At 60.9% G+C, this 55,731-nt stretch carries 53 protein-coding genes, 2 tRNA genes and 1 pseudogene (1 of these 56 only partly in view); 34 read left to right on the forward strand and 22 right to left on the reverse strand.

The genetic code is table 11. The features are described from left to right. The 3 genes from ACE3PP_RS02575 to ACE3PP_RS02585 all read left to right on the forward strand — a co-directional run. Positions 1-450: LemA family protein (locus tag ACE3PP_RS02575; RefSeq protein WP_374377633.1), on the forward strand; the 450-nt coding region annotated here is incomplete at its 5' end. Next, the gene (locus ACE3PP_RS02580; protein ID WP_374377635.1) at positions 450-1,232 is read left to right on the forward strand and encodes a YgcG family protein; all 783 of its coding nucleotides are present in this window, start codon (positions 450-452) and stop codon (positions 1,230-1,232) included. The genes ACE3PP_RS02575 and ACE3PP_RS02580, both read left to right, overlap by 1 nt. Positions 1,233-1,257: 25 nt before the next feature. Further along, a complete protein-coding gene (locus tag ACE3PP_RS02585) occupies positions 1,258-1,854 on the forward strand; it encodes a TPM domain-containing protein (RefSeq protein WP_374377637.1) in 597 nt (198 codons plus the stop codon). On the opposite strand, the gene ACE3PP_RS02590 is transcribed toward ACE3PP_RS02585, so the two are convergent. Next, a complete protein-coding gene (locus tag ACE3PP_RS02590; protein WP_374377639.1) occupies positions 1,849-2,895 on the reverse strand; it encodes a GGDEF domain-containing protein in 1,047 nt (348 codons plus the stop codon). The two genes, ACE3PP_RS02585 and ACE3PP_RS02590, sit on opposite strands and share 6 nt — an antisense overlap. A gap of 132 nt (positions 2,896-3,027) precedes the next feature. Between ACE3PP_RS02590 and ACE3PP_RS02595 the strand changes: the two genes are divergently transcribed. Beyond that, complete coding sequence (locus tag ACE3PP_RS02595) at positions 3,028-4,521, forward strand: M81 family metallopeptidase (RefSeq protein ID WP_374377641.1); 1,494 nt, start codon at positions 3,028-3,030, stop codon at positions 4,519-4,521. On the opposite strand, the gene ACE3PP_RS02600 is transcribed toward ACE3PP_RS02595, so the two are convergent. Together ACE3PP_RS02600 and ACE3PP_RS02605 are read right to left on the reverse strand one after the other, a co-directional pair. Further along, a complete protein-coding gene (locus tag ACE3PP_RS02600) occupies positions 4,518-5,324 on the reverse strand; it encodes a class I SAM-dependent methyltransferase (RefSeq protein ID WP_374377643.1) in 807 nt (268 codons plus the stop codon). The two genes, ACE3PP_RS02595 and ACE3PP_RS02600, sit on opposite strands and share 4 nt — an antisense overlap. Next, positions 5,321-6,181: an alpha/beta hydrolase gene (locus tag ACE3PP_RS02605; RefSeq protein ID WP_374377645.1), complete on the reverse strand. Its 861-nt coding sequence runs from the start codon at positions 6,179-6,181 to the stop codon at positions 5,321-5,323. The genes ACE3PP_RS02600 and ACE3PP_RS02605 overlap by 4 nt, the downstream gene beginning before the upstream one ends. Positions 6,182-6,428: 247 nt before the next feature. Here ACE3PP_RS02605 and rplM point away from each other — a divergent pair, with 247 nt between their 5' ends. The 4 genes from rplM (at position 6,429) to ACE3PP_RS02625 (ending at position 8,947) form a co-directional block, all read left to right on the forward strand. Next, positions 6,429-6,893, forward strand: a complete 465-nt coding sequence (rplM, locus tag ACE3PP_RS02610; protein ID WP_374377647.1) for a 50S ribosomal protein L13 — start codon at positions 6,429-6,431, stop codon at positions 6,891-6,893. A gap of 2 nt (positions 6,894-6,895) precedes the next feature. Then, a complete protein-coding gene (rpsI, locus tag ACE3PP_RS02615; RefSeq protein ID WP_374377649.1) occupies positions 6,896-7,399 on the forward strand; it encodes a 30S ribosomal protein S9 in 504 nt (167 codons plus the stop codon). A 91-nt stretch (positions 7,400-7,490) separates the two neighbouring features. Next, positions 7,491-8,411, forward strand: a complete 921-nt coding sequence (argC, locus tag ACE3PP_RS02620) for an N-acetyl-gamma-glutamyl-phosphate reductase (protein WP_374377651.1) — start codon at positions 7,491-7,493, stop codon at positions 8,409-8,411. Between the two features lie 2 nt (positions 8,412-8,413). Continuing rightward, positions 8,414-8,947: a gamma carbonic anhydrase family protein gene (locus ACE3PP_RS02625; RefSeq protein WP_374377652.1), complete on the forward strand. Its 534-nt coding sequence runs from the start codon at positions 8,414-8,416 to the stop codon at positions 8,945-8,947. Between the two features lie 6 nt (positions 8,948-8,953). On the opposite strand, the gene ACE3PP_RS02630 is transcribed toward ACE3PP_RS02625, so the two are convergent. The 4 genes from ACE3PP_RS02630 to ACE3PP_RS02645 form a co-directional block, all read right to left on the reverse strand. Next, positions 8,954-10,624, reverse strand: a complete 1,671-nt coding sequence (locus ACE3PP_RS02630; protein ID WP_374377654.1) for a methyl-accepting chemotaxis protein — start codon at positions 10,622-10,624, stop codon at positions 8,954-8,956. Between the two features lie 54 nt (positions 10,625-10,678). Next, the gene (locus ACE3PP_RS02635; protein ID WP_374377656.1) at positions 10,679-12,361 is read right to left on the reverse strand and encodes a methyl-accepting chemotaxis protein; all 1,683 of its coding nucleotides are present in this window, start codon (positions 12,359-12,361) and stop codon (positions 10,679-10,681) included. 152 nt (positions 12,362-12,513) lie between these two features. Next, the gene (glnA, locus tag ACE3PP_RS02640; RefSeq protein ID WP_374377658.1) at positions 12,514-13,923 is read right to left on the reverse strand and encodes a type I glutamate--ammonia ligase; all 1,410 of its coding nucleotides are present in this window, start codon (positions 13,921-13,923) and stop codon (positions 12,514-12,516) included. 41 nt (positions 13,924-13,964) lie between these two features. After that, positions 13,965-14,303, reverse strand: a complete 339-nt coding sequence (locus tag ACE3PP_RS02645; RefSeq protein WP_133613898.1) for a P-II family nitrogen regulator — start codon at positions 14,301-14,303, stop codon at positions 13,965-13,967. Between the two features lie 208 nt (positions 14,304-14,511). On the opposite strand from ACE3PP_RS02645, the gene ACE3PP_RS02650 reads away from it, so the two are divergent. Next, complete coding sequence (locus ACE3PP_RS02650; RefSeq protein ID WP_374377660.1) at positions 14,512-15,798, forward strand: flavin monoamine oxidase family protein; 1,287 nt, start codon at positions 14,512-14,514, stop codon at positions 15,796-15,798. On the opposite strand, the gene ACE3PP_RS02655 is transcribed toward ACE3PP_RS02650, so the two are convergent. Next, positions 15,792-17,114: an NAD(P)/FAD-dependent oxidoreductase gene (locus ACE3PP_RS02655; RefSeq protein ID WP_374377662.1), complete on the reverse strand. Its 1,323-nt coding sequence runs from the start codon at positions 17,112-17,114 to the stop codon at positions 15,792-15,794. The genes ACE3PP_RS02650 and ACE3PP_RS02655 overlap by 7 nt on opposite strands. A 123-nt stretch (positions 17,115-17,237) precedes the next feature. Here ACE3PP_RS02655 and ACE3PP_RS02660 point away from each other — a divergent pair, with 123 nt between their 5' ends. Next, positions 17,238-17,624: a DUF805 domain-containing protein gene (locus tag ACE3PP_RS02660; protein WP_374377664.1), complete on the forward strand. Its 387-nt coding sequence runs from the start codon at positions 17,238-17,240 to the stop codon at positions 17,622-17,624. A 78-nt stretch (positions 17,625-17,702) separates the two neighbouring features. Here ACE3PP_RS02660 and ACE3PP_RS02665 read toward each other — a convergent pair whose 3' ends face one another. Then, a complete protein-coding gene (locus ACE3PP_RS02665) occupies positions 17,703-18,887 on the reverse strand; it encodes a pyridoxal phosphate-dependent aminotransferase (RefSeq protein ID WP_374377666.1) in 1,185 nt (394 codons plus the stop codon). Between the two features lie 356 nt (positions 18,888-19,243). On the opposite strand from ACE3PP_RS02665, the gene ACE3PP_RS02670 reads away from it, so the two are divergent. From ACE3PP_RS02670 to ACE3PP_RS02700, 7 genes are all read left to right on the forward strand, one after another. Next, a tRNA-His gene (locus tag ACE3PP_RS02670) sits at positions 19,244-19,320 on the forward strand. Positions 19,321-19,441: 121 nt separating this feature from the next. Continuing rightward, positions 19,442-20,692, forward strand: a complete 1,251-nt coding sequence (locus ACE3PP_RS02675; protein ID WP_374377668.1) for a tetratricopeptide repeat protein — start codon at positions 19,442-19,444, stop codon at positions 20,690-20,692. Next, positions 20,689-22,668 (forward strand): tetratricopeptide repeat protein, encoded by a 1,980-nt coding sequence (locus ACE3PP_RS02680; protein WP_374377670.1) that lies wholly within the window; start codon positions 20,689-20,691, stop codon positions 22,666-22,668. The genes ACE3PP_RS02675 and ACE3PP_RS02680 overlap by 4 nt, the downstream gene beginning before the upstream one ends. 214 nt (positions 22,669-22,882) lie before the next feature. Then, entirely contained in the window at positions 22,883-24,670 is a 1,788-nt protein-coding gene (locus ACE3PP_RS02685) for a PHA/PHB synthase family protein (protein ID WP_374377673.1), read from the forward strand. Between the two features lie 6 nt (positions 24,671-24,676). Continuing rightward, on the forward strand, positions 24,677-25,441 hold the full coding sequence (fabI, locus tag ACE3PP_RS02690) for an enoyl-ACP reductase FabI (RefSeq protein WP_374377675.1): 765 nt from the start codon (positions 24,677-24,679) through the stop codon (positions 25,439-25,441). Between the two features lie 12 nt (positions 25,442-25,453). Next, a complete protein-coding gene (locus tag ACE3PP_RS02695; RefSeq protein WP_374377677.1) occupies positions 25,454-27,382 on the forward strand; it encodes a hypothetical protein in 1,929 nt (642 codons plus the stop codon). Positions 27,383-27,386: 4 nt separating this feature from the next. Then, the gene (locus ACE3PP_RS02700) at positions 27,387-29,018 is read left to right on the forward strand and encodes a PEP/pyruvate-binding domain-containing protein (protein ID WP_374377679.1); all 1,632 of its coding nucleotides are present in this window, start codon (positions 27,387-27,389) and stop codon (positions 29,016-29,018) included. A 542-nt stretch (positions 29,019-29,560) separates the two neighbouring features. Here the strand turns inward: ACE3PP_RS02700 and ACE3PP_RS02705 are convergent. Genes ACE3PP_RS02705 through mce form a run of 3 tightly spaced genes read right to left on the reverse strand, consistent with a single transcriptional unit; the run spans position 29,561 to position 30,802 of the window. Continuing rightward, positions 29,561-30,118: a DNA-3-methyladenine glycosylase I gene (locus ACE3PP_RS02705; protein ID WP_374377682.1), complete on the reverse strand. Its 558-nt coding sequence runs from the start codon at positions 30,116-30,118 to the stop codon at positions 29,561-29,563. A gap of 11 nt (positions 30,119-30,129) precedes the next feature. Then, positions 30,130-30,387 (reverse strand): DUF1467 family protein, encoded by a 258-nt coding sequence (locus tag ACE3PP_RS02710; protein WP_374377684.1) that lies wholly within the window; start codon positions 30,385-30,387, stop codon positions 30,130-30,132. Positions 30,388-30,397: 10 nt separating this feature from the next. Next, entirely contained in the window at positions 30,398-30,802 is a 405-nt protein-coding gene (mce, locus tag ACE3PP_RS02715; RefSeq protein ID WP_374377686.1) for a methylmalonyl-CoA epimerase, read from the reverse strand. 364 nt (positions 30,803-31,166) lie between these two features. On the opposite strand from mce, the gene ACE3PP_RS02720 reads away from it, so the two are divergent. From ACE3PP_RS02720 to clpX, 11 genes are all read left to right on the forward strand, one after another. Continuing rightward, positions 31,167-32,057, forward strand: a complete 891-nt coding sequence (locus ACE3PP_RS02720) for a FecR domain-containing protein (RefSeq protein ID WP_374377688.1) — start codon at positions 31,167-31,169, stop codon at positions 32,055-32,057. Positions 32,058-32,219: 162 nt separating this feature from the next. Beyond that, complete coding sequence (locus ACE3PP_RS02725) at positions 32,220-32,393, forward strand: hypothetical protein (protein WP_374377690.1); 174 nt, start codon at positions 32,220-32,222, stop codon at positions 32,391-32,393. A 74-nt stretch (positions 32,394-32,467) separates the two neighbouring features. Further along, positions 32,468-33,259 (forward strand): FecR domain-containing protein, encoded by a 792-nt coding sequence (locus ACE3PP_RS02730; RefSeq protein WP_374377692.1) that lies wholly within the window; start codon positions 32,468-32,470, stop codon positions 33,257-33,259. A gap of 111 nt (positions 33,260-33,370) precedes the next feature. After that, positions 33,371-33,784 carry a nuclear transport factor 2 family protein gene (locus ACE3PP_RS02735; RefSeq protein ID WP_374377694.1) on the forward strand — a complete coding sequence of 138 codons (414 nt, stop codon included), beginning with the start codon at positions 33,371-33,373 and terminating at the stop codon, positions 33,782-33,784. Positions 33,785-33,845: 61 nt separating this feature from the next. Next, positions 33,846-35,618 (forward strand): SPOR domain-containing protein, encoded by a 1,773-nt coding sequence (locus ACE3PP_RS02740; protein WP_374377696.1) that lies wholly within the window; start codon positions 33,846-33,848, stop codon positions 35,616-35,618. A gap of 1 nt (position 35,619) precedes the next feature. Then, complete coding sequence (locus tag ACE3PP_RS02745; RefSeq protein ID WP_374377698.1) at positions 35,620-37,104, forward strand: NAD(P)H-hydrate dehydratase; 1,485 nt, start codon at positions 35,620-35,622, stop codon at positions 37,102-37,104. Further along, positions 37,101-37,538, forward strand: a complete 438-nt coding sequence (locus ACE3PP_RS02750) for an N-acetyltransferase family protein (protein ID WP_374377700.1) — start codon at positions 37,101-37,103, stop codon at positions 37,536-37,538. The genes ACE3PP_RS02745 and ACE3PP_RS02750 overlap by 4 nt, the downstream gene beginning before the upstream one ends. Positions 37,539-37,663: 125 nt before the next feature. Then, positions 37,664-37,748: transfer RNA gene (locus ACE3PP_RS02755), tRNA-Leu, on the forward strand. 98 nt (positions 37,749-37,846) lie between these two features. Further along, complete coding sequence (gene tig / locus ACE3PP_RS02760; RefSeq protein WP_374377702.1) at positions 37,847-39,187, forward strand: trigger factor; 1,341 nt, start codon at positions 37,847-37,849, stop codon at positions 39,185-39,187. Positions 39,188-39,332: 145 nt separating this feature from the next. Further along, positions 39,333-39,980 carry an ATP-dependent Clp endopeptidase proteolytic subunit ClpP gene (clpP, locus tag ACE3PP_RS02765; RefSeq protein ID WP_374377743.1) on the forward strand — a complete coding sequence of 216 codons (648 nt, stop codon included), beginning with the start codon at positions 39,333-39,335 and terminating at the stop codon, positions 39,978-39,980. Between the two features lie 273 nt (positions 39,981-40,253). Then, on the forward strand, positions 40,254-41,522 hold the full coding sequence (clpX, locus tag ACE3PP_RS02770) for an ATP-dependent Clp protease ATP-binding subunit ClpX (protein WP_374377704.1): 1,269 nt from the start codon (positions 40,254-40,256) through the stop codon (positions 41,520-41,522). Between the two features lie 492 nt (positions 41,523-42,014). Here clpX and ACE3PP_RS02775 read toward each other — a convergent pair whose 3' ends face one another. Then, positions 42,015-42,854 carry a hypothetical protein gene (locus ACE3PP_RS02775; protein ID WP_374377706.1) on the reverse strand — a complete coding sequence of 280 codons (840 nt, stop codon included), beginning with the start codon at positions 42,852-42,854 and terminating at the stop codon, positions 42,015-42,017. Between the two features lie 197 nt (positions 42,855-43,051). Here ACE3PP_RS02775 and ACE3PP_RS02780 point away from each other — a divergent pair. Then, positions 43,052-43,258, forward strand: a pseudogene (locus ACE3PP_RS02780) (alkylphosphonate utilization protein); the annotation flags it as partial. 24 nt (positions 43,259-43,282) lie between these two features. Here the strand turns inward: ACE3PP_RS02780 and ACE3PP_RS02785 are convergent. Continuing rightward, entirely contained in the window at positions 43,283-43,594 is a 312-nt protein-coding gene (locus ACE3PP_RS02785) for a DUF3303 domain-containing protein (RefSeq protein ID WP_374377708.1), read from the reverse strand. A gap of 116 nt (positions 43,595-43,710) precedes the next feature. Here ACE3PP_RS02785 and ACE3PP_RS02790 point away from each other — a divergent pair, with 116 nt between their 5' ends. Then, on the forward strand, positions 43,711-44,247 hold the full coding sequence (locus ACE3PP_RS02790; RefSeq protein ID WP_374377710.1) for a PAS domain-containing protein: 537 nt from the start codon (positions 43,711-43,713) through the stop codon (positions 44,245-44,247). Positions 44,248-44,258: 11 nt separating this feature from the next. Here ACE3PP_RS02790 and ACE3PP_RS02795 read toward each other — a convergent pair whose 3' ends face one another. The 3 genes from ACE3PP_RS02795 to ACE3PP_RS02805 all read right to left on the reverse strand — a co-directional run bounded on the left by ACE3PP_RS02795 (position 44,259) and on the right by ACE3PP_RS02805 (position 46,401). Next, positions 44,259-45,092, reverse strand: coding sequence for a class I SAM-dependent methyltransferase (locus tag ACE3PP_RS02795; protein WP_374377713.1), 834 nt, complete (start codon positions 45,090-45,092; stop codon positions 44,259-44,261). A 16-nt stretch (positions 45,093-45,108) separates the two neighbouring features. Next, positions 45,109-45,633 carry a GNAT family N-acetyltransferase gene (locus ACE3PP_RS02800; protein ID WP_374377715.1) on the reverse strand — a complete coding sequence of 175 codons (525 nt, stop codon included), beginning with the start codon at positions 45,631-45,633 and terminating at the stop codon, positions 45,109-45,111. Between the two features lie 324 nt (positions 45,634-45,957). Then, a complete protein-coding gene (locus ACE3PP_RS02805) occupies positions 45,958-46,401 on the reverse strand; it encodes a helix-turn-helix domain-containing protein (RefSeq protein WP_374377717.1) in 444 nt (147 codons plus the stop codon). A gap of 85 nt (positions 46,402-46,486) precedes the next feature. Between ACE3PP_RS02805 and ACE3PP_RS02810 the strand changes: the two genes are divergently transcribed. The 4 genes from ACE3PP_RS02810 to merA are packed head-to-tail and all read left to right on the forward strand — an operon-like array spanning position 46,487 to position 48,918. Beyond that, positions 46,487-46,906, forward strand: coding sequence for a mercuric transporter MerT family protein (locus ACE3PP_RS02810; protein ID WP_374377719.1), 420 nt, complete (start codon positions 46,487-46,489; stop codon positions 46,904-46,906). Positions 46,907-46,917: 11 nt separating this feature from the next. Further along, positions 46,918-47,265: a heavy-metal-associated domain-containing protein gene (locus ACE3PP_RS02815; RefSeq protein ID WP_374377721.1), complete on the forward strand. Its 348-nt coding sequence runs from the start codon at positions 46,918-46,920 to the stop codon at positions 47,263-47,265. Beyond that, positions 47,265-47,516, forward strand: a complete 252-nt coding sequence (locus tag ACE3PP_RS02820; protein ID WP_374377723.1) for a mercury resistance system transport protein MerF — start codon at positions 47,265-47,267, stop codon at positions 47,514-47,516. The genes ACE3PP_RS02815 and ACE3PP_RS02820 overlap by 1 nt, the downstream gene beginning before the upstream one ends. Next, positions 47,494-48,918 (forward strand): mercury(II) reductase, encoded by a 1,425-nt coding sequence (gene merA / locus ACE3PP_RS02825; RefSeq protein ID WP_374377725.1) that lies wholly within the window; start codon positions 47,494-47,496, stop codon positions 48,916-48,918. The genes ACE3PP_RS02820 and merA overlap by 23 nt, the downstream gene beginning before the upstream one ends. Before the next feature lie 386 nt (positions 48,919-49,304). Here the strand turns inward: merA and ACE3PP_RS02830 are convergent, their stop codons facing one another. The 5 genes in view from ACE3PP_RS02830 to ACE3PP_RS02850 are tightly spaced (each overlapping or abutting the next) and all read right to left on the reverse strand, a layout consistent with a single transcriptional unit that may run on beyond the window. Continuing rightward, positions 49,305-51,545 carry an AAA family ATPase gene (locus ACE3PP_RS02830; protein ID WP_374377727.1) on the reverse strand — a complete coding sequence of 747 codons (2,241 nt, stop codon included), beginning with the start codon at positions 51,543-51,545 and terminating at the stop codon, positions 49,305-49,307. Next, entirely contained in the window at positions 51,542-51,958 is a 417-nt protein-coding gene (locus tag ACE3PP_RS02835) for a hypothetical protein (protein WP_374377729.1), read from the reverse strand. Before ACE3PP_RS02835 ends, ACE3PP_RS02830 begins: the two co-directional genes overlap by 4 nt. After that, on the reverse strand, positions 51,958-52,431 hold the full coding sequence (locus ACE3PP_RS02840; protein ID WP_374377731.1) for a hypothetical protein: 474 nt from the start codon (positions 52,429-52,431) through the stop codon (positions 51,958-51,960). Before ACE3PP_RS02840 ends, ACE3PP_RS02835 begins: the two co-directional genes overlap by 1 nt. After that, positions 52,421-54,781 carry a hypothetical protein gene (locus ACE3PP_RS02845; RefSeq protein WP_374377733.1) on the reverse strand — a complete coding sequence of 787 codons (2,361 nt, stop codon included), beginning with the start codon at positions 54,779-54,781 and terminating at the stop codon, positions 52,421-52,423. The genes ACE3PP_RS02840 and ACE3PP_RS02845 overlap by 11 nt, the downstream gene beginning before the upstream one ends. Next, positions 54,774-55,731, reverse strand: partial view of a hypothetical protein gene (locus tag ACE3PP_RS02850; RefSeq protein WP_374377735.1) — the 3' portion only. It continues 569 nt past the right edge of the window; only the last 958 of its 1,527 coding nucleotides appear in the window; its start codon lies beyond the right edge, outside the window — the gene reads right to left on this strand; the stop codon is at positions 54,774-54,776. The genes ACE3PP_RS02845 and ACE3PP_RS02850 overlap by 8 nt, the downstream gene beginning before the upstream one ends.

Consider the following 55,731-nt stretch of genomic DNA (forward strand, 5'->3'; position numbering starts at 1 on the left):
ACCGTCAAGGGTTCGGCTGATTTCGAGAAGTCGACACTTGAGGCCGTGGTCGAGGCGCGCGCCAAAGTCGGGACCATGCAATTGCCCAGCGACCTGCTGACGAATCCCGAGGCGATGCGTGCGTTTGAAGCAAATCAGGGTGCACTCACATCCGCTCTCTCGCGCTTGATGGTCGTGGCGGAGCAATATCCGAACCTCAAAGCGACAGAGGGGTTCAAAACCCTGCAAGCGCAATTGGAGGGAACTGAGAACCGTATCGCCGTAGCGCGCCGGGACTATATCGAGACCGTCCGTCACTACAATACCGAGCTGAAGACGTTCCCAGGCGTCGTGTGGAAGAGCCTCCTCTACGCAGACCGTGAACCGATGCAGCAGCTGCAGGTCGATCCAGCGAAGCAGGAAGTGCCGACAGTTGATTTCGGCACGAGCGGCAACACGACGGGCAACTGATGACGAAACAGTCGGTGGTCGGTCGCATCGCGCAGACGGTCTGGACTGTATTCATTGTCGCCGCCATCTTCAGTGTGGCGCAAGCCCACGCCGAAGCGCCACCACTACCGACACTGACGGGGCGCGTCGTCGATGAGGCGGGCATTCTTTCGGCGGGCACCGAAGCCGATATTTCGGCCAAGCTTGAAGCGCATGAGAAAGCGAGCAGTGATCAGATTGTCGTGGTGACGCTGAAAAGCCTCCAGGACCGCCCGATCGAGGAATGGGGATTGCGCCTGGGCCGTGAATGGGGCATCGGGCAGAAAGACAAAAACAACGGTATCGTCTTCCTTATCGCACCGAACGACCGCGAGCTGCGCATCGAAGTCGGTTACGGTTTGGAAGGAACCCTCCCGGACGCCACGGCAAATGATATCATCCAGTCCGATGTCATACCGCATTTCCGGCAAGGCGATATGGAGGGTGGTGTCACAGCCGGGGTCGATGCGATCTTGGCCGTACTGGGCGGCACATACACGCCTCCTCAACATTTCACCGAATCCAACAGCGTTTCGCCGCTCGCCGATACCCTGGTGCCTATCGGCTTTTTTGCTGTTGCCGTAACAGTTGGCATCCTGATGAGTCTGCGTCGCCGGTGGGACAAGAAGCGTAACCGCTATGTCTGGTACATCGCCAAAAGCTCGGGCGGGAGTTCCGGTTCCTTCAGTTCGGGAAGCAGCAGTGGCGGCTTTTCGGGTGGCGGCGGGTCCTTTGGTGGCGGTGGCGCCAGTGGTCGTTGGTAGGGGCGGCGTAATGGTCACTGAGGAAATGCGTATCAAGATCGAAGCAGCGATCGCAGCTGCCGAGGCCAAGTCCCGGGCTGAGTTTGTCGCTGTCATTGGCAAACGGGCCAGTGAATATCGAGCTACCGGCTTTGCACTTGCAACGCTTATCGCCTTTCTTGGCGGCATTGTCGCTTGGCTGACGATTCCCTGGGTTCTGGCGCGGGACATTCTGCTCGGTGAATTTGCGATCTTCCTGCTTGCCCTTGCGGCGTTCGAGCTGACCCCGCTGGGTGATTATCTGACGCCGACACATCTTAAGAAGAGTGCCGCGCAGCGGTGGGCGCGGGCTGTCTTTCTGGAACAAGGTCTGGCGTCGACGGCGGAGAGAAATGCTGTGCTATTCTTCGTGTCGGCCGCCGAACACCATGTCGAAATCATCGCCGACCGGGCCCTGAGCGAGAAGGTCCCGCCCGGGAAATGGCAAGAGATTGTCGACGGGTTTGCCAAGGATGTGCGCGCGGGCGCCATCGAGAAGGGTTATCTGGACGCGATCGCTCGTTTGACAGAAATCGTTTCCGAGCATTTCCCGGCTGCGGGCCCCAGAGAGAATGTGATCGGCAACCGGCTGATCGAGCTATAGCGCTTCGGTGGCGACCCGGTTTCGGCCGTCTTTCTTGGCTCGATAGAGGGCTTGGTCGGCCCGCGTAATGAACTCTTCCAAGGCTTCCCCGCGTCGAAACTGCGCAACGCCGATTGAAACGGTCACGGCACCGTAGACTTGACCGGTTGTCCGGTTCTTCAACGCATGCGCCGCAAGCCCGGTCCTGAATTTGTCGGCTCGGTCGACAGCACGGTCCAGCGCAGTCTGCGGCATCAGCATGGCGAACTCTTCGCCGCCATAGCGGGCGGCGCTGTCATTGCTGCCAACCATCTGCTTGAGCCGGGCTCCGACCAGCTTCAAAACCTGGTCGCCGACGCGGTGGCCATAGGTGTCATTGAACTTCTTGAAATGATCGATATCGATGATCAGCAGGCAAAGATCGCCTTTCTGTTCGTTGACTTGCTGCGACCGGAATTGAATGGCGAGATCGAAGCTCTTGCGGTTGCCGATACCGGTGAGGGCGTCGGTCAATGCATCCCGGCGGGCTTGGTCGAGCCTGGATTGAAGGGCGGTGATCTTTGAGGAGCTTTGCTTGAGCTGCAACTCGAGCGCCTGATTGCGCTGACCGATCAGTTTGGTCGCGTTGATCAGTTCGCCGACCAGGTCTTTCATCGAGTTCGGATCGATACGGCCACTGCCCAGAGAGCCACTCGCCTTGCTCAAGGTCTGACCGAATTCATTGGCATCGAGGCCGGCTTGAGTGACCTGCCGGATAACGTCAGCCAAGGTGTTCTGCAATTCGTCGCCGGTCTGTTGCAGGCGCTCTTCGGCCCCTGGTTCGCGGAAATATTTGTCGAAGAGTTCCTGGATGTTGCTGGACGAAACGGTTTTGCCGCTGAGCAGCAGGGCGTCGAGGTCGCGCCGCAGCTCTGGGACGGTCCCGGAGAGGTAGTTGTACCAAACGCAAAAATTGCCTGGCGTCGGCGATATCTCGCGCATCGCCATTTCTGCGATCGCCGTGGCCGCATGCTGGGTTGCGGTATCGACGTCTTCGATCATAAAAATCGGTGCTTGCGCCATAGCGAGTCGATATCCCTGTCCCCGTGGCGGGCGAGAATTTCACAAAGGCTAAGCTACGCCAAGTATTGATTATCTTCCCAAAATGCTCTTGGTTTGCAGGGAAATCCAGAGCCTTCAGCGAGACCTTTAGAAATGGCCAGAATTGCAATCGGCGGCTTTCAGCACGAGACAAATACCTTCGCACCCGTGCGTGCCAGCTTTGAGGATTTCGAAATGGCCGATGGCTGGCCGGGGCTCACACGGGGGGAAGCCATTTTCGAGACCTTCAAGGGAATCAATCTTCCCTTGCCGGGCTTTATCGACGCAGCCAAGGCCGCGGGGCATGAGCTTAGGCCACTCCTCTGGTGCTCCGCATCTCCGTCCGCGCATGTGGAACGTGGTGCCTTCGAGCGCATAACCGGCGAGCTGATCGACCTCATCAAAAAGCAAGGCAAGCTTGATGGCCTTTATCTGGATCTCCACGGGGCGATGGTCACGGAACATTTCGAGGATGGCGAAGGCGAGATTCTGGAGCGTATTCGCGCGATCGTCGGGCCGGCTCTGCCCATCGTCGTCAGCCTCGACCTCCACGCCAATCTGACGGAAAGAATGGTGCGCCATGCGTCGGCTCTGGTCGTCTGCCGGACTTATCCGCATGTCGATCTGGCGGAAACGGGTGGGCGAGCGGCCGATCTCATGACCCGGCTTCTCCGCCACGGGCCGCTCGCAAAGGCGATGCGCCGCGCCGACTATCTGGTGCCGCTGCCTTGGCAGTGCACGCTGATCAATCCTGCGGCGGCACTCTACCGGGTCGTTGAGGAGGCCGAAGGGCAGGGGAGGGCGGCGAGTGCCTCGTTTGCATTCGGCTTCCCGCCGGCGGACATCGCGGAATGCGGTCCGGCCGTAGTCGTCTATGCAGAAGATGCCGCCAGGGCGAATGCCGAGGCCGACCGGTTGATCGGCATGGTGAATGCGGCCGAAGCGGAATTCGCCGGCAAGATCTGGCAAAAGGACGAAGCCGTCCGTTACGCCATGAACAAAAGCGCTTCGACCAATCGACCGATCATCCTTGCCGATACCCAGGATAATCCCGGTGCCGGTGGCAATTCAGATTCCGTCGATCTTCTGGAAGCGCTCGTCTCGCTGAAGGCAGCGGGCGCGGTCTTCGCCAACCTCTACGATCCGGAGACGGCCAAGATCGCCCACGAAGCTGGCCTCCATGCCAGTTTCGAACGCGGTATCGGTGCCTGGTGCGGATCGTCCGGGCTCGAGAAATTCCGGGGCCGGTTCGAGGTGCTGGCATTGGGTGACGGCAATTTCAAGGCGACCGGGCCATTCTATCGCGGCAATCAGATGCAGTTGGGGCCGATGGCGTTGCTGGGGATCGGCGGCACCAAGATTGTCGTTACCAGTCGCAAGCAGCAGGCAGCCGATCAGGCGATGCTGCGGCACCTTGGTGTCGAACCCCGCGATGCTAAAATCCTGGCATTGAAGAGCTCGGTGCATTTCCGGGCTGATTTCCAGCCGATTGCCGAGGAAATTCTCATTGTGGCGGCGGCCGGCGATAACCCTGTCGACAATCGCGCATTGCCCTACAGGCATTTGCGCAAGGGCATGCGGTTGATGCCGCTCGGCGAAGCTTTCTAGGCTTTCTCAGCGACGAGCAGGACATAATCGCCCTGTGCGTCGCTGAATTGGGCTTTGGTGTCGGCGAACTTGCCGCTGGCCAGTTCCGCGTCGAGTTGCGCCAAGCCTTCGCCGATCTCCTGGGCGAGATCGATTGCCGTAAAGGCAAAGATGTTGCCGCGCACCTTCGCGTCGAAATAGAGCTCCGGCCGATGCTTGCCGCAATAGAGCACAAAATCGACGGGACGTTCGGGGACGTTGAACGGCACCAATTGCGCCAGTCGCAGTCCAGCTTTCTGGAGGGAGGATTCAATCCGAGCGCGTCCGGGCATTCTTGCCACAGCGCGGCGCATCATCTGGGGGAAGTAGGCGTTGAGCCAGAATTGTTCGGCCTGTTCCGGCAGCGCGGTGAAGGCGACGAAGCGCGTGCCCGGTCGCATAACGCGCGCGATCTCAGCAAAGACTGCGTCGAAATCGCGAAGGTGGTGCAACGTCATGGTGCAGAAGGCACCGGCAAAGGTTCCGTCGCGAAAGGGCAGGTATTCAGCGTTGCCAGCCACCCATTCGATCCGCGGTTCTTTGGCGCGCGCGCGCCTCAGCATCAATGTCGATTGGTCAAGGCCGACTGTGACCACGTTCCGATCAGCGACGGCGATCGTGTAATTCCCGGTACCACAGCCAATATCCAACACAGGGCTCGGAAAATCGACCCCAAGCAGGTTGACAATTTCGGCGGCGAGATTCGGATCGGCGCGGCGCGTCCGGTCGTAACCGACACCAATACGGTCATAGACCGCCCCCGATTTTTGCTGGCCGTCGCTCATGACTGAAGCAGATCCGCAACAGCGTGTGCGAGGGGCGATTGGGCGTCGGTCAAGTCGCGGGTGATGGAGAAATGATGCCTGCCAGGAACCAGCATGAAGTTGCTTTCGACGTCGGCACGGCGCAGCTTTTCATGATACCGGCTGGATTGATCGATCCAAAGCGGCGGTTCTTCGGCACCGACGGCCACCAAGCATTTGGCCTGGTGGAGAATGGGTAATTTGAGGGGCGACAGGGACTGGACGTCTTCTGCTCCCAACCGCACTTCAGCCTGGACAGGAAGGCTGGGGACTGGAGAGAGATCATAGATGCCGGTAATGAGGGCGGCAGCGCGCAGGCTACCAGCGTCAAACTCCTCCCCCGACCAATCATGTTGCAGGGCCATGGCACAGATATGGGCACCGGCCGAATTGCCGGCAAGGATGATGCGATCGCGATCGCCATTCAATTCCGCGGCATTGGCCCGCACCCAACGCAGGGCATCGCGCGTCTGTGCCAGCAGTGCCGAGAGAGTCACGGTCGGGCAGAGGTCATAGCCGACGAGGGCCACGGCCGCGCCGGCGGCAATGAGGGGTGGGGCGATGTTGGTGTAATGCTCTTTCGAGAGGGCCCGCCAATAGCCCCCGTGGACCCAGACCAGGATCGGCGCTCGGTCGGTACGCGCTGGGATCAGGTCGATCAGCTGGCGAGGACCTTGACCGTAGCGGCGGTCGAACTGTGCGCCCGATTGGGCCAGTTCCGCCCGGACCTGGCTGGATTGCCGGAGGTCTTCGCCCAGCCAGGATTCATAATCCGGCACCGCGATCCGGGGCATAAAATTGCTGTTCAGCGCCTCTTCCGAGAGGGCCGCTACGTCCACCACAGGCACCGATCCCAACCTAAGTGATTGATTTGCAGCATAATTGACAGGCGGCGTAGAAAAGTCCAGAACTCCATATATATATTTAACGGTATTATAATACCGCACATTAACCTATTGATTTAATTGAACGCACGGTTGCTGCTGCGGTGATAGGTGGTTGACTTCCGGCCCGGCAGCCTTTATCACCCGCGGCGAGAGCGAAGGGGCGGTCCCTTCGACGGCAATTACGCTTGAGTGAAGTGTCATGAAGACCTTTTCCGCCAAGCCGGCCGAGGTGGTGAAGAAGTGGGTCCTGATCGATGCCGAAGGCGTCGTCCTGGGCCGCTTGGCGTCGATCGTCGCCAACCATCTCCGCGGTAAGCACAAAGTCACGTTTACGCCGCATGTCGATTGCGGTGACAACATCATCATCATCAATGCCGACAAGGTCCGTGTCACCGGCAACAAGCTGGAAGACAAGGTCTTCTACTACCACACCGGTCATCCGGGCGGCATCAAGGAGCGTGCCTGGGGCAAGATCCTCGGCGGCAAGCATCCCGAACGCCTGATCATCAAGGCCGTCGAACGCATGGTCCCGCGCGGGCCGCTCGGCCGCGCCCAGATGAAGAACCTGCGCGTCTATGCCGGTTCGGCCCACCCGCATGAAGGCCAGTCGCCGGTGACGCTGGACGTCGCCGCGATGAACCCGAAGAATAAGAGGATTGCGTAATCATGGCGCAAGAACCGCAGAAGATCACAGATCTTAAGGACCTCCGCAGCGCCACCCGTGGCGTCGCCGCTGCTGCCGCTCCGGCCGCTGCGCCGAAGCACGAGCGCAAGGTCGATGCTCAGGGTCGCGCTTATGCGACCGGCAAGCGTAAGGACGCCATCGCCCGCGTCTGGATTAAGCCGGGTACCGGCAAGATCTCGGTCAACGGTCGCGACGTGACGGTCTATTTCGCCCGTCCGGTGCTCCGCATGATGATCAACCAGCCGTTCGGCATCGTGAACCGCGCTGGCCAGTTCGACGTCACCGTCACCGTCGTCGGTGGTGGTCTCTCGGGCCAGGCCGGTGCCGTCCGTCACGGCATCAGCAAGGCGCTCACCTATTTCGAGCCGGACCTCCGTGGGCCCTTGAAGGCCGAGGGCTTCCTGACCCGCGACAGCCGCACCGTCGAGCGTAAGAAGTACGGCCGGGCCAAGGCTCGCCGCAGCTTCCAGTTCTCGAAGCGCTAAGCGCGTCTACCAGCCAGGTTTGGCAAAAGGGGTGCGCATTGCGCACCCCTTTTTCTTTGGGCAAAATCCGACCGCACTTACAGAGGGCGACATGGCGAAATCGGCCAAGATCTTCATTGACGGCGAAGCCGGCACCACGGGCCTCGGTATCCGCGAGCGCCTGATGCATGTCCAGGGTGTCGAGCTCAAAAGCCTCACCGGCGACAAGCGCAAGGATCCGGATGCCCGTCGCGCCATCATGGCCGAGGTCGATTTGGTGGTCCTTTGCCTGCCGGATGATGCCGCCAAAGAATCCGTGGTTTTGGCCGACAGTCTCGGCGAGAAAGCGCCCAAGATTCTCGATGCCAGCACGGCGCATCGGGTCGCACAGGGCTGGGTCTATGGCTTTCCGGAATTGGCCAAGGGCCATGCTTCTGCCATTGCCGCTGCGCGGAAGGTGAGCAACCCCGGATGTTACCCGACCGGTGGCATTGCTTTGCTGCGCCCGCTGGTCGATGCCGGGCTGGTGCCTTCCGACTATCCCGTGACCATCAATGCTGTCAGCGGCTATTCCGGCGGCGGCAAATCGATGATCGAGGCTCATGAAAAGGACGGGGGGCCGGCCTTCGAACTCTATGGGCTGGGGCTCGCTCACAAGCACGTCCCGGAACTCATGGCATTCGGCAAACTGACTCGGCGGCCGATTTTCGTTCCCTCCGTCGGCCATTTCCGCCAAGGCATGCTGGTTTCGGTGCCGCTGCATCTCGACACGCTGCCGGCTAAGCCGAAGGCCGCCGATCTGAAGGCGGCCTTGGCTGCGCATTTCGCTGGTTCGGCGCTCGTGTCCGTGCTGGATGCCGAGAGCAACGGAAAGCTGGAGCCGGAAGCACTCAACGACACCGACAAACTTGAACTGCGCGTTTTTGCCAATGAGGCAGAGCGCCAGGCCGTTTTGGTGGCTCGGCTCGACAATCTTGGAAAAGGAGCATCCGGTGCGGCGGTGCAGAACATCCGTCTGATGCTGGGAGTTTGAGCATGTCCGGTATCGTTATGCCGTTCAAGGGCGTCCTGCCGCAGATTTCTGCGGATGCCTTTATCGCCTCGACCGCTGTCGTGATCGGCGCTGTCGAAATCGGTGCGGAGGCGTCGATCTGGTTCGGCTGCGTTCTGCGCGGTGATTCAAATTCCATCAAGATCGGTCCCCGCACCAACATCCAGGATGGAACCGTCATCCACGTCAATCACGAGCGGGAAGGGGCTGCCGGCACCAAGACGACCATAGGTGCTGATGTAACGGTGGGGCACATGGCGCTTCTTCATGCCTGCACCGTCGAAGATGGTGCCTTCATCGGCATGAAGGCCTGCCTCATGGACGGGGTGCATGTCGAAAGCGGCGCGATGGTCGCCGCCGGCGCCTTGGTGACACCTGGCAAGCGCATTCGCAAAGGCGAGTTGTGGGCCGGATCTCCGGCCAAGCTCATGCGACCGCTGACAGAGAAGGAGATGGCGTACTTCGCCTATTCCGCAAAGCATTATTGCGAAGTCGCCGCCAACTATCGCAGCGCGTGATGGGCCTCAAATAGCGCGGATTCTGGACAGAAACTCTTCCACTTCTCCGCGAAGCGCCTGTGCCTCGCCAGCGAGGGCGCTGCTTGAGGCCAGCATCCGACCGGCTGCATCACCCGTCTGGCCGGCGGCGTTGGTAACGGCACCAATGCTTGAAGACATGTCACGGGTTCCGCTCGCGGCTTGCTCAACACTGCGCGCAATTTCCTTCGTGGCGGCACTTTGTTCTTCTACGGCCGCAGCAACACCCGATGTGATCTGATTGATCTCCTCGATCGTGCCGGCAATGCCACGAATGGCTTGAACTGCCTGATCGGTCTCCGACTGGATGCTGGCGATTTGCTGAGAGATGTCCTCCGTCGCCTTGCCGGTCTGGTTGGCAAGGTTTTTCACCTCAGATGCGACCACGGCAAAGCCCTTGCCGGCTTCGCCCGCGCGCGCTGCCTCGATCGTTGCGTTGAGAGCGAGGAGGTTGGTCTGGCTAGCGATTTCGGTAATCATCTGGACGACAGCACCAATCTTCTGCGCGGCATCGGCAAGGTGCTGGACCTGATTGTTGGTCGATACGGCCTGGGTCGCCGCATCACCGGCGATTTGCCGGGACCGCAGCATCTGCGAGCCGATTTCGCTGATCGACGCAGCCAATTCCTCAGTGGCCGAAGCGACGGAATTGACGCTTTCCGACGCCGCTTCCGAAGTATGACTGACGTGATTTGCCTCTGTTGCAGTTTGTGCGGCAACCTCCGTCATCGACTTCGCTGTCCGCTCCATGTCACCGACGGCTCGGATCACGGATTCCAGCCGACGCGTCACCAAACTGTCAAACTCGCGACACAGCGAGTCAATTGCGCTGGCTCGCCTTTCGCGACGCTCGCGATCATCGGCCTGCTGCCGATCGAGCGCCTGGGCCTTCATGGCATTCTCCTTAAAAACGTCAAGAGCACTTGCCATGGCGCCGACTTCGTCCCGTCGGCCAAGAGCGGGAATGGCAATCTCAGTCTCGCCGTTGGCCAAGCGCCCCATTGCGTCGCGCATCTCGGCCAGTGGCCGCACGATCGAGCGCACCGTGAACAGCAGGCAGAGTCCGAGGATAACAGCGGCAACTGCAGACACACCGCCGGCCAGCCACAACTGGCCAACGAAGGCGCGGTCGACCTTTTCATCCGTACTCTCTGCTGCTGCATCAAGCTTAAGCGTTAGATCACTCATCTGTGAGCCGACAGCATCCGACTCTTTCAAGAACGGAACCAACTGGTCGTTGGCTTTGTAATTCTCGGTAAAGCTTTGTGTCACAAGCGCCTTGGCCTTGTCGCCAAAGGCTGTCATCGATTCAATCGCCTTTTGGTTCTCCTGCTCGATTTCGTTGGGCAGCGGCGCAGATGATAACGCTTGCAGGCGAGCGCTCAGGCGCCCCAGATGTTCCGCAGCCGCAGCCTCAATCTTTGGCCGCATATCCTTGTGACCGGCCCGACCTTCGCGCAGCGCCGACAACACATCGCCACTCAACGCAGATCGCATCAGATCAGATTCCAATTGATTGCGCAATGCACTGGCAACTGCTGAGACGGCCGCAGCGCCATTTCGAGTTCGTTGCATGCCGACAATGCCTACCGCGCTAGCAACAACAACAAGGAGCAGGGCAACAACGCCCGACCAGAGAAGTTTCTGTTTTATGGTCATGCGTGGAATCCTTGGGAGCAGATATCCTATAAGCGCAACTATAGGATGATCCCACTAGAGCGTGCGAATTGTCGACAAAAATTGCTCAACTTCCGACCGCAGCGCCTGGGTGGCAGCCGACAGGGAGTTGCTCGCCCCCAGCATCTGGTTGGCGGCGCTGCCTGTCTGGTTGGCCGCACTTGTAACCGTTTGGATGCTTACCGACATCTCCCGTGTTCCGGTTGCCGCCTGCTCAATGCTGCGGGCAATTTCCTTGGTCGCCGAGTTCTGTTGTTCCACGGCGGTGGCAACGCTGCTGGTGATCTGGTTTATTTCACCGATTGTATTTGCAATGGTTTCAATCGCCTCGACCGCCTGGCCTGTCTCGGTTTGGATATTGTTGATCTGCTGGGAAATATCTTCGGTGGCTTTGCCGGTCTGGTTGGCAAGATTTTTCACTTCGGATGCGACCACGGCAAAACCCTTGCCGGCCTCGCCGGCGCGTGCGGCCTCGATCGTCGCATTGAGGGCGAGGAGGTTGGTCTGGCTGGCAATTTCAGTGATCATCTGGACAACAGCGCCGATTTTCTGTGCCGCTTCAGCCAGAAGTTTGACTTGATTGTTGGTGTTCATGGCCTGGCTCGAGGCATGGCCTGCGATTTCCCTCGATCGCATCATCTGGGAACCGATCTCGCCGATCGATGCTGCGAGCTCTTCCGTGGCGGCAGCAACCGAGTTGACATTCTCCGACGCATTTTCGGCGGTACTGCTGACATGGCTTGCTTCGCTTGCGGTCTGCGCAGCGACCTCAGTCATTGACCTCGCGGTTGTCTCCATTTCCGAAATGCCAGTGACGACCGTTTGCAGGCGCTGAGTCACCTGCCTATCGAAGTCCTGGCAAAGGGTCTCGATCTGCCGGGTCCGTTCTTCCCTCCGTTGCTGATCGTCCGCCTGCCGCTCAGCCAATTGGTCACCGCGAATGGCGTTCTCCTTGAAGACCTGGACAGCTTTTGCCATATGCCCAACCTCATCGCCCCGCTCAAGGCCCGGCACTTCGACTGTCCGGTCACCGCCCGCCAAGCGTTCCATCGAATGGATCATGCCGCGGATTGGCCGAGTAATACTGCCGGCTATCAGCCAATTGACGATAATGAGCCCCACGGTCGTAACGGCAGCGACAATTCCAATGATGAAGATGAGATCGTGATTGGTGGATTGGGCTTCGGCGCCGGCGCTATTGCCCATCTTTTCGATCTGCTCGCCGAGCGTTTCCATTCGGCCTTCCAGGTCTGTGAAGGCAACCATGAACTGGGGGAACTTCTCGCGTCCTGCGACCGTGTCGCCAAGGGCCAGCGGCACGATCTCCTGTGCCGACTTGATGTAGGCGTGCAGCGGCGGAACAACATCATCCACAGACTTGCGAATTTCCGGCGCCAATGGGAGCGATTGCAGCCGCTTGATCGACTCTTCGAACGAGCCAACATGTTCTTCAAGGTCGGACTTGATGGTTGCCTGGTCTTCGGGGGAACCGTAGGGACCCGTCACAAGAGCAAAGAGCACATCGCCCCGTAGAGCGTCGTGCATCATGTCCGCCTGCTTCTGATTGAGGACAGCACTCGTCGAGGTGATGGAAATGTCCAATCCATCGTTGCTGCGGAGCATGCCGAAAAGCCCAAAGGCCGCAGTGACTAGCAAAGCGAGAACTGCTGCCAAGCCGACGATCAACAACCGTGTGCGAAGAGAAATCTGCCTGTTCATGGCTTCCCCCGGCTCAAATGACCGAGTGCCATTGTCAGCAATTTAAGTGAATTGTTCCTTAAGCCAACATAGGAATATCCCCCGCAATCAGGCGTAAAAAAAGGCGGCTGGGTTGCCCCAGCCGCTCAGTTGGTACTGCCGCAAGGATTCTATTAGGAGGAGTAGTACATCTGGAACTCGATCGGGTGCGGCGTATGCTCGAGGGCATAGACCTCTTCCCACTTCAGTTCCAGGTACGCATCGATGAAGTCCTTCGTGAAGACATCGCCCTTCAGCAGGAACGAATTGTCTGCCGCAAGAGCTTCGAGGGCTTCGCGGAGCGAACCGCAAACGGTCGGAACCTGCTTCAGTTCTTCCGGCGGAAGATCATAGAGGTTCTTGTCCATCGGATCGCCCGGGTGGATCTTGTTCGCAATACCGTCGAGACCGGCCATCACCATCGCGGCGAAGGCGAGATAGACGTTCGCGGTCGGATCCGGGAAGCGGACTTCGACGCGCTTGCCCTTCGGGCTCGCCGTATACGGGATACGGCAGGAAGCTGAGCGGTTGCGCGACGAGTAGGCGAGAAGCACCGGCGCTTCGAAGCCGGGGATCAGGCGCTTGTAGCTGTTGGTCGACGGGTTGGTGAAGGCGTTGAGGGCCTTCGCGTGCTTGATGATGCCGCCGATGTAGTAGAGGCAGGTCTCGGACAGATCCGCATAGCCGTTGCCGGCGAAGAGCGGCTGGCCGTTCTTCCAGATCGACTGGTGCACATGCATGCCCGAGCCGTTGTCGCCCTTGACGGGCTTCGGCATGAAGGTCGCGGTCTTGCCATAGGCATGGGCGACGTTCTTCACGACATACTTGTACTTCTGCATCGCGTCGGCGCACTGCACCAGGGTGCCGAACTTCACACCGAGCTCGTGCTGCGACGGTGCCACTTCGTGGTGGTGCTTTTCGACTTCGACGCCCATGGCGGCGAGGGTGGTCAGCATCTCGGCGCGGAGGTCGCCGGCCGAGTCAAGCGGTGCCACCGGGAAGTAGCCGCCCTTCACCTTCATACGGTGACCGTGATTGCCTTCCTCGAAACGCTTGTCGGTGACATAGGGCGCTTCTTCCGAGGTGAACTCGACCGAGGTCTTGTTCATCGACACCTTGTAGCGAACATCGTCGAAGACGAAGAATTCAGCTTCCGGGCCGACATAGATGGTGTCGCCCACGCCCGAGCTCTTCACAAAGGCTTCGGCGCGCTTGGCGATCGAACGCGGATCGCGGCCATAGTTCTGGCCCGTGAGCGGTTCAAGAACGTCGCAATAGATGATGAGCGAGGTCTGCGCGGCGAACGGGTCGAGCACGGCGGTGCCGAGATCCGGCGCCAGCGTCATGTCGCTCTCGTTGATGGCTTTCCAGCCGGCGATCGACGAACCGTCGAACATGACGCCTTCGGTCAGCAGATCTTCGTTCACCGTCGAGATGTGGTGGGCGAGATGGTGCCACTGACCAAGCGGATCGGTGAAGCGGAAGTCGACGTACTTAACGTCGTGCTCCTTGATCAGATCTAGAATTTTCTTGACGTCAGACATGGGAGTTTCCTTGCGTTGCGAGGTGATGTTTTGGGTTTCTATCAGATGGCGTCGAGGCCGCGTTCGCCAGTGCGGATGCGGACCACTTCTTCGATGTTGGTAACGAAGATCTTGCCGTCGCCGATGCGGCCGGTCGCGGCTGCCTGGCGAATGGCTTCGATGGCGCGTTCGACCAGGGCATCGTCGAGCACGACTTCGATCTTCATCTTGGGGAGGAAGTCGACGACGTACTCCGCACCGCGATAGAGTTCGGTGTGGCCTTTCTGACGGCCGAAGCCCTTGGCTTCGGTCACGGTAATACCCTGGATGCCAACCTCGTGGAGGGCGTCTTTCACTTCATCGAGCTTGAACGGCTTGATGATGGCTTCAATCTTCTTCATGGGATTCCCCAATGTTGTTGCTGTCCGCCGCGAAGTGGCTGCCCGCGCGTTACAGCAAGGGCCGTGCCAGCAGCTAACCTGTTGACTCATCTTAATTTCGCTGCCTACCCGGAGCCGCAATGCCCAAAAATAGACCTGTCGTGCCTAAAATTTAGGCGACTTAATTGAACGCTTGAGCAACGACCGCGAGCAGGGCAGGATCCCGGCCATGCAGACGGAAATCATCATTATCGGGGCTGGTCTCGCCGGTGCGCGCGCCGCGGAGAGCCTCGCCGCCAAAGGCCACTCAAGCCTGATCGTCGAAGCCCGGGATCGCATCGGCGGGCGTGGTTACACCAGGGGTTTTGCGGAACAGGCACCCTTGCTGGAGCTTGGCGGCTCGTGGATCACGCCCTGGCACACCCGGATGCAGGCTGCCTGCACGCGGCACCGGATCGAATTGCTGCCGACCGTCCCCGTGCAGAGCCGTCATTGGCACGACGGCAGCGCGCTGCGTACGGATGGCCCCGTTGCATCTGCCGACAGGGTCGACTACGACCGGGTCATCGCGACGATCGTCAGCGATGCCAAGCGCCTGAAGCAGGGCTTCGATCGCGATTTGGCCGGCGCACCGCTGCTCTCGGTCAGTCTGCAGGAATATGTCGACAGGCATCGGGTGGCACGCTCGACGCTCGCACAGCTCATGGCCTGGTGGACGATCTCGGGGGCGGGCGATCCGAAGACGGTCTCGGCGGGCGAGTTCCTGGCCTCCTGCGGCTATATCGATGGAACCCCCGAAGGGATGATGGGGGCGCTCACCCATACGCTCAAGCCGGGCGTCTCGATGCTGGCCGAGCGGATGATCGCCGCTTCCGGCGCCAAGCTCCAGCTCAGCTTTCCCGTGGCGCGCGTCGAACAGAGTGCCGATGGCGTCAAAGTCATTGCGCGAGACGGGCGCCATCTTGCTGCCAAGGCGGCGATCGTGGCGCTGCCGTTCAACATCCTCGGCGACATCGACTTCGCCGGCGCCTTGAGCGCTTCGCAACAGCAGAGCGCCCAGCGCGGCCATGATGGGCGGGCGGTCAAGCTGTGGCTACGGCTGAAAGGAGTGCCGCAGGGACATCTGGTAACCGGCGGCCTCGGACCGCTGCAATGGCTCTTCACGCCCTACGCACCGGACAACGGTACGATCCTGGCAGTCGCCTTCGGACTCGATGACGGATCCTGGCATCCCAATCGGCGGGCCGATGTCGCCGCAGGCCTTGCTGCGATCGCCCCGCAGGCGGAATTGATCGGCTGGGACTGGCACGATTGGTGCGGCGATCCTTTCGCGCGCGGAACATGGCTCTCGACCCCGGCGCATGGCGCCGATCTTTCATCCGGAACATGGGCGCGGGCAGGGCGGCTTTCCTTCGCCACCTCGGATATTGCGCCGGACGGGGCCGGCTGGTTCGAAGGTGCAATGGCAAGCGGCGAGCAAGCGGCCGACACCGTCTCGGCCATGCTCTCTCAATAGCGCGTGCTGGATTTGCCTGTGCGCCCCTCCGCGTAGCGCTCAAAGCGAAAGGCGGAGAGATCGAGGCTCGGCTTTCCGTCGAGCGCCACTTCGCTGGTCAGCTTCCCGACGATCGGCCCCATGCCGAAACCGTGGCCCGTCATGCCGGTTGCGAGAATGAGGCCGGGCAGGGCGGCAACTGGGCCCAGCACAGGAATGCCGTCGGGCATCAAGTCGACATTGCCGGCCCAGCTCTCCACGGCCTGAACGCCCCGTGCCGACGGGAAAAGCGCTTCAAAGCGATGGACTGCATTCCGCACGCGGGCGAAGTTTGCAGGCACGACAGGGTCGCGATCGTGGATCCAGGGGAGCCGCGCTTCTTCGCGCCAAGGCAGCCGGCATTGCAGGTCGCGCCAAGCGCTGGCATTGAGGCAAAAGGTCGAGGCCCGCCAATTATCCCTGAGGCTCGGCAGAAACCAGCGCAGCGCACGAAAGCGGTCGAGAGTCAGATCGACATCGACCTGCAATTCCTCGGCGAGGTTGAGGCTGCCGTCGGGCCGCTGCCGAAAACCGATATGGTGGCCAAAGAAAGCGATGCGGCTGATCGGGGCCAGCGTGTTGGTGCGCGAGCAGGTGAAGCGCGCGATCTGTTGCGGCAGATCAAGCCCAAGGCCCCGCATCACGCGAAAGGACGACGCTCCGGCCGCAAGGATGACGATGCGTGTCCGGATGGCCCCGGCCTCGGAAATGACACTCGCCACCGCGCCACCCTGTCGTTCGATGGCGATTGCACCACAGCCTTCGAAGAAAAGAGCGCCGAGTTCACTGGCCTTGCGCGCCAGAGCCGGCGATACTTTGCGTGGTTCAGCCTGGCCCTCGCTCGGTCCCCATAGCGCACCGGGCCCGGGATTGGTGAGGCCCGGCATCAAAGCCGATACCTCTTTGGGTGCAATCACCCGTGCATCGATGCCGAAAATGCGATCCCGGGCGGCGCCGATTTCAAACTGTGCCAACTCAGCTTCATCGCGGGCCAGGAACAGGTTGCCGTCCTGGCGCCATTCGATATCAGCGCCGAGCTCAGCCTCAAGTCCCCGCCACAATTTCATGCCTTCAATCATGAGGCGCGTTTCGGCGGGATCCCTGTCCATCGCGCGAACGAAACCCCACGCCCGGCCGGATTGCTGGCCGGCGATGCGTGCTTTTTCCAGCACCACAACCTTGGCCCCGCGCCGGGCCATGTAATAGGCGGCTGCACAGCCTTGGATACCGGCACCGATGATGACGGCGTCGGCAGCGGCGGGCATGTTCTGCTGGGTGAAGGTTGAAACGACAGGCATGCCCCATCCTATGCGGAAACGGGCAGGGGCGAGAAGGCACCTTAAATGGGATTGCCGTCCGCCACTTATTTGTGCACGGTCGCGCGATGGGGACGATTCGCACTCTATGAAAAGGGGGAATCGATGGACAATCTGAAGTCGATCTATCTCACGAATACCGGGCGCATTGCGCGCATGCCGTATTTTCTCTACAGCCTCGGGCTCATCGTCATAGCCGTGGTCTTGGCCTTCATCCTGACAATGATCCTCGGTCAGTTCGGCATTCTGGTGACCTATCTGCTGCTGCTGATTCCATCTTACAATTTGATGGCAAAGCGCCTGCAGGATTTCGACAAGCCGGGCAATTGGGCCATCGGTGTCATCGCGCTGGGTATTCTTGCCGGCGTGCTTGGTTTGGTGCTGCCGACCTTCTCCGGCCTCGTCAGCCTGCTGCAACTCCTCTTGGCCCTGCTGATCCTTTTCGTGCCGGGCACGAACGGGGAAAATAGGTACGGCCCGCAACCAGCCTGACGTGCGATCCGGCCTGGCCATGAAAAAGGCCCGCCAAGCTTATGCCTGGCGGGCCCGCTCATTGACGGCAAAGGTGCTTCAGGCGGCCTTGCGCTTCTCCAGGAAGCTGCCGATCCGCTTGATCGCCTCGCCGATGTTCTCGATCGAGTTGGCGTAGGAGATCCGGAGGTAGCCTTCGCCATAGGATCCGAAGCTGGTGCCGGAAATGCTGGCAACGCCGGCTTCATCGAGGAGCGCCACTTCGAGTGCTTTCGACTTGAAGCCCGTGCCCTTGATGTTCGGGAAGGCGTAGAAGGCGCCATAGGGGGTGATGCAGGAGACGCCGGGCAGCTTGTTGAGCTCGGCCACCGTGAAACGGCGGCGCTCGTCGAAGGCCACCATCATCTTGGCAACGTCGTCCTTCGGGCCGGTGAGGGCGGCAAGACCCGCCCACTGGGCCGAAGCGTTGACGCAGGAATGCACGTTGATGCACAGACGCGTCGCATGTTCGATCAGGCTCTTCGGCCAGACCGAATAGCCCATGCGCCAGCCGGTCATGGCATAGGTCTTCGACCAGCCGTCCAGCATGATCAGACGGTCGGCAATTTCCGGGTACTTCAGGAACGAGGTGTGAACCTTGCCGTCATAAAGCATCTCGGAATAGATCTCGTCCGACATGATGGCGACGTTCGGGTGCTTCTCCAGACCCTTCACCAGCTTGTCGATCTCGCCCTTTTCGACGATGCCGCCGGTCGGGTTGGCCGGCGAATTGACGATGATCAGACGGGTCTTCGGCGTGATGCGCGACAGCACGTCCTCGGCCTTGAAGCCGAAACCGTTCTCCTCGAGGAGCGGCAGCGGAACCGGGGTGGCGCCCGAAAATTTGATGGTCGATTCATAGATCGGGAAACCCGGGTTCGGGTAGATGATCTCGGCACCCGGTTCGCCGAACATCATGATGGCGAAATACATGGTGACCTTGCCGCCCGGCACGATCAGCACATTGTTCGGGTCGACCGTATTGATGCCGTGACGGCGGTTGAGATCGTCGGCCACCGCCTGGCGCACTTCGGGGATGCCGTTGGCCGGGGTATAGCCATGATGCCCGTCGCGGAGCGCCTTGATACCGGCTTCGACGATATGTGCCGGGGTCTGGAAGTCGGGCTGGCCGATCGACAGGGCGACGATGCTGCGGCCCTGGGCACGCAGGGCGTTGGCGCGCGCCAGCACCTCGAAGGCGGATTCGGTTCCAAGGCGGCTCATACCGCTGGCTAGCTGAAGCATTGGTCTTTCCCCGATCAATAAGGTCTCACCGGCCACGGGGGCAGCCCCGGTCCGGAACGGTGCGGCAGTTTAGGTTGCTTGCTGTCCCCTGAGCGGCTCCCTGCGACGGATTGTTATACTTAGGCGACAAGAGGGGTCTTTGGCCCGCAACTGCGGGCATTTCTCCGATAATTCAGCCGTTAATTCTGACCTCCCGCCCTGGCCACAAAAGCTGCACCGGAAGGCGAAATGAAGCCCCCGGAGCGCGGGAGAACCCACGCCAAGGCGGCCATTTACCTTGACGGCGCTGCGGGCCTCGGTTACATCGCTGGCCGCAAGCCGAGACGGGACACGTTCCCGGCCTGTGGCTCCTGGTGGCGGGTGTAGCTCAATTGGTTAGAGCGCCGGATTGTGATTCCGGAGGTTGCGGATTCAAGTTCCGTCACTCGCCCCATCTTTCCAGTGCCTTAGGCAGTCTTCCTCACAAAAACATTGTTATCGGCTCAAATGCGCGCAGTTGCGCCATGCGATGATTCGACTATGGTTAAGCAACCTTTGGCTGTACGGGCGGTCAGATGCACCAATTGTCGCGAATTCGCTATTGCAGGCTTTCAGGCGCCTTCCTCCTTCTGTGCATTTTCTCCGTCTTCGATGCCCGTCACAGCGCGGCCAAATCCAACTATCTGGCCCTTTGCTGGGCTGCGGACGCCACTGACCGGATGCGCGTTGAAGCATGCGGGTTTGCCGGCCATGACCGGGCGCTATCGGATGAAGACCGGGCCCTCGCTTTGGCGCGCCGCAGCGACACGATCGTTGGGCAGTTGAAACACGAACCCAGGCGGTCTGATCTTCGGGCCATTGTCCGGACCGACCTGGAAGAGGCACGCCGGCTGGCGCCCGAGAATCCCGACGTTCAACGGTCCTATATCGCGTTCAACAGCCATGATCCGGGCACGATCGACAATCAACTGGCAGCGATCGACAGCCTGATCGGGCAGGGTGACGAGAGTGCGGAAATACTGTTGCAAAGAGGGATAGCCTATTTTCAGCAAGGCCAGAACGAGAAGGCACTGGCCGATGTGACCAAGGCCACCAAGCTCGACCCGCACAATGTCGACGCGCTGATGACCGCCGGACAAATATTGACGACTTTGATGCGTAACGATGAGTCGGTCGCGGCATTCACACAGGCACTCGCACTGGCGCCGAACCGCAATGACATCAGGTTGCAGCGCATCGGCCCGGCCGTCGCGTCGCAACAATTTGAGGTCGCCAAGGAAGATGGTGAACTGGGCCTGACCGGCGACTTCGCCAAGGCGCGCATATGGGACCTCCGCGGTGTCGCCCATTATGCGCTTGGCGACTATAAGGCCGCAGCCGCAGATTTTGCGACACAGCTGCAATTGGACAATCTCACGAGCCGGGCCGTTATTTGGCAATTCCTCGCTGAATTCCGGGCTGGTACCGCCGACGCTTCGACTGCATCGGCCAAAGCGAGAGAATTAGGTGCCCAGTGGCCTTCGGCCGTTCTCGCCTACTTCGCTGGCCTTGGGGACCTTTCTACTGTCTTCGCCCAAGCAGGTGATTCACCCAAGGAATTGCGCGAAGTCCGGGCCGCTCAAGCCCACTTTTACATCGCCGAATGGGCACTATTGACCCGAGGAGGGCCGGGCTTAGTGCGTGAGCACCTTGCTGCTTCGGAAAAGGCAGGCATGACGTTCGGAACGGCGCAGACCCTGGTAGGGGAGACGCCGGTCTTCATCAACGACAACAATATCCTCGAGATGTCGATGACTGCTGCGCGTCTGCGGGAGGTTGGACCATGAACTGGCTCCGCTTGGGCATAGGGGGTGTCTTTCTTCTGGCTGTGGCGGCTGGCGGGGTAGCTGGCTACTTGTCGGTCGATCCCTTGCCGCCAACACCGGTCGCCGCAACGACTGCGCCAACCGAGCCCGACATGGGCGAAGCCGCACAAGCAAGCTACGGCCCGGAATGGCCGGTTTGCCGGGACATGGACAACAATCCGCGCCTACGTCTTCGCGCGTGCACGACATTGCTGGAGCGAAAGGTGCTCACGCCGCAACATCAATCCTGGGCGCTCAACTACCGGGGAACGGCCTACCGGCAGCTTGGAAGATATCGCGAAGCAATTCACGACTTCACCGGTTCGATCGAGATCGATGGCAAGAACCATGCACCCTACGTGAACTTGGCGAGCATGGCGCAAAGTCATGGGCGGTTGACCGAAGCTCTTGAACTTGCGGACAAAGCGATCGCCCTGAAGCCGGAGGACCAATCGCCATACTGTATCCGCGCAAAGGCTTTGCTGAAACTCGGTCGCAACAAGGATGGGCTGGCGACACTTGAGAACGCTGAGAAATTTGGCCCGCTTGGCGATTGCTCCCTGCTCGTCCGTGCCGACCTGCTGGTGGCTGAGGGGGAGCGTGAAAAGGCCCGCGCTGTCCTTGCCGGTGTTGGCAAAACAGCGAAAATGGCCAGCCACGCGATGTGTAAACAGGCCCGACTCTTGTCCGAAGAGGGCAAGACCAAGGAGGCATTCAACCTATATCGGCAGGCAATGGAGCGGGACCAAGACAATATCTGCGCTGCCTTGCATGTGGCGTCTTTGGCCCCATACGTTCTGGATTTCGAAAATGCGATGGCCATTGTCGATCAGGTGATCGCAACCCATCCCCAAGCGCCTGAGCTGCTCTGTTATCGAGGCACGATTCTCAGCATGCAGAGTCGCGAGAGCGATGCGCTCGCGGCCTTCAACGAAGCGATTGAACTTGCTCCTGCGCATGCCTGCGCATACGTCTATCGTAGCGAACTCCTTGCAACACAAGGCGATCTGCGCGCAGCTCTGGCCGATATCGAAGCGGCCATTACACTGGATCCCGAATGGCTGGATATGTTGCGCCGGCGAGGTGACATCCTGGTTCGACTGAAGCGCTGGGATGATGCCCTCAAAAGCTACGGCGGGGAAATAGAGCGCGATCCGAAGAACATTGACGCCTTTCAGGCGCGTGGGGAAACCGAGTTGATCTTGCAGTTCTATCCTCAGGCGGCTGCTGACTTTGCAGCGGCAATCAAGCTGCGTCCTGAAGACGGAATGCTGCATTATCGATCTGCGGTCGCAAATGTTGCCGCACAAACGCCAGCAGCAGCTATATCGACTTGCAGCCAAATAAATACAGAGGATCGCAATTGGTCCCTGTGCCGGATGGTGTCGGCCCAGGCAAGGGTTGTGTCTGGCGATCTCCCCGGAGCTATCCAGGAACTTGCACAGATTCCCAAAGATGCCCCAATTCGGCGCAGCAGCGAGCTTCTCTTGGCTGGTGCATATCTGATGAATGGCGATATGCGTGAGGCGCGGAATGTTGTCGAACGCCATAGGGCCGCATATTCAGACCAGCCATATGGCGCCATTTGGTCGGCCTTGTTGGCGCGGGCGTCGCATCAGCGGCCCGCAGACGACATTCGACGTTTGGCGAAGGCAAACGATATCTGGCCCACACCCATCCTGAAATGGCTGGTCGAAGGTGGCGATGCGCAAACGCTCTTCGATGCGGCAGATACACCGGACCTAAACCTTAGCAAACAGCGCCGCGCCGATGCTGAATTTTACCTCGGCCTTGCTGCTAAGATCGACGGCTCGAAGAATGAGGCGCTACGCCATTTTGTCGCCGCGAAAGACCTGGGCTACCTCGAACACAGCCCCTTCGAATATCCAGCGACATACGGCAATGCGAACGGTAATGAATTCGCGTTGGCGGCCTGGGCTGTCCGGAAAGCTCAATAGCGGCAATGGCCCGCCCGTTTGTGCGCGAACCGGATATTGACAATTCAAGCCAGTGGCCTGGTCGAATTCACAATTATTGAAGATACATCAAAGTGTTAATTACACCTGTGCCAGCAATCATCTTTTTTGCTGCAACGCGGCGACAGCCATAAATCCGCAACGTAACACGTCTATCTCTCGTCCTTGACCAAATGAAAAAGACGGAAGGCAGGCGATGGATGATGGCGGAATTGCGGTAAACGCGTCGGCGGCTGAAAAACAGGCCCCAGCTGCTTCGGCACAGGCAGCAAGCGGCCATCAAGACACCGGCCAAGACACCGGCGTTGCGGGCGATTTGGATCGCCTGATTCATGCGTTTGAAGGGCACGTCACCGGATCGGTCAGCCCGACGATCATCTCCCTCGCACTTGCCGATTGGCTGATGCATCTCGGCAATGCGCCCGGAAAGCGGCTGGATCTCGCCATCAAGGCCTGGGAAGCGTCCTTGGAAACCGTCGCCGACACCGGCCGTTTGAGCTTCGGCGAAGAGGTCGAAGGTCGCAGGCGGGACGCCCGCTTTGCCGCTCTGGATTGGAACAGCTCGCCGTTCAGCCTGCTGCGGAATACCTATCTTCGTTGGGAAGATTGGTGGCAGGAAGCTTGCTCCGGCATCGCTGGGGTCAAGTCGAGCCATGAGCGCGTCGTCAGCTTCATGATGCGACAGTTGCTCGAAGCCTGTTCGCCGGCCAATTATCCGCTCAGTAACCCGGAAATCGTGCGCGCCACCGTGGACAGCAATGGTGCCAATCTGATGCGCGGGCTTTCCAATCTGCTTGAAGATGTTCGGGGTTTGCAGAATGCCACCCCTGCGAAACCGGCCCTCAAGGCCGGTAAGGACTTGGCCGTCACGCCGGGCCGGGTCGTCTTCCGCAACGAAATGATCGAACTCATCCAGTACGCGCCGACGACCGACACAGTATGCGCGGAGCCGATCCTGCTCATCCCGGCCTGGATCATGAAGTATTACATCCTTGACCTAGCTCCCCAGAACTCGCTCGTTCGCTACCTGGTCGGGCAGGGCCACACGGTCTTCATGATCAGCTGGCGCAATCCCGGGCCGGACCAGCGCCATTGGGGGATGGAGGACTATCGCGTCTCGGGAATATCGGCAGCGCTCGATGCCATCGGCGAGATCGTGCCGGGTCGCGCCGTGCATGCCTGCGGATATTGCCTGGGCGGGACGCTTCTGGCCATCGAGGCGGCGCGGCTTGCGCGGGATGGTGATCCACGCTTGGCCACCTTGTCATTCTTCGCCGCGCAAACGGACTTTACCGAGGCAGGCGAGATCAAGGTGTTCACCAGCGAGGATCAGGTTGCTTTCCTCGACGACATCACGTGGCAGCGTGGCTATCTCGATGGTGCCGAAATGGCCGGCGCCTTCCAATTGTTGCGCCCCGGCGACCTCATCTGGGCGCGCATGGTCCGGCAATATTTCCTCGGCGAGCGTGACGGCGGAACGGATTTAACCTCCTGGAACTCAGATCTCACGCGGTTGCCGCATCGCATGCATGCCGAATATCTCCGGCGGCTTTTCGTCAACAATGAATTGGCTCAGGGCCATTTCCTGGTTGACGGGCGGCCGGTTGCCTTGTCGGACATCCGCCAGCCGGTCTTTGCTGTCGGCACAGAGACCGACCATATCGCGCCGTGGCGCTCGGTCTACAAGATCAAGCTGCTGAGCCGCGCGCAGGTCACCTTTGTCCTCACCAAGGGCGGCCACAATGCCGGTATCGTCAGCGAGCCGGGGCACGCGCATCGTCACTTCCGGCTCGAAGTGGCCGGTCCCGAGGACCGCTTTGTCGACCCGGACAGCTGGTACGAGCGGACGGCCATTCACGAAGGGTCCTGGTGGCCGGCCTGGGTGGACTGGCTGCGCGAACATTCGAGCGAAGACGACATTCCGGCGCGCGCCGTTCGACCGGGGCTCTGTGCCGCACCGGGCACCTATGTTCTGGGGGCTTGATCCGGCATGATTTCTCTCGAAGGAAAAGTCGGCCTCGTTGTCGGTATCGCCAACGACCACAGTATCGCCTATGGGTGCGCCAAGGCGTTTCGCGCCGCGGGCGCGGCGCTTGCCATCACCTATCTCAACGACAAGGCCCGGCCCTTCGTCGCACCATTGGCCGAAGGATTGCAGTCGGACCTGTTCGTGCCTTGCGATGTTGAGGTCGACGGGAACTTGGAAGCGGCCTTCGCCGCTGTCGAGAAGCGCTATGGAAAGCTCGATTTCCTGCTTCACTCCATTGCTTACGCGCCAAAGCCGGATCTGGGCGGCCGTCTGGTCGACAGTTCCGCCGGCGGTTTTGCGCGCGCGATGGATATTTCCTGCCATTCCTTCCTGCGCATGGCCCGCCTCGCCGAACCGCTGATGGCGGATGGCGGCTCCCTGTTGACGGTCTCCTATTACGGCGCAGAAAAGGTCGTCGAGCATTATGGCGTCATGGGCCCGGTGAAGGCGGCTCTCGAATGCGCGTCGCTTTACCTCGCCAATGAGCTTGGGCCGCGCGGCATCCGGGTCAATGTCCTTTCACCGGGACCGATTGCCACACGGGCCGCTTCGGGCATTCCCGGCTTCAATGATTTGCTCAATGATGCAGAGAAGCGCGGACCGACCCATCATCTGGCTGGTATCGGCGACGTCGGCGCAATGGCCGCTTTCCTCGCCAGCGACCTCTCCAGAAACATGACCGGCAACATCGTCTTCATCGATGCCGGTTCGCACATCGTCGCCTGAAGGAGCCCGACTATGGTGGAAAAGGCAAAGATCGCCCAAGCGCTGGACGAGGCCGGACTGCTGCTGCCGGATCTCATCGACAAGGCGCTTGTCGCCAATGATCGCATCAAGGTGCTTTTTTCCTGGCTGCAATCGGCCGTCATGCGCGCCGATCATCCGGACACGACGGCCCCCAAACTGACCGAGGAGGCGCGCCTCCCGGGCCTGAAGAGCCTCAACCTGCAGGACGGGCTCGGCGCCGCCAGCCGCCTGGAGGGAAGCTATCATGTGCCCGGCGCCAAGGGCGCCATTGCCATCGTCATCGACGATCTTGCCGCCATGCTGGCACCCTTTGCGGCGACCGGCCAGGCGGAACCCCATGCCGGCTTTGCCGCGCGCCTGGAAAAGCTCAGCGCATTGCCGTCCCTCGACGGCGACATCCTGCCGCTGAGCTTGATTTCGGATCTCACGCACGCGCGGCGCGGCGAGGCGGATTCCATGCATCTCCTGGTCATGGACATGCACAAGGCCTTGAACGCCCTGCAGGCGGGCATTGCCGAGGAGTCGATCGACGGCGCGCGCGTCTACCGGATCCGCGAGGAGGACAGGGCGCCGATCGCCGCCTTCATGAAGGGGCTCAACCGGACAGCGCCGCTGAAATACGATCATCCGGGACTGGGAACCACGGCAACGCGGTCGGGCGACCGCCTCACGATCCAGAACGATATCGGGACGACGGACGCCCATGTCCTCGTCATCCATGTTGAGGCTTTCAAGGTCAGCCTCACCTATACCGACGTGCACAGCCGCCGGCTGCGCTTCTTTCAGGATCGCCTCAAGCGCGCGCATATGAGCTGGACCGATACGCGTCAGCGCCACATCGCCGGTCTGGAGGAGGACGAGTTCTACCAGGCCGACGGTGTTTGCGCCGCCAGGAACGGTGCCGAGCGCGATGAATGCCTCGCGGCCATCGGCGCGGCCTTGGTCTTCCTCATCGATTGGAACAAGGCGCGCAAGCGCCTGCGCAATTTCATGTCCAAGCAGGCGGCGATCGAGTTGCTGGGCTGGGCTGCGGATAACGAAATCGGGCATCGCGGTTTCCTGAAGCTGGGCGGCGAGAACCTCATCTATGCAGCACTTGATGGCGGCGGCCGCGCGGCAAGCCTCGGTCGCCCCCTCGACCAGATTCTGGGCGAGCGCGAGACGATGCTTTTCATGCGCAATGTTCTGCGCACCTGCACGGAATCGCTGAACGCGCACCGCAGCACCGACTATGTCGCCGAACAGATTCACGCCGATCTCATGGTGCGCATCCAGTCCGCCTCCGATCAGGTCCTCGATGTCGCCCTCGATCATGCGGCATTGCTGCACGATCTGGCCGATCTCGTGGAAGCGGCGGTGATGCGGCTCGGCAATGGGGGCGGGCAGGCGGGCAATGCCGGCGCCCGTGCCAAGCTTTGGGAGAGCAATGCCGACCGGCTCGTCAACCGCGTGCGGAATCAGGTCGCCCGCAACGGTGTCGACCCCATGTGGCGCAGTGTGCTGACGCATGCCGACGATGCGGCCGACCAGCTGGAAGAGGTCGTGTTCAATCTCGATCTGCTGCCGCAGGGCGCGAACCTGGTTGCCCGCGATATCATCCTGCGCCTGGTGCGCCAGATTGCCGGCGGGATCGAAGACTATGTCCGCGCCCTGTCGCTGATGGCGCACATGCACCGCGGTGCCGCGCGTGAGGATCTTCGCGATCTCCTCACCCTCATCGACCGGCTGCGCGACATGGAGCATGCGACCGACGCCACCGAACGCGATGCCTTGGTGAAACTGCTGTCCGGTCCCACCGAGCCGCGCCTGCTGCTGTTGGAGCATGAGATCGCAGCCAATCTCGAAGCGGCGGGCGACGCCATCATGCATGCCGGCTTCGTGCTTGGCGATCATGTCCTGGAAGCGCGGTTGAAAGGGTGAGACGATGAAACCGAAGATCTACGCAATCGATGCCGATACCGCGCGCCCAGCCGATGACCTGCTGCCGGAAGTCGGCAACAAGGCCTTCAACCTGATGCGCCTGTCGGCCCTCGACCTGCCGGTGCCGCCGGCCTTTGTGCTGTCGACCGAGTTCTGCCGCCATTGGTCCGAGCACGGCCGCCGCATCGGCAAGGAACTTCCCGACTTGATGGCCTCCCATGTCCGGCGCCTGGAGAACCTCTCCGGCCTTAGCTTCGGCGATGCGCGGCGCCCCTTGCTGCTGTCGGTGCGGTCGGGGGCAGCTGCATCGATGCCGGGGATGATGGAAACATTGCTCAACATCGGATTGACCCTCGGCACATTGCCGGGCTTCATCGCACTCACGGGCAAGCCGAGATTGGCGTGGGATTCGATGCGCCGCTTGGTACAGAGCTTCGCCGAAGTCGCCAAGGGTGCCGATGCCGCCGGCTTCGATGCCGTGACCGCCGCCGCTATCGCTGCCGCCGGGGTTCAATCCGTGGCCGAACTCGATACGCTGTCCCTGCGCGCGCTGACACAGGAATTGCTGGCGCACTATGCCGACGTGACCGGGGCACCGTTCCCGGAAGATCCGATGCAACAGCTGACGGAGGCGGTCGAGGCCGTGTTCCGCTCCTGGGAAAGCGAGCGTGCCGTGACCTATCGGCGCCTCAACAAGCTGACCGGCCTGCCGGGCACGGCCGTGACGGTGCAGCGCATGGTATTCGGCAATGGCGGCGCTGACTCCGGCTCGGGTGTTGGCTTCACGCGCAATCCGGCGACCGGCGTCAACGAACTCTTCATGGAATACCTCCCCAACGCTCAGGGCGAGGATGTCGTCTCCGGCCGCTTCCCGGTCGAGGGTGCCGATGCACTGGCATCGCTTCTCCCCGAGGCCTATGCCCACCTCAGATCGATCCGCGACCGATTGGAGCGTGCCTTCGGCGACGTCCAGGATTTCGAATTCACCATCGAGAATGGCAAGGTCTTTCTGTTGCAGACCCGGCGCGCGAAACGGACCGACTGGGCAGCGCTGCAGATCGCCGTCGATCTGGTGCGCGACGGCCTGATCGACCCTCAGGAAGCCCTGGCCCGCGTCAAGGATCTGCCGCTTGACGCCCTGGTGCGGTATCGCCTGCAGGAAACCGGACATCCGCGTCTCGCCCTCGCCAAATCCGCCGGCATCGGCGTTGCCAGCGGCCGGCTGGCGATGACATCGGAAGAAGCGGTCGCCCTCGCGGCGCGGGGTGAACCGGTGATCCTGGTCCGGTCCGATACGACGACCGACGATATTGCGGGCATGAACGCGGCTGTCGGGATTTTGACCCGGCATGGCGGTCGCACCTCGCATGCGGCCGTCATTGCCCGCCAGTTGAACAAAGTATGCCTGGTTGGGTGCGGCGAGCTGGAAATCGCCGACGACGCAAAGCAATGCACGCTCGGTGGCAAAGTCCTTTATCCCGGCGATTACCTGACCCTCGACGGCAATGCGGGCGCCGTACTTCTTGGAAAGGCCGAGCTGGTTGCAGAGCGGCCGGACCAAAGCCTTGCTCAGATCGAGGCATGGCGGGCCCAGCAACGTTTGAGCGAACCTCAGGCCGCAAGCAGCGCCGCCTGACGCCGCCCAATCGGCGGCAATGGCACCTTAGGAATGAGAGCGGGGCCTCGCCCGACTCATTTTCGTAGCGGTCGTGTGCTTGAGGTGCATTCGGGTGGCATCTGGCAGTGGGCACATGGTTCGATTGCGGTGCATGGCCTATGGAATCACCCTTAAATCCAGAAATTGCTGCGACGCAGCAATTTTGCCGGACCATGCCAAGCCAGGGTCTGGTTGGCGCCATCCGCTCTGGTTCGTTTCTTTCGTTTCGTTCCCAGAGCGAAGGTCCAATCGCATGCCCTGGCCCCATAAAAGCAACCGTGACTTCTTGATGAATTTTGGTTAGGGTTCATCGCGCCGCACCCCTTTGGGGGAGTCGGCCAGTAAAGAACTAAGCAAGAGACCGCACGGTCCAAGTTCTGGGACGACCGCAGAAGACACGTTAGGTGGGGGAGGGACCGTCATCGGTCCACGGGAGGCAGGTCTGGGGAGACCTGCCTCTTTCCATTTGAGCGCCCCTCAGCCCTTCACGGCCATTTCGGCCCACACGGCCAACCGGAAGATCAATAGATCATCCCGGCCTTGACCGCCTTCAGCCAAGGCGGCTGCAACTTGGCGATGCGTCGATAGACGGGGCAGTCCTCGGCGTGCGTCCCGGGCAGATAACCGATCGACATCAGGAACTCGCCGACGATTTCGCCACCGGTGAAGACAAACTCGCGCTTGAACAGTTTCACCCACTCCGCCTTCTGGCGCGGGTGGTGGGCGGCAATCCAGGATGCGAAGGAGCCGTGGCTCTTCTGCAACTTCTGGATCCTTTTCGCATTCTCGATGGCCGCGTCGACTTTCAGTCGGTTGCGGATGATCCCCGCATCGGCCAGCAGCCTTTCGCGCTGCTTGTCGCCATATCGTGCCACCTTGGCGATACTGAAGCCGCTATAGGCCTTGCGGAACGATTCCTGCTTTTTGAGGATGGTCAGCCAGGAAAGTCCAGCCTGGTTTATCTCCAGCACCAGCCGCTCGAACAACTGATCGTCATCCGCGATCGGAAAGCCATAGTGATGCTCGTGGTACGGGCCGTGAAATTCATGACCTGGGGCAACGCGGCAATAGCTGCTCATCTAGGTTGCCTTCAAAGACCGGAACGTTCGATCAAATCCATCAACGTGAAGCCGAAGACCCGGAAGAACAGGAAAGCGGCCCCCCAGATGGCGGCGGCAATGACGGTCGTGATGAGCGCCTTTTTGAGCAGCATCGGATTGGCCGGCGCTCCTGGATCATGCCCCGCATCATTGCTTTCCGTGCGCCGCACGCCCCAGGGCAGCACCGCAAACAGGGTGAGCCACCAGATCACCAGGAACATGAAGAGCTGAGTCATCACACCGGACATGATTCTTCGCTTACGCCTGTTCGAGTTCGATCAACGTGCCGAGGAAGTCCTTGGGATGCAGGAACAGCACCGGCTTGTCATGGGCGCCGATCTTTGGCTCCCCGTCGCCCAGAACGCGCGCGCCGCTCGCCTTCAACTGGTCACGTGCTTTCAGAATATCATCGACCTCATAACAAATGTGATGAATTCCCCCCGCCGGGTTGCGGCTGAGAAATGCGGCAATCGGCGAATCTTCGCCAAGCGGGTGCAGCAGTTCGACCTTGGTATTGCCAAGCTCGACGAAGATCACCGTGACACCATGCTTGGGTTGTGGGGTCGGCGCAGACACTTTGGCGCCCAACGTATTCCGATAGAGATCCGCCGCCTGGCCCAAATCCGGCACGGCAATGGCGACATGGTTCAGGCGGCCGATCATGGAAATCCTTTCCAAGGAGCAGTGGGGCGATTCGCGCGCGATGGTGCGGCGCAGCGTTATTTTGGTCAAGGAGACCGCGCTTCCGCCAGTTTCGTGAAATTTTCGATCTTAAAAGAATCTGAAAAATTGATGAAACCGGTAGCACTTACAATTAGGTGTGGGTGAAACGCTGCCCGTTGGCTGGATTTCATCCGGCTGATTCGATAAAATTTGTTATCAATTCGTTAAAAAATAGAACGCTCGGCGCGATTTTTCGCAGCCAGGGCGTCTTTTCAAAGTGGAAGGTAGCAAATGACCCACCATTCGGGAACGAAACGAAACGCCTATTCTCTCGCGCCAGAAGCTGCGCCCCGGTGCATTTGTGGTGGCCTTTACCAGCCTCACGGCCCTGCTGACGGCCTCGGCCTCGGCGGATGTCATCGGCAAGGTGATCCTGCAGGATTATCGGGGCGCCACGGCCACGCCGGACGGCACTGAAAACAACAAGCCGATCTATTACCAGGATCAAGTCTCGGCACTCGACACGGTTCAGACGGGCGAGGGCGGGGCGACGTCGATGCAGTTCCTGGACGAGACGCGTTTTGACGTCGGTCCGAACGCGATGGTGAAGCTCGACGATTTCATCTACGACGCGAACAGCACCGAAGGCGCCGGCAAGATTTCGATGGCGATCGGCGCGTTCCGCTATGTCGGCGGCAAGATGAAAAGCGATGAGAACGTCAAGCTCGTCACGCCGACGGCGACCATGACCATTCGCGGTACCGAATTGGTGATCTACGTTGGTGTCGACGGCACGACCGAAGTCAATGTCATCAGCGGCGCCGTTGATGTCGACCCCTGCGACAAGGGTGAGGCTGTTCCTGCCGCGGTCGGCCAGCGGGTCATTGTGCCGCCGAGCTGCACGGCCTCGGTGACTGCCGCGCGCGCGGTCCCGGACGATCTGGCTGCACTGGACGTCCCGGATGATCTCGGCGATTTCGCGACAGCGGCCGGCGGCAATGACGGCGGCGATGCCCCCGGTGGTGGTGGCGGTGGTGGCGGTGATGGCGGTGGCGGACCGAGCGGCGATCGGGATCGTTCGCAGCCTGAGCACGATGCGCCCGCGCCCGCTTCCGGCGGCAGCGACAGCGGGAACGGTGAAGGCGGTGACACTGGCGGTGACACTGGCGGTGACACTGGCGGCGATACCGGTGGCGACACTGGCGGCGATACTGGCGGTGACACAGGTGGCGACACCGGCGGTGGCCTCTTCTAATTGAGCCACAGCAAACGCTCTAAAGACGCCCCGGCAGCAAAGCTGGGGCGTTTTTCTTTGTGGAAACGAATTCTCAATCCTTCTGTGGGCTAGATCACAGCGGGTCAACGCCTTCGATGCCTAAATGGCATTCAACACAAGGCTACGTTGATTGGGCTGGACATGAGCGCACATAGATTTTTCACCGTCGCACCTCATTGGCTTTTTGCTGTCTTGGCCATCGGCCTGCTGGTTCTGGATTCAGGCCCAATCGAATGGCACGCCACTCATCCGGCCCAGGCCGCTGCTGCCGCAGCCCCAGCGGACCTCGCGGCACTCCCCGTCATGTATGACTGAATTCCTGACACCGCCTTGAACCCGTTGCGCCATCGGCGCGACAAAGCGTTAGGGACGGCCAGGAACAGATGATCATGAAATATCCCGCGTTGGCGTTGACTCTGGTCATCGCCGCTTTGTTGCCAAATGCGTCACTGCGTGCTGCACAGCCCAACATCGGCGTCGTTACGCAGCGCGACTACAATGGCGCGACAGTCGAACCAAGCGGCAGTTCGGCCACTCATGCCATCCTTTTCAAGGACGGCGTCTTCGCCCTGGACACTGTTCGTACCGGCACGACGGCGACGACCGAACTGCAGTTCCTGGACCAGACGAAGATACAGGTTGGGTCCGGTGCAGAATTGCGGCTCGACGATTTCGTCTACAACGCCGCCACGACACAAGGCGGTGGCAAAATCTCCTTTGCGGTCGGTGCCTTTCGATATGTCGGCGGCAAGATGACGACCGAGGAGAACATCCGCCTTCGGACGCCGACGGCAACGATGATCATTCGTGGCACTGAATTGGTGATCTATGTCTGGCCGGACGGCACGACACAGGTCAACGTCGTGTCCGGCGCCGTCGAGGTATCTGGTTGTGCCACGTCTGCAAACAGACTGGCGATGACCGGCATGCAGGTCAATGTAACGCCGGATTGCGCAACCAGCGTCGCAGCCGCCCCAGCGCTCCCGGCCGATTTTGCGGCACTTTCGCTGCCCGATCGTGAGCCGGAAAGCGATGGCAATAGGCGCGGGAAGGGCGGCGGCGACAATGACCGCGGCCATGATTCAGATCCTGGTCGTTCGAAGGGTGGCGGCAGCCAAGGTGGTGGCAGTTCCAGTGGCGGCAGTTCGGGTGGTGGCAATGCCAGCGGCGGCCTCCACTGACCGCCCCACGCGCTAGCCGGTCCTTGGCGCTAGCCACCTCCATGCACTGCAACGACGTCGACGCTGACGGGACGATGCGCTATGGGTGAAGGACGCGCGAGGAGACGTCCCATGCCCACCCAGCACCAATTCGAACTTGCCAATCAGCTTTTCTACCAATCCTTTGCGCGGGCTGATTTCGACGCCATGCGCAGGCTTTGGGCGGCGCGATTGCCGGTTTTCTGCCTGCATCCGGGGGCCATGCCGTTGCTCAACCGCGCCGACATCCTCAACTCCTGGCGTCAGATCTTCATGCACGGCCATCCGGCCGAGATTACGTTCCTGCCCCAGCAAATGACCCTCGTTGGCGGGGTCGGAATCGCTTGCGGACTGGAACTGGTGTCCGGTGCCCAGGTCGCCTGTACCAATCTCTTTGCCGAGGAAGATGGTGAGTGGCGCATGATCCACCACCAGGGTGGCCCGGTGATTCCAGTCGATTTGCGCCGCGCAGCCCCAGCGGACGGTGGCAACGCAACCCGTCATTAAGCGTCGGAAAGGTACCCAGGGGTACTAGCCGTGGCTGCGGCCGGACGGCATATTAACACTTATGGAACTGAGTCGCGCCCATCGCGGTCGCCTTCTGGCCGCCCTTCTGGCCGCCCTGCTGGGGTCGGTACCCGTTGCGGCACGCGCCGATTACGGCTCGGGCCTCGACGCCTTCAATGCTGGCGCATTTGAGCAGGCCTTCCAGGAATGGCAGAAGGCAGCCCTGACCGGCGACAAACGAGCACAGCACGCGCTCGGTTTGTTGCTCGAAAGCGGGCGTGGCACCAAGGCCGACGTGGCCGGGGCGCTCAAATGGTACGAGGCGGCGGCCGAGCAGGGGTTCGCTCCGGCCATGAACAATCTTGCAATGCTCTACGCCGACGGTCGCGGCGTGAAAAAAGATCAGAACAAGGCCATCGCGTACTGGACCAAGGCGTCGGAGGCGGGGAACGCCACTGCTCAGTTCAATCTCGGCGTCCAGTACATGCTGGGAAATGGCGTGCCGGCTGACCGGAAAAAAACGATCGAGCTGTGGACCAAGGCGGCTGGCGCCAACAATGTGCAGGCCCAATACAATCTGGGCCTGCTCTATGATCGCGGCGACGGTGTTGGGAAGGACGAGAAGCAAGCGGCGCATTGGATCGCGCAAGCTGCCGAACACGGCCTCGCCGAGGCGCAGATCGATCTTGCCGAATTCTACCGCACCGGTCATGGCGTAGCACAGAGTCCGGACCAAGCTTACGCTTGGCTCGAGAAAGCCGCTGCCGCCGGCAGCATGAAGGCCAAGCAGAAGCTTACCGAACTGCCCAAGCCCAAGGCCGCCGCTGCTCCCGAACCGGCAGCCCCCAAAGCTGCCGAGCCGGATGCTCACGCTGCCACGGATCACGCCGCGGCCCCAGATGCCCATCAGGAAGAAGCAGCTGCAACCGGTCACGGCGAACAGCCGGCAGCTGCCGCCGACGCGGGCCACGAAGCCGAGCCGGCTGCTCCTGCCCAATCGCATGAAGCAGCGCCGGAAAGCCATGAAGCGGCCGCCACTGAGGGCGCAGCTGCCGAAAGCCATACAGCGGCCGAACCGGCTGCCGAGGGTGGACACGCGGCCGAGGCTCAGGGGACTGATACTCAGGCAACTGAGGCGCAGCCGCCTGAAGGCCATGCTGCCGATGCGCAATCGGCCGACGCACATGCCACGGATGCCCACGCAACGGAAGAAGCTGCCCCGGCCGAGGACCAGGCCGCCTCGGCAGATACCGGCCATGCGACTGAAGATCACGCAGCAGCCGAGAATGCGACGGAGACAGCCCCGGCCGAAGCCGAGGCCGAAGCCCACACGGAGGCGACGGCGGAAGGTGCCGACTCTCATGCCGAAGCAGCGCCTGCCGAAGGCGAGGCTGCAGCTGGTGACCATGCGGCTGCCTCGGAAGACGCAGCCCATCAGGACGAGGGTGAAAGCAACGCCGAGGATGCGACCGAACCAGCGGAAGGTGCCGCCGAACATGGCGATGCCCCGGCAGAGGAACAGATCACCGAGGACGGCGTCCAGCCGCAGGTGCCGGTCGCCGAAACCTTGTCACCGCATCAGAAGGTCTTTCATATCTGGCTCGGCGATCGCGGCACGCAGAAATCGGTCGAGACGGAATTCGCCAAGCTGAAGCTGCAATTCAAGCCGGTGCTCGACAAGCTTGAGCTCAATGTGCGGCCCTTTGTCAGCGCGACTGGAACGGTCTACCGCATCTATGTCGGCCCGTTCGACTCCCTCAAAGCTGCGCAGGAAATGTGTGACAACGTCCATGCGCGGGTGAGCAGCCAAGCTTGCCGGACCGTCATCAACTGACATGACGAAGCCGGCGCCGCAGCCAGTCCTCACCGCCGCCGAGATGCGCGCGGCGGAACAGGTCTATTTCGCGCGCGGGCACGACAGCTACGCCCTGATGCGGCGCGCGGGGGCGGCCGTGGTCGATGCGATCCACCGCGCCTATCCCCAGGGCGAGGGCAGGGTGCTGGTTCTGTGCGGCCCTGGGAACAATGGCGGCGACGGCTTCATCATTGCCGACCTGCTGCATCGCGCCGGGCACGATGTGATGGTGAGCGCCATGCGCGCGGCCGATGGTTATAGCGGCGACGCGGCACTTGCTGTCCAAGCCTGGTTGGCGGGTGGCGGGACGCTTCTCCCGTTCGAGCCGGCCGCTTTGCCGGCCGCGGACATCATCGTTGACGCTTTGTTCGGAACGGGCCTTGATCGACCGCTTGAAGGAAAAGTGGCGTCCGTGATCGACTGGATCGATCAATCCGGTGCCGATGTCTGGGCAGTCGATATCCCCAGCGGAGTCTCGGCCGATGACGGTCGAATCCTCGGCCGCGCTGTGCAGGCCCACCACACGGTCACCTTCGGCTGGGTCAAAAACGGGCATGTTTTGGTGCCTGGACGGGTCAATTCCGGGGCCATTCTGGTAGCCGAAATTGGCCTCGACTCTAGCCTGTTTGCGACATCCCCCACGGTCTGGCGCAATGGCCCCGAGCTCTGGCAGGCGCGGCTCAAGCATCCGGGCGCCCTCGACCACAAATACAGCCGCGGCCACGCCCTGGTGATCGGCAGCGCCGACATGCCCGGCGCCGCCCGCCTCGCAGCCCTTGCCGCACGGCGGATCGGCGTCGGCATGCTGAGTGTGGCAGCCCCCGCCGCCAGCCTGCCGCTCTTCATGGCCGATCAGCCCGGCCTCATCGCCAAACCGGCGACGCGGATCGAGGATCTGGTGGAAATCCTGATGGATCGGCGCATTTCGGGGATCCTGGTCGGGTCGGGCCTCATCCCCCATGCCGGCACGCGCGAGACGGTCCTGACCGCACTCGCGGCCGGGCGGCCTGCCGTGGTGGATGGCGGCGGCCTCACCGTTTTCGCCGACCGGCCCGACGATCTCTTCACCCTGGGGCGGGCCGACATCGTGCTGACCCCGCACGAAGGCGAATTTTCGAGGCTTTTCCCGGACTTGCGGCCCGATCTTGGTAAGCTTGCCCGCGCCCGGCAGGCAGCGCAGCGGTCGAAATGCACCCTGATCCTCAAAGGCGCCGACACCATCATCGCCAGCCCGGACGGGCGCCTCGTCATCAACGATACCGCGAGCCCCTACCTCGCCACGGCGGGCTCGGGGGATGTGCTGGCCGGCCTGGTCCTGGGCCTGCTGGCGCAAGGGGTTGAGAGCGGCGACGCGGCCGCAGCCGCGGTCTGGTTCCACGGGCGGGCAGGGCAGATCCTGGGGCCGGGCCTCATCGCCGAGGATCTGCCGCGGGCCATCCCGGGCCTGCTCGGCTCCCTCTCATGACGATTTCGGTGCGCTTGGCGAGCGATCTCGACCAGGCCGCCTGTGCCAGGGTCTTCGTCGAAACGATGGCGGCGACCTTCCCCCAGGAACCGGCAGAGAGCCGGACCGAGGCCGCCTATCGCCACAGCACGATCGGCGAGGAGCAATGGGTTGCTGCCGAAGGTAGTGATGTTATCGGTTTTATTTCAGTCTATTGGCCGACGAACTTCATCCACAGTCTTTACATCAGGCCGGACCGTCAAGGTCAGGGCGCCGGGCAGCGGCTGCTCGGCGCAGTCCTGCCGCGCGCCAAGGGCGATATGGAACTAAAGACCGACAAGGCCAATCAGCGCGCCTTTGCCTTCTACCGGCACCTGGGCTGGCGCGTGGTGGGTGAGGGGATGGCGGCGACCGGCCCCTGGTGGCGCCTGCGGAGAGCGGGCGGGATCCTGTAGGCGCCGGGCCCGATTGGGCCTTTTTCGCTTGTCGCTCCGGCCGGGGTGGGCTACATCCCCGGCCCGGAACCGGTGCGAACCGGGGAAGTGGGCCAGCCTTGGCGCGGCTCGGAACGACCTCATTTGCGGGCGTGGCGAAATTGGTAGACGCGCGGGATTTAGGTTCCCGTGACGCAAGTCGTGGGGGTTCAAGTCCCTTCGCCCGCACCAATGGCCCGATGATTGTCGTTCGGAGCAGGCGCCGGCAAACCCCGCCCCCAAATCGAACCCGACGTCTTTGTAACCCTTACGTTTGAAAGAGTGCTGACATGCAGGTCACCGAAACCCTGAACCAGGGCCTGAAGCGGGAATACAAGATCGCCGTCCCCGCCGCCACGCTGCGCGAGAAGGTCGATGGCAAGCTCCACGAGCTCAGCCACAAGCTGAAGATCCCCGGCTTCCGTCCCGGCAAGGTGCCGATGTCGCTGCTGAAGCAGCGCTATGAGAAGGACGTGATGGGCGAAGTGCTCAACGAGAGCGTCCAGCAGAGCTCGCAGCAGCTCCTCACCGAGCGCAACCTGCGCCCCGCCGGCCAGCCCAAGGTCGAACTCGTCGGTGAGTTCAAGGACGGCACGGATCTCGAATTCTCGGTCGCCATGGAAGTCATTCCGGAAGTGACGCCGATGGACTTCACCACCATCTCGCTGGAGCGCGTCGCGGTCGACGTTCCGGAATCGGAAGTGGATGAGAGCCTGAAGCGCATCGCCAAGCGCCAGCGCGCCTCCGACCCGGTCGATGATGCCGCCGCCAACGGCGACATCACCGTGATCGATTTCGTCGGCTCGATCGACGGCGTCGAATTCGAAGGCGGCAAGGCTGAGGGTCACTATCTCGAACTCGGCTCGGGCCAGTTCATCCCCGGCTTCGAAGAGCAGCTGGTCGGCGCGAAGAAGGGCGACAAGAAGGAAGTGAAGGTCTCGTTCCCGGCCGAGTACGGCAACAGCGACCTTGCCGGGAAGCCCGCGAGCTTTGCCGTGACGGTGCAGGAAGTCCGCCGCCTGAAGGAAGTGCCGATCGACGACGAACTGGCGAAGTCGTTCGGCCTCACCGATCTCGCGGAACTGAAGAAGCAGGCCCGCGAGCGCATCGAGAAGGAATATGGCTCGGTCGCCCGTGCCCGCGTGAAGCGCAAGCTCCTTGACGTTCTCGCCGACAATCACAATTTCAATCTTCCGGAAGGTCTGGTCGAGGCCGAGTTCGGCGCCATCTGGCAGCAGATCGAAGCCGATTTGAAGGCCGATCGTCTGGACGAGGAAGACAAGGGCAAGTCGGAAGACGTGCTGAAGAAGGAATATCGCGACATCGCGGAGCGCCGCGTGAAGCTTGGCCTTCTTCTCTCGGAAGTCGGCCGCCAGAACAACATCCAGGTGCCGAACGAGGAATTGAGCCGCGCCCTTATCCAGGAAGCGCAGCGCTATCCCGGTCAGCAGCAGCAGGTGATCGAGTACTACCAGCGTTCGCCGGAAGCGCTCAATCAGCTGCGCGCGCCGCTTTACGAGGAAAAGGTCGTCGACTTCATCCTCGAGCGCGCCAAGGTCAGTGAACGGAAGGTTTCGCCGGAGGTCTTCTCGGCCGAAGGCGAAGCGGAGCTGAAAGGCCGCCGCGACTAAGTGATTGCGACTCTGGCAGACCGTCCCAGCAATGGAACGGTTTGCCAGAATCCCGCCACTCGCTAAGATCGCGCTTCAGAAGCATCGGGTGAGTCGCCATTCGCGCCCCGCGGATGACCGCTTAGCCCCATCTTGAGAGTGGATGATGAGAGACAGAGATCCCGTCGAGATCTACAACAATTACCTCGTGCCGATGGTGGTCGAGCAGACCAATCGTGGCGAGCGTTCCTACGACATCTATTCGCGCCTTCTCAAAGAGCGCATCATTTTCCTGGTCGGCCCGGTGAATGACGGCATGGCGAGCGTCGTGTGTGCGCAGCTGCTGTTCCTGGAATCGGAGAATCCGAACAAGGAAATCTCGATCTACATCAACTCGCCGGGTGGCGTCGTTTCCTCGGGCCTCGCGATGTACGACACGATGCAGTACATCCGCCCCGAAGTGTCGACCGTTTGCATCGGTCTCGCGGCTTCGGCCGGGTCGCTGCTGCTGACCGCCGGCGCCAAGGGCAAGCGTTTCAGCCTGCCGCATTCGAACATCATGATCCACCAGCCTTCGGGCGGATATCAGGGCCAGGCGACGGATATCGAAATCCACGCCAAGGAAATCCTGCGCACGCGCGACCGGCTGAACAAGATCTATGTCCGTCATACCGGGCAGGACCTCGCCACCATCGAGAACGCCATGGAGCGCGACCGCTACATGACGCCGGAAGAGGCCAAGGAGTTCGGCCTCATCGACGAAGTGGTCAACGAGCGTCCGCCGACCGCCGAGGGCAAGGACAAGGCCGCCTGATCTTGGCAGCTGACTTCGCGTTCTCGTTATGATCCAAGGCCCGGCGTGTCGGAGATTTCGACCGCCGGGCCTTAACCTTTTATGGATGAAGCGCGGGCTAAAATCGGCCTGTGAAACGAGCATCGGGTGCTATTTTGTTCCTGGTGCGTACCAAAATCCCCCAGAACACGCAAAATGACGTTGTAAGGCGGCGGAACGGGGGGCTACATTGACCGGTGACCGGGCGATTCAATCAATTGAATCAACGCTGCCCGCAGCTCGAATGGAACGGAAATGAACAAATCCGCCAGCGGTGACTCCAAAAATACCCTCTACTGCTCTTTCTGCGGCAAGTCGCAGCACGAGGTTCGCAAGCTCATCGCCGGTCCCACGGTGTTCATCTGCGACGAATGCGTCGAATTGTGCATGGACATCATCCGGGAAGAACACAAGACGACCCTGGTCAAGTCCCGGGACGGGGTGCCGAGCCCCAAGGATATCTGCAAGGTCCTGGACGACTACGTGATCGGGCAGGGCCATGCCAAGCGCATCCTGTCCGTCGCCGTCCACAACCACTACAAGCGCTTGGCGCATCTGGGTAAGAACAACGACGTCGAGTTGGCGAAGTCGAACATCCTGCTGGTCGGCCCGACGGGTTGCGGCAAGACGCTCCTCGCCCAGACGCTGGCCCGCATCATCGACGTGCCCTTCACCATGGCCGATGCGACCACGCTCACTGAAGCCGGCTATGTCGGCGAGGATGTCGAGAACATCATTCTGAAGCTGCTGCAGGCCGCCGATTACAATGTCGAGCGCGCGCAGCGCGGCATCGTCTATATCGACGAAGTCGACAAGATCAGCCGCAAGTCGGACAACCCGTCGATCACCCGTGACGTGTCGGGCGAGGGCGTCCAGCAGGCGCTGCTCAAGATCATGGAAGGCACGGTGGCGAGCGTTCCCCCGCAGGGCGGCCGCAAGCATCCGCAGCAGGAATTCCTGCAGGTCGACACCACCAACATCCTCTTCATCTGCGGCGGCGCCTTTGCGGGCCTCGAGCGTGTGATCAGCCAGCGTGGCCGCACGGGTTCTGCCATCGGCTTCGGCGCCGATGTGCGTGGCCCGGACGAGCGCGGCACCGGCGAGATCCTGAAGGAAGTCGAGCCGGAGGATTTGCTGAAGTTCGGCCTCATCCCCGAGTTCGTCGGCCGTCTCCCCGTCGTGGCGACGCTTGAGGATCTCGACGAAGCGGCCCTCATCAAGATTTTGACCGAGCCGAAGAACGCGCTGGTGAAGCAGTATCAGCGCCTGTTCGAGATGGAAGACGTACGTCTCGAATTCGCCGAGGATGCGCTGGGCGCCATCGCCCGCCGCGCCATCCAACGCAAGACCGGCGCCCGTGGCCTGCGCTCGATCATGGAGAGCATTCTCCTTGAGCCGATGTTCGACCTGCCCGGTCTCGACGGCGTCGAGGCCATCGTCATCAGCCGCGAAGTGGTCGAAGGCAAGGCGAAGCCGCTTTACATCTACACCGACCGTCGCAGCGACGCGACCGCCGGCGCCTAAAGCGCAGCTTCATCTAAATGCAAAAGGCCGGGCAAATGCCCGGCCTTTTTGTTTTGAGAGCCGAACTTCATTCGTTATCCCCGAGTGAAATAAGAGATCTACAGGTGTCCTTGGTAGACCGGATGCACAGGCAAAAGGATCAACACTAGGTCCAGGCACGGCGTTTGGTGCGGCGTTAGAACAAACTCCGGGATTGCTTGTGCGTTCCGTCACGGAGGCGCGGATCGGGCAAACCCTTCGAGCGCAGATTCCAATAGATGCCTAAGGCAAAGGGCAGCCCCGTAATCAAGGCCATGAGGGCAATCCTCTCGATACTTCTGGGCTCATCCAAGAAGCCATTGGCCGCACAGCCCACGATAAAATACATCGTTACGAAGTCGATCGTCCTTCTCGCCGTTCGTATTTGTACTCTGCGCTTCGCGAAAATCATGCCATTGTCTCCTTGTGGACGCTCTTTCTATATCAGAGACTAGCACTCCCGTTTCAGTTGCTCTACAGCCTCAACCGCTCGCCGCTTACCACATGTTCGAACCAGTCCGGTACCACACGCGGGGCGCGGCCGTCGACATTGGGGGCGGCGAGGCCGGATGCGACATGGCCCAGGCTCACCGTGCGGCTCTCGACGCTGAACCTCGTCGCAGTGGTGTCGGTGGCGATGCTGCCGTGGAGATGCTGGCCAGAAAAGGCGAGCATGTCGCCGGGTTCGATGACCACCGACTGCGCGGCCTCGGCCGGCAATGTTTCAGTCAGAACAGGCAGCACCGGATATTGCTCAGCTTTCCCCTCGTTCATCAGCCGCTTCAGCGTCTCAAAGTCCCACTCGGCGCTGCTGTTGGCGACTGGGCGGTCGAAATAGGCCGGATAGAACAGGATCGATCGACCCTCACTCAACGGATAGAGCGGCGACCACCAATTGATCTGCTGCGGAATATTGGAGCCCCAATTATCCCGATGGGCAGGCAGCGGCATGATGCGCCGCCCCTGATGTGTCGGACGCGACGGCACGACGCGCAGCTGCATGGGGTCCCAATAGCAATCGGACGGCGCCAAGCCGCATTCGGCAAGCGCGCGCTTGAAGGCCAGGTTGATCGCCTCGTCGGCACGGAAGGCTGCGCGCAGCCGCCGCACACGCTTCAGATATTCGTCCGCCTCGAACCGCGCTTCGGCGGTGAGCGGATCGCCGTCGAAACCGAGTCGGAGCTTGGCGTCGCTGAGCGCGACGAGGTCGAGGAGCGCGGGAACCCGGCGCCAGACGAGGAGGGCGCCGGAGAGGGCTTCCCGCCCGATGGCGAGACTGTCACGAACGCCATCGATGGTTCCGGGAACGCTCATGCCCGGCATTCTGCCGAAACCCCCGTGGGTGCGATGATGGTGAAACCGGCACCAATGCGCCCAAAAGCGCCCTGCGACAATCGGCGGCTGCAAGGTCCTTGCTCTTGGCGCCGCGAGCCACTAAGCCCGTGGCCATGAGCCGGGGCGGCTCCGGCCGCCGGCAAATTGGAATAAGACGGGAGTTTCAGATGGACGAGGTGAAGGACAGCAACGGCGCCATCCTCAAGGACGGCGATTCCGTAACGCTCATCAAGGACCTCAAGGTGAAGGGAAGTTCGGTGACGCTGAAGCGCGGCACCCGCATCAAGAACATCCGTCTCACCAACGACCCGGCCGAGATCGAATGCAATGCCGACAAGGTCAAAGGCCTGGTACTGCGCACCGAGTTCCTGAAGAAGGCGTAAGCGAGAAGGACGGGGAGGGACGCTTCAGGCGCCCTCATCCAGGAACGGCGCCACGATGGCGCGCGTGTCCTTGCTGGGGACCACGGGAACGATTTCGAACGTGACGCCGAGGCCGCGCCAGGAGAGCACCCATTCCTGCAGCAGGCGCGCGTCCGCAGTTTCCATCAGCTGGAAGCAGCGCCCGAAATTGGGCTCGACCCAGCTGTCGACATAGCGCAGGCCCTCCGGCAGGGAGCGGCCGCTCTCGCGCACGCGCCGGTAAACCGGGACCATGTCATTGTCCTTGAACCGCTCGATCACCATGAAAAGCATGCTCGCGTCCGCCTTGCTGCCCATTTGGCGACCATAGTGCCTGATGCGGGGCCGAAGATCAGCAGACACGTTTTCGCCGTCGCGTTTCGGCGATATCCCTTGCAGCCTTCCGACAATATCGGCACGGTAGGGTTGTGACGATGGAATTCAAGAATTCCGGCGGGACGGCCGCCCAGCGTGAGCATGCGGACATACCCAGGATCCGCCAACTTCACGCCTATTGGCGGAGCCTTGCCGGCGGGGCAGCGCCGGAACGGGCCCAGATCGACCCGGGTGCCATCAAGGACGTGCTGCCCTATATCTGCATCGTCGAGTTCGAGACGAGCCCGTTCCGGGTCCACTACCGGTTGAGCGGCACCAAGGTCGACGAGATCAACGGGTTCAGCTTGGTCGGCAAGTATCTCGACCAGCTCGCCACGGAGGCCAGCGCCGGCGCCGTGGCGCATCTGCAAGCCTCCTATCAAAGCTGCTTCGAGAGCGGCGAGCCTTGCTTCAGCGACTATTTCTGGCCGCGCCGGTCCGGCGGCGCGCTCGAGGTCAAGTTCGCCATGTTCCCGCTGAAGGTCAACGGGACCGTCACCCAGGCGATCGCGATCGAGGAATGGGAGTATTCCTTCGAGCCCATCAGCGAGCAGGCCGTGCCGCTGGCAGGCGACAAGGTCCGGCCGCCCGAATAGAGGGGAGGCGGCTAGACCTTCCGCGCCTTCAGCGAGAAGCTCACCGGCAAGTTGGGATGACCCTCGGGCAGGCGATACATGCGGTCCGGCCCTTCCAGCATCATGCCCCAGAGAGACCAGGCCACGCTGTCATGTTCCTTGAAATAGGTGAGGGAGAGGCCGGCTTCGAGAAGGGCCGAGAGGATCTCGCCGATGCCGTGGGAAAACACGTGGGTCTTCGTGTTGGCTAGCTTGGTGGCTTCGCCTGTGTAGGTCGTGTCCTCCTCAAAGACGAGGGGAGCGCCGCCGCCGAAATAGTTGAAGGTCGGACGCAGCGGGCCGGTACCGCCGGTCTCGCGGTCGGGCTGGTCGAGGGCGAGGGCGAAGGGGTGGCCTTCAAGGAGGTATAGCTCACCGCCGGGCTTCAGCATCTCCGCGACGACCCGGGCCCAGCCTTTGATGTCCGGCAGCCAGCCGATGGCACCCCAGCTCACATAGGCACGGTCGAAACGCTCGGCGATGAGGTTGGGCGCATCATAGAGGTTGCCCTCGACGAAACGCGCGTCGATGCCGGCGCGGGTTGCGATCTCACGGGCCGCCGCGATGGCATTGCTGGAGAAATCGAGGCCGGTAACCGTCGCACCGCGACGGGCCAGGGCCAGCGTATCGAGCCCGAAATGGCATTGCAGGTGGACGAGCGACTTGCCGGCAATGTCACCGATCTCAGCCCGTTCGATCGGCAGCAGAATGTCCTCGCCGGCGAGGAACTCCTTGACCCGGTAGAAAGGCGAGGCGACGTGGATCGCGACCACTTCGTCCCAGCGGGCGCGGTTGATGGCGAAGGTCTCGTCGTGGGCTATGGTCATGGCAATCGGGCTTTCGTCACAGCTTGCGTTCGTACGTCACTTCATAAGGGATAAATCCGGCCTTTTCATAGGCACCGCGCGCGACAGCGTTTGCGGCCAGCACGTTGATCCGAAGCCGGGTCAGACTGGGCTCGATGGCACGGAAATGGGCGGCGAGGGCGTCGAGCAGCGCTTGGGCCAGACCGGATCCACGTGCCTCCGGCACCACAAAAATGTCGCTCACATAGGCAAAGCGGGTGGAATCCGCCGTCTCCAGCGGCCAGGGTTCATCGACGATACTGCCGGCGACCAAACCCAGGCGTGGGCCGGTACCCAGGCGCGGGCCGGTCGGTTCTTCGGCGATCAGCATGACGCCTTGGCCGCGATCGAGAACCTCCCACAGCATGTCGAGATAGTCGCGCGTATAGGATGGCAGGCCCGGCAGGCGGCTCTGCGCCAGGCGCGGATCGTGGATGGCGATTTCATGTTCCTGGAGCGCGATCTCAGCGCCCAACAGCCAATCGGCATCCTCGGATCGATATGGTCGGATGGTCCAGTTCATGGCCGAAACCTCGCCAGATTCCGGGTTCCATGTCAAAGCGCCGTTCTCTTACAACAGCCTATCCGATATTTTCCAAAGAATCCAATTTCGCTAAGTAGAGCTGGGTGAGTAAGTGATACTTTTCGCTACAGTGCTTTGCTTCCTCACGTCTTTGCCTCGCCACGCTAGTTGCTTACCCACTCCAACGACATTGTTGCAGCTTGCTGGCAGCCTGAGTGCAACACTCCTTCGTCGAAGCAGCAGTACTTTTGCGGCCTTCAAAGGCAGTGCTGTTGCACCGAGTTATTCACCACATCACCACAGGCGTCGCTGGGCAGAGGCAGGTCATGCTCTATGGGATCGGGAGGCCTTCCGTGGCTCTGACAGAGCGGTGACAATCGGGCATTCTGGCACAGTGCCGTCAGCGCATTTGGCCACCATCTGGTTCATCGTTCGCTCAAGCTTGCGCAAATCCGCGATCTTGTGGCGGATCACCTCAATGTGCTTCAGCGTGAGGTCCCTGACCTCACCACAGGTGTAATCCGCACCATCTACGAGATCGAGGAGACCGCGTAGTTCCTCAATGGAGAAGCCAAGTTCTCGGGCACGAAGAATGAAGGCCAGGCGGCTCACTGCCTGTTCATCGTAAATTCGATGCCCGCTCTCCGTGCGCCTGGGGGCGAGCAGCAGACCGATCTTCTCGTAGAAGCGCACCGTTTCGATGTTGCAGCCAGTACTTTCGGCTACTTCTCCGCGTTTCCAGCCCCTTACAGCGGAATGATTGCCCATCGCGATTTTGCCCCTTGATCCTGTAGTTAGTACAGGACCTATATTGTCGGCATGTGAGCAGAAAGCAAGAGCTGAAGGACATAAGATGAGGAACGCAGTCCGTGACAGTGCGGGGTCGATCTCAGTGGCCCAGAGCGAAGCGCAACTGGATCGTAGCAGCCAGACGGGTCGGCGCTGGATTGCCGGAGGAAGTCTGATCGGCGCCATCCTGGCGTCCTCCTGCTGCATTGTACCGCTCGTCCTGGTGAGCTTCGGCCTCGGCGGCGCCTGGCTGGGCAGTTTGACGGCGCTGGAGCCTTACAAGCCCTATTTCATGGTGGGAACCGTGATCCTGCTGGGGGCTGGCTATTGGCAGGTTTATGTCAAACCCAAGCGAGCATGTGCGCCGGGTTCGTCCTGCGCGCGTCCCGCGTCAGAACGCCTCACTAAGGCAGCGCTCTGGCTGGCCACACTGGTGGTCCTGTTGGCCGCAACGATCAGCTATTGGGCACCTTTGTTCTACTGAGGAGACAACCGATGAAGCTTTCTGTGGCCGCTCTAACCGTCGTATCCGTCCTAGGTCTTTCCGGTTCGTTACTGTCCTGCCCCCTTCCTTGTGCGGTACCCGTCGCTCTTGCAGGGACGATAACGGGGCAACCGGATGCTGCGACCCAGACGACGACCTTCGTGGTCGAGAACATGACGTGTGCCCTATGCCCGGTCACGGTGCGGACGGCTATGGAGCATGTGCATGGCGTGAAGTCCGTGACGGTGGACTTCAATGCCAAGACCGCAACTGTGGTGTTCGATCCGGCCTTGGCGACGCCGGATCAGATCGCCAAGGCATCATCGGACGCTGGTTATCCGGCGCGTCCGGCATTGTGATGGCTGATCGATCTCTCGTCGGTGTCGGCATCATCGGGACCGGACTGGTCTCGCTATGCTGCTTTGCTCACATTCTGGTCGGTTTGCTGGGAGTTGGGCTGTGGGCGTTGTCCGGATATCTCATAAGCATCCTGATGCCTGTGCTCATCGTCGCCATGGCGGTCGCAGCGTATGTGATTTGGCAACGCCGTCGCGAGCCAAGACCGTTACATCGAGAAGGAAAGAGTGATGAATTTTTGCACCACCAGTGAACGCCGCCGTCACTTTGATCTTGCGGTGATTGGTGCAGGATCGGCGGGATTTTCCGCCGCGATTACCGCTGCGGCGCAGGGCGCCCACGTGGCGCTTATCGGCTACGGCCTGATTGGTGGCACCTGTGTCAACATCGGCTGCGTACCATCCAAGCGGCTTATCCGCGCCGCCGAAGCGCTACAACATACGCGTGCCGCCAGTCGATTTAATGGAATTCAGGGGCATGCCGACCTCAAAGACTGGCAGGCGCTGATCCGTCAGAAGGATGAGCTCGTCGCTGATCTACGACAGGCGAAGTATATCGACCTGCTGCCCGCCTACGACACAATCTCCTATTTGGAAGGCGAGGCCCGCCTCGTCGAAGGTGGTGTGGCCATCAACGGTCAGCGCATCTGGGCAGACAAGATCGTCATCACCACGGGCGCGCGTCCAGCCATTCCTTCAATTCCTGGAATTGATTCGGTGCCCTATCTGACCAGCACGTCGGCGCTTGATCTGGATGCGCTGCCGCGATCCATGATCGTCCTTGGTGGCGGTTATATCGGCGTGGAACTGGCTCAGGTCTTCGCGCGGGTAGGCGTGCAGGTGACCATCCTATGCCGCAGCAGGCTCCTCCCTCAAGCTGAACCCGAGATCGGTAGCGCTCTTTCCAACTACTTGACGAACGAAGGCCTCGTGATTATCAGCGGCGCGCAATATCGTGGCGTGCGCCAGACCGAACAAGGGGTCGCACTTGACCTGATCCGGGAGGGCCGCGATGAGACTATGGAAGCCGAGCGCCTCCTGGTCGCCACGGGCCGCCAGCCAAACACAGCGGGGCTTGGCTTGGAAGACTTTGGGATCTTGCTCGGCACGCGAGGCGGCATTGTCGTCGATGACCACATGCGGACGACGCGAGAGGGCACCTATGCGGCAGGTGATGTCACTGGCCAAGACCAGTTCGTCTATATGGCGGCACATGGCGCCCGCATTGCGGCCGAGAACGCGCTAAGCGGCGATGCGCGGCGCTATGACCGGACGGGCATGCCATCGGTCGTCTTCACTGACCCGCAGATCGCGAGTGCTGGCCTCACCGAGGCAGAAGCGCGGGCGCAGGGCCGTCACGTCCTGACCACGATACTGCCCTTGAACCAGGTTCCAAGAGCGCTGGCCGCTGGGGACACCAGGGGCCTGATCAAGCTGGTGGCGGAGCGTGATTCCGGCAAGCTGCTGGGCGCCCATATTCTCGCACCAGAGGGATGCGACAGCATTCAGACGGCGGTGCTCGCCATTCGCCAAGGCATGACCTTCCGGCAGCTCGCCGACACGATCTTCCCGTATCTCACCACGGTCGAAGGTCTGAAGCTTGCTGCTCTTAGCTTCGAAAAGGATGTCAAGACACTCTCCTGTTGTGCGAATTGAAAGAGCCGATAATGTGCGTAGCGGATCATACGCCCTATGTCCTCGCTGCAATGTGCGCCATCGATAATCGTGCGTGATAGGGCTGCCAACGCTGATCGAGGGAATCCGCAATATCTGCCAAGACTGGCACAGTTAACTCCCGACCGACGAGTGGGTCTGGTGCAGAACGAATCGCATGCAGGGGCTCATTGCCGCCCCTCTGCTTTCGCCTTTGGCGAAAGCATTCACCCGCTAGGATATTTGCCACCGATGATCGTAGGTGATAGATTCCAGGAGCGGTACAGGCGGGGACGCCGATGACCGCACCGATGATCTGGGTGACGAAGAGTCGCCTAAGTTTGCAGTCGGCGTCGCCTCGTGCGGCGCCGATTTGCGTTTGAGGAAGCTCACTCGAATCCGTCAAAGGAGAGAGTGGTACAGCGCTTTATCGCCTTCGGCGGTGCCGACACAGCGGCTTCGATGAGGCTGCGTTCACCAACCAATACGACGGTCTCTATGCCACGCGTGATCGCCGTATAGATCAATGACCGATCCAAGAGCCGGGACTTGGCGATGGGGATGATGACACGACGGAATGCCGAACCCTGAGCCTTGTGAACCGAGATCGACCATCCGTGCGTCAGTTTCTCCAGGTCATACGCCCCGATCTCGTCTGAGGCGCCGTCATCGAAGAGAACAGAGGCACCGCGGCTGGACGAGCCCTCAATCGTGCCAAGTGCGCCATTCATGAAGCCGGAGTAGACCACCTCGCCCATGCTGTCGCGCAATGGCTGACCGTCGGCACCTATCATCGGCGCCTTCTTGTAGTCATTTCGGAGCCAGATGACCTTGCTCCCGATCGAGAGACCCCAGCCGTCTATCTTCGGCTGATTGGCCATGTATATCCGCTCGATCTCCTCGTTGAGCGAAGCGGACCCGCCAGGCCCCCGTTTCGTGGCGCTGAGTATTTGGATGTCCCGTTCATGCAGAAGCCCCATCTGCAGGGCAGGGGGCGGCCGACCCGCCATCGCGGCAAACACTTGCAATACTGCGTCATTCAGGAATTCCGTCGATGTTGGGGCTAGGAAGACCCCCGATCTTTCCGGTGCAGCCCTGTCGAAGAGCGGGAGATCGGGTACGGTTCCATTCCGCACAGCAGCGGCAACAACCGGAATGCCCGTTTGGGCGGCTTGGCGATGGATTGTGTCGAGGCAGACCTGCGGAATGGCCGTAGCGCCAATCATGCGGTGGAACACGAGGCCAGGGCCGATAGGTGGGAGCTGTCCCGGATCGCCCAGGAAGAGAATGTCGACGCTCGGGGGCAGGGCGACGAGAATCCTGAAGACCGACGGCAGGTCCAGCATCGACGCTTCGTCCAGGATCAGAAGGCCGCTGAGCCATGGCTGCTTACTGGTTTCAAGCTGGCGAAGGAATCTGGCAACCGTCATGGCATCGGCGCCTGTTGCCTCTCGCATCCGCTTTGCAGCACGCCCGGCGAGGGCGACCAGGGCGCATTTGTAACCCCGACTGCTGCCCCGCCCCAGGTTGGTCGCGGCAAGGATTGCCTTCACCGTCGATGTCTTTCCGGTTCCGGCGCCGCCATGGACGACACAAACGGAAGTGGATGTTGCCATGTAGACAGATTCGCGCTGCCGATCAGTTAGCGTCAGGCCAGCCGCGGATTCGACATCGAGAATCGCAGCATCGACGATCTGCGGAGAGATTGCTGGCACGTCACGTCGCAATCTTTCCTGGAGCAACCGCTCTATTTCACGCTCTATGAAGTGGATAGCGCGACTCTGATAAAGGCCATTCTCAAGTGCTACGACCCGTCCGCTCTGGACGGCCTTCACAATAGACCCGGAGGCGACATGCCGGGCTTCTGCGCCAAGCAGCGCGCGTATCTCGACCATCACTTCTTCCTCGGTGGCCGCTGTGTGGCCGAGCCGATAACGCCGCGCAAAGGCCTCATCCACAGCAGCCAAGAGACGCCGTTCGTCATCAGGAAGCAGGCCAAGTCGCATTGCCCGCTGGTCGACCACCGTCCAAGGCTCAAGGAGGGCCAATGAATAGGGGTCGGCAGATAGCTTGTCGATCGCTTGCTTACCCCACAGGGCCGCTACCGCTGCTGCCGTCCTCGGTGCCACCCCATATCGGTCCAGCCACTGGAATACCTCGATCTCCTCGGATAAGAGACCAAAGCCATCAATGATCGCTATGGCGCGCTGCGGCCCCGCAATACCTGCAATCGGCGCGAAGTCACGTTCACCGATGGCTCGGTAGAGATCACTTCCAAGTTGTTCCCAGAGCCTCGTGGCCGTCGCCCAGCCAACGCCTTCAAACCGTCGATTGGTGGCGAGATACCGGATGATGGCCCGGCCGGAGGGACGCAATGGGAGAGCGACACGGGCTGCAATTTGATCGCCGTATTCCTTGTGTAGAGTTTCTGGGCCTGTAACTCGCCAGGTCTCACCTGGCTCGGGCGGGCGCGCAGCAAGAAACGCCGGAACGATTGCCCGGCGGAGCGCATTATCTTCGTCTCGGCCGATCAGAATGCCGCCACCACCTATGCCATGATGGAAGCTCGTGACTGTGATCGCCGCCGTCACGACTTTTCCAGCAGGTGAAGGCGCCTCGACCAGGGTCATCCAGGTAGCTTTCCTGTTTCAGCCATGATCGATTCCAATCGCCGGAACCGCTCGATCTCTCGTCTTAAAGATGCGTTCTCAGCCATCAACTTAAGATTCTGAGCCTCAAGAGCGGCCCGATCTTCGTCTACTTTTGCCTTCTCCTCACGCTTGGTTTCAGCCTGCTGAAGTAGCGTCATATGACGCTTCCGATCAGCTTCGTCCGCCTGCTTCAGCAAATCAGCACAACGTGGGTTGTTTCGGAACACCTTACGGTCGAACCCACACTCTTTGGCGATCTGCGATTGATTCAGCTCAATGCCGTAGCGCGGCAGTGGTTTGCTTGATTGTTCGTACGACGTGAGCCGTTCGATCAGTGCCTGGACATTCTCTTCAGCGACTTGCTGGCCGCTCTTTCCGGTGCCACGTACCATTACCGTTTCCCCTTCGTTGGCCGTGTCGGCAGGGGCGTGATCTCTGCGGTGGGCATGGCCTTCATGCTTTCGAGTTCGTCCACGGCTTCCTGGTAGGTCTCGAAGAACGCTTTCCAGGCTTTCTTACCGCCAACTTGTCCGACAGCCAGCAGCATGGCTTTATGTGAAGCAATGAGGAGATCGCGCTGGCGGGTAAGCTCTGCAATCTCATTGTTCTTTTTAAGCAGTTGGGCTGATAGGTTTGCCTTCGATTGTTTGTCGGCTTTACCCATGATGATGCGCATCTCATCTTGCCGCTGCCGATATCGCGCCAAGATGTCGCTTCGTTCCGTATGCCGAGTGATATCTGAGGCATGCTTGAAGATTTCGGGCGCGCGGCGCACCACGGCACGTGCAGAGATATCTTCATTGTCGAGCAGCATCGCTTCGAGAGTTTCCTCCAGAACCTGCAGCTTGACCGACTTATCTGACATCCTTCGGCCCTCGATCGAGAATGGTCGAGCCTAATCGATGTTCCGCCGCCGTAAACAGATCCAGTCCATCCGGGAATGGTCTTGAGCCCGGCGAAGCGAGAAGGGCACTCTCCACATTCGTAAGGCGCTTTTTCGCGTGCGCCAATTGGTTCTGCCAGCCCACATTCCTCGCGGCAATTGGCTGCCTCTCGATCTTTTCGACCACCCGTTTCAACCGATCGCGGAGTTGTTCGAGATTGCGTGCTTCTTCAGGAAGCTCGGTGCGGGCGAGATGATGACAACCGTCAAAGCACTCCAGATGTTTGGGGCAGGGGTCAACCGTAAAGCTGTTCAAACAGAAGCCATACGGTGTGACATGGAGGCCATCGGCCTCTGCATCGAGATAGTCGAACGCCGCGTCGTCGCCTTTTGTGCGCTGGATGAGCCGGAACTCGTCAACAATCGGACCAGATACCTTGTTCGCGGTGATCAATCGTAAGGCCTCCTGAGCGCGCGGTCCTAACCGATCGAGCGAAGTCGCCGGAAGATCAATGGCCGCCAGGTCTTCAGATAGACTTCGATGGTCATACTCGTAGCTTTGAGCCACGCTCTTCCGGAAGCGCTTTGTGATAATTGTATCGGCGACGCCGAGCCTAAAAAGTTCTGCATTCTGCAGGTGACGGAACGAATGACTTTCGAGCTTAAAGCCCCGTGCTTCATCATTCTCGCCGTATCGACTGAAGATGTTGTCGGAACCGAGACCTAGCTGCTGAGCCATGTCCTGGACTGAGGCGCGTCCGACGAAGGCATACTTTTCAATGTCAATGACGCCATCCTGGCGATTTTCGGCGAGACCCCTGATGGGGAGCAGGAACATCAACTCGTGTGGATATATTTTGCTGCCGTCGCCACCGTTGAACGGGGTGACATCTGACAGTTTTGTCGGCATGTGGTCGCGTACGAGAGCCTCAACATCGGCAATCTTGAAGAACACCGACCGCATGTCGGCACTCATCGCGGTCAGCAACGCTCCGGTCGGACTATATGGCTGGATGTGGCTACTTCTAACGAACCTCCGCCAGAACTTGTATATCGATCGAGAAAGCCCCGATCCTTCGGCCACTCTTTGCTGCTGCCGGATGGCCTCCAGAGCTACGACATCGTGGTTCAATCGATACGCCTGCAAGAGAGTATCCGGTATCGGCGTATTGGTGACCTCGATATTGCCGCTGATATGAGAGTAGAGGTCGACCGCATCAACAAGTGCATCGGCATCATACTCTGGCAGGATGCGCCCGGTTTCCGTTTGTCGACGGAGCCTGTCGCGTAGCGGAGTTGTCATATGGAGCGCGGCATCAAGGGTTTCGATCATCGTATCTTCGTAGATGGCCGGGACATGCTGCGCCGTCTCAAACAGGGCGATACCTTCTGGTCGATCCGCTTCCTCTTGTTTTTCGGCGAAGTAGCGCATCATGAGCGAGCGAGAGATGCCACCGCGCTCTCCGGCTGGTTTCCCCTGACTGTCAACGTATTCACGCCATCTCTTCCAATCCGCCGGAAGCATGACATTTTCGCCGACGCGAAGACCCGTGAGGATAGCCAACTTTACCTGCGCGAAGCGCACGGCATCCGAGAAGGTCTGCGGGGTTTCGGCAAAGACGATGCGGGTTAACTCCCAGAACGCCCGCTCATCAGGCAGCTTCGACGCATTCTTGCGTTCATGGAGCGCTTTGCGCATGCTGTCTGATTGACGATGCCTGTTTACCTTGCGCGTCAATACATCGACCGTTGCCTGCGCACTCTGGGACTTAGCGTCGGAGTAAGGGCGGCAGAATGCCGCGAGGGGCGAGCGCTCCGAGAGATGCAAGCCGTCGATGATCGTGCGCACTACCATCGCGATATTGGCCGCGAGTTTTCCGGAAGCTCCAACGCGCAGCGCGACATTGTATGCCATCTGCACGTCATCGCCGTTCAGGTCGGCTGGGTCCGACGCGGCACATGTGGCGAGGATGCGGATTGCTCGGCCGACGGTGCCGTAAGCATGCGCTGGTTTGTTCTTTTTAACTACGATCTCGTTGATCAGCGCGGCGAGAAGCAGGTCGCGCCAGGTGGACGAGATTTGCAGCGCCGTTGGTGGCTTAGGTTCGCGCTCCCGCGCGACATCATTGAGTATTTCTGCAGCGGCTTCATCTGGCGCAAAGGTCGACAGCCAAAGGGTCGGTGGCGGCACCATGCCAGCGAGCTGCGTCAGGTTCCACCTATCTTCTTTGACAATCGCACCACGCTCATCAGCCCGAGGCGGCCACGGCAACCCGCGTGTCGTCGCGAGAGATCGGTTGCCTTCGATGAACGACTTCAGAAAGTCAGTCATGCGTGACCTCCTTCTCGGCCGCGATGTCGGCGATCACACGTTCCGCGCCATCGAGAGTACGGCGAAGCTGAACAAACGCTGGCGATTCCGTGTTGTCGCGAGAGAGATGTGCGAAGGCCAGGACGACCGGGCGCAAACCCTCAGTGACCTCCTGGTGCCTGGCAATGTCGTTGACGGGCATGAACTTCCGGCAGGTATAGCAGCTCAAGACGGGATTCTTGGCACATACAGACTGACCGCTCATGCACGCGCCGATGCCAGCAATTGGAATTCCGTGGGGGACGGCACCGATCTGCTGATCCGATGGCAGGCGAAGCAACGCGGATTTGTCGATGGTTTTTGTCTTGGCGACATCAGCAATGGCGCTATATATCGGTGAAAGACCGAGCGCTTGGTTGATACGCTGGGCCTGCGCGGGTGACGAATCAAAGTATACCGATGCCGTCTTGGTGCTGGCGTGGCCCAAGAATTCGGTGAGCAGCGCATGTGCCACACCAGCATCCGCCAGCCTCTGCGCCGCCGAATGCCGCAGATCGGTGGCACTCCAATCTCCACCCGTAATCTCTTCCATAAGTTCCTGAGTTACCCTCGCCACATCATAAGGCGTAAGGCCAATGAAGGTGTCTTTTGGGACGCTCGCCGCCCTGGGGAGAGGGCAGCGCCGAAGGCATTCTATAACGATCACACCCCATTCACGCTTGACCCGGCGATTCACCATGCGTCGCTTCTGCAGGTCTTTCTGCTTCGTGAGCGGCGCGCGATAATGAACCGCACCAGTGTCAAAGACGCGAACATCCATCTGCTTGATGCGCGCGACCTGTCCAGGCCTGAAGGCATGCTGATAGATGAACAAGAGTGCCGTTGCTACCCTGAGCGTCTCTGTCTTAGGTTCAGACGGTTTCGCGGTAATCCATGCCGCTAGGTCGTCGAAGTATTCGATCACCTTCGAT

Source organism: Dongia sp. (assembly GCF_041910485.1).
In the GTDB taxonomy this organism is placed as follows: Bacteria; Pseudomonadota; Alphaproteobacteria; order Dongiales; family Dongiaceae; genus Dongia.

What these genes read in the sequence shown, in the direction of transcription:
- ACE3PP_RS02580 (WP_374377635.1), top strand. Translation starts at nt 450, where the DNA reads ATGACGAAACAGTCGGTGGTCGGTCGCATCGCGCAGACGGTCTGGACT.
- ACE3PP_RS02585 (WP_374377637.1), top strand. Translation starts at nt 1,258, where the DNA reads ATGCGTATCAAGATCGAAGCAGCGATCGCAGCTGCCGAGGCCAAGTCC.
- ACE3PP_RS02590 (WP_374377639.1), bottom strand. Translation starts at nt 2,895, where the DNA reads ATGGCGCAAGCACCGATTTTTATGATCGAAGACGTCGATACCGCAACC.
- ACE3PP_RS02595 (WP_374377641.1), top strand. Translation starts at nt 3,028, where the DNA reads ATGGCCAGAATTGCAATCGGCGGCTTTCAGCACGAGACAAATACCTTC.
- ACE3PP_RS02600 (WP_374377643.1), bottom strand. Translation starts at nt 5,324, where the DNA reads ATGAGCGACGGCCAGCAAAAATCGGGGGCGGTCTATGACCGTATTGGT.
- rplM (WP_374377647.1), top strand. Translation starts at nt 6,429, where the DNA reads ATGAAGACCTTTTCCGCCAAGCCGGCCGAGGTGGTGAAGAAGTGGGTC.
- rpsI (WP_374377649.1), top strand. Translation starts at nt 6,896, where the DNA reads ATGGCGCAAGAACCGCAGAAGATCACAGATCTTAAGGACCTCCGCAGC.
- argC (WP_374377651.1), top strand. Translation starts at nt 7,491, where the DNA reads ATGGCGAAATCGGCCAAGATCTTCATTGACGGCGAAGCCGGCACCACG.
- ACE3PP_RS02625 (WP_374377652.1), top strand. Translation starts at nt 8,414, where the DNA reads ATGTCCGGTATCGTTATGCCGTTCAAGGGCGTCCTGCCGCAGATTTCT.
- ACE3PP_RS02630 (WP_374377654.1), bottom strand. Translation starts at nt 10,624, where the DNA reads ATGACCATAAAACAGAAACTTCTCTGGTCGGGCGTTGTTGCCCTGCTC.
- ACE3PP_RS02635 (WP_374377656.1), bottom strand. Translation starts at nt 12,361, where the DNA reads ATGAACAGGCAGATTTCTCTTCGCACACGGTTGTTGATCGTCGGCTTG.
- glnA (WP_374377658.1), bottom strand. Translation starts at nt 13,923, where the DNA reads ATGTCTGACGTCAAGAAAATTCTAGATCTGATCAAGGAGCACGACGTT.
- ACE3PP_RS02645 (WP_133613898.1), bottom strand. Translation starts at nt 14,303, where the DNA reads ATGAAGAAGATTGAAGCCATCATCAAGCCGTTCAAGCTCGATGAAGTG.
- ACE3PP_RS02650 (WP_374377660.1), top strand. Translation starts at nt 14,512, where the DNA reads ATGCAGACGGAAATCATCATTATCGGGGCTGGTCTCGCCGGTGCGCGC.
- ACE3PP_RS02655 (WP_374377662.1), bottom strand. Translation starts at nt 17,114, where the DNA reads ATGCCTGTCGTTTCAACCTTCACCCAGCAGAACATGCCCGCCGCTGCC.
- ACE3PP_RS02660 (WP_374377664.1), top strand. Translation starts at nt 17,238, where the DNA reads ATGGACAATCTGAAGTCGATCTATCTCACGAATACCGGGCGCATTGCG.
- ACE3PP_RS02665 (WP_374377666.1), bottom strand. Translation starts at nt 18,887, where the DNA reads ATGCTTCAGCTAGCCAGCGGTATGAGCCGCCTTGGAACCGAATCCGCC.
- ACE3PP_RS02675 (WP_374377668.1), top strand. Translation starts at nt 19,442, where the DNA reads ATGCACCAATTGTCGCGAATTCGCTATTGCAGGCTTTCAGGCGCCTTC.
- ACE3PP_RS02680 (WP_374377670.1), top strand. Translation starts at nt 20,689, where the DNA reads ATGAACTGGCTCCGCTTGGGCATAGGGGGTGTCTTTCTTCTGGCTGTG.
- ACE3PP_RS02685 (WP_374377673.1), top strand. Translation starts at nt 22,883, where the DNA reads ATGGATGATGGCGGAATTGCGGTAAACGCGTCGGCGGCTGAAAAACAG.
- fabI (WP_374377675.1), top strand. Translation starts at nt 24,677, where the DNA reads ATGATTTCTCTCGAAGGAAAAGTCGGCCTCGTTGTCGGTATCGCCAAC.
- ACE3PP_RS02695 (WP_374377677.1), top strand. Translation starts at nt 25,454, where the DNA reads ATGGTGGAAAAGGCAAAGATCGCCCAAGCGCTGGACGAGGCCGGACTG.
- ACE3PP_RS02700 (WP_374377679.1), top strand. Translation starts at nt 27,387, where the DNA reads ATGAAACCGAAGATCTACGCAATCGATGCCGATACCGCGCGCCCAGCC.
- ACE3PP_RS02705 (WP_374377682.1), bottom strand. Translation starts at nt 30,118, where the DNA reads ATGAGCAGCTATTGCCGCGTTGCCCCAGGTCATGAATTTCACGGCCCG.
- ACE3PP_RS02710 (WP_374377684.1), bottom strand. Translation starts at nt 30,387, where the DNA reads ATGTCCGGTGTGATGACTCAGCTCTTCATGTTCCTGGTGATCTGGTGG.
- mce (WP_374377686.1), bottom strand. Translation starts at nt 30,802, where the DNA reads ATGATCGGCCGCCTGAACCATGTCGCCATTGCCGTGCCGGATTTGGGC.
- ACE3PP_RS02725 (WP_374377690.1), top strand. Translation starts at nt 32,220, where the DNA reads ATGAGCGCACATAGATTTTTCACCGTCGCACCTCATTGGCTTTTTGCT.
- ACE3PP_RS02730 (WP_374377692.1), top strand. Translation starts at nt 32,468, where the DNA reads ATGAAATATCCCGCGTTGGCGTTGACTCTGGTCATCGCCGCTTTGTTG.
- ACE3PP_RS02735 (WP_374377694.1), top strand. Translation starts at nt 33,371, where the DNA reads ATGCCCACCCAGCACCAATTCGAACTTGCCAATCAGCTTTTCTACCAA.
- ACE3PP_RS02740 (WP_374377696.1), top strand. Translation starts at nt 33,846, where the DNA reads ATGGAACTGAGTCGCGCCCATCGCGGTCGCCTTCTGGCCGCCCTTCTG.
- ACE3PP_RS02745 (WP_374377698.1), top strand. Translation starts at nt 35,620, where the DNA reads ATGACGAAGCCGGCGCCGCAGCCAGTCCTCACCGCCGCCGAGATGCGC.
- ACE3PP_RS02750 (WP_374377700.1), top strand. Translation starts at nt 37,101, where the DNA reads ATGACGATTTCGGTGCGCTTGGCGAGCGATCTCGACCAGGCCGCCTGT.
- tig (WP_374377702.1), top strand. Translation starts at nt 37,847, where the DNA reads ATGCAGGTCACCGAAACCCTGAACCAGGGCCTGAAGCGGGAATACAAG.
- clpP (WP_374377743.1), top strand. Translation starts at nt 39,333, where the DNA reads ATGAGAGACAGAGATCCCGTCGAGATCTACAACAATTACCTCGTGCCG.
- clpX (WP_374377704.1), top strand. Translation starts at nt 40,254, where the DNA reads ATGAACAAATCCGCCAGCGGTGACTCCAAAAATACCCTCTACTGCTCT.
- ACE3PP_RS02775 (WP_374377706.1), bottom strand. Translation starts at nt 42,854, where the DNA reads ATGAGCGTTCCCGGAACCATCGATGGCGTTCGTGACAGTCTCGCCATC.
- ACE3PP_RS02785 (WP_374377708.1), bottom strand. Translation starts at nt 43,594, where the DNA reads ATGGGCAGCAAGGCGGACGCGAGCATGCTTTTCATGGTGATCGAGCGG.
- ACE3PP_RS02790 (WP_374377710.1), top strand. Translation starts at nt 43,711, where the DNA reads ATGGAATTCAAGAATTCCGGCGGGACGGCCGCCCAGCGTGAGCATGCG.
- ACE3PP_RS02795 (WP_374377713.1), bottom strand. Translation starts at nt 45,092, where the DNA reads ATGACCATAGCCCACGACGAGACCTTCGCCATCAACCGCGCCCGCTGG.
- ACE3PP_RS02800 (WP_374377715.1), bottom strand. Translation starts at nt 45,633, where the DNA reads ATGAACTGGACCATCCGACCATATCGATCCGAGGATGCCGATTGGCTG.
- ACE3PP_RS02805 (WP_374377717.1), bottom strand. Translation starts at nt 46,401, where the DNA reads ATGGGCAATCATTCCGCTGTAAGGGGCTGGAAACGCGGAGAAGTAGCC.
- ACE3PP_RS02810 (WP_374377719.1), top strand. Translation starts at nt 46,487, where the DNA reads ATGAGGAACGCAGTCCGTGACAGTGCGGGGTCGATCTCAGTGGCCCAG.
- ACE3PP_RS02815 (WP_374377721.1), top strand. Translation starts at nt 46,918, where the DNA reads ATGAAGCTTTCTGTGGCCGCTCTAACCGTCGTATCCGTCCTAGGTCTT.
- ACE3PP_RS02820 (WP_374377723.1), top strand. Translation starts at nt 47,265, where the DNA reads ATGGCTGATCGATCTCTCGTCGGTGTCGGCATCATCGGGACCGGACTG.
- merA (WP_374377725.1), top strand. Translation starts at nt 47,494, where the DNA reads ATGAATTTTTGCACCACCAGTGAACGCCGCCGTCACTTTGATCTTGCG.
- ACE3PP_RS02830 (WP_374377727.1), bottom strand. Translation starts at nt 51,545, where the DNA reads ATGACCCTGGTCGAGGCGCCTTCACCTGCTGGAAAAGTCGTGACGGCG.
- ACE3PP_RS02835 (WP_374377729.1), bottom strand. Translation starts at nt 51,958, where the DNA reads ATGGTACGTGGCACCGGAAAGAGCGGCCAGCAAGTCGCTGAAGAGAAT.
- ACE3PP_RS02840 (WP_374377731.1), bottom strand. Translation starts at nt 52,431, where the DNA reads ATGTCAGATAAGTCGGTCAAGCTGCAGGTTCTGGAGGAAACTCTCGAA.
- ACE3PP_RS02845 (WP_374377733.1), bottom strand. Translation starts at nt 54,781, where the DNA reads ATGACTGACTTTCTGAAGTCGTTCATCGAAGGCAACCGATCTCTCGCG.